39 protein-coding genes and 1 tRNA gene (1 of these 40 cut by a window edge) are annotated in these 52023 nt (G+C 63.6%); 27 read left to right on the top strand and 13 right to left on the bottom strand.

Features of this window, described 5'->3' with window-relative positions; genetic code table 11:
* Nucleotides 1-128 precede the first annotated feature (128 nt).
* Nucleotides 129-4172, bottom strand: coding sequence for a Pls/PosA family non-ribosomal peptide synthetase (locus ACCD07_RS05125; protein ID WP_413446704.1), 4044 nt, complete (start codon nucleotides 4170-4172; stop codon nucleotides 129-131).
* 135 nt (nucleotides 4173-4307) lie between these two features.
* Between ACCD07_RS05125 and ACCD07_RS05120 the strand changes: the two genes are divergently transcribed.
* The 20 genes from ACCD07_RS05120 (at nucleotide 4308) to ACCD07_RS05025 (ending at nucleotide 32515) form a co-directional block, all read left to right on the top strand.
* Nucleotides 4308-5810 carry an AMP nucleosidase gene (locus ACCD07_RS05120; protein ID WP_176651455.1) on the top strand — a complete coding sequence of 501 codons (1503 nt, stop codon included), beginning with the start codon at nucleotides 4308-4310 and terminating at the stop codon, nucleotides 5808-5810.
* A gap of 184 nt (nucleotides 5811-5994) precedes the next feature.
* On the top strand, nucleotides 5995-8637 hold the full coding sequence (locus ACCD07_RS05115) for a TonB-dependent receptor (protein WP_176651454.1): 2643 nt from the start codon (nucleotides 5995-5997) through the stop codon (nucleotides 8635-8637).
* A gap of 62 nt (nucleotides 8638-8699) precedes the next feature.
* On the top strand, nucleotides 8700-10067 hold the full coding sequence (locus tag ACCD07_RS05110; RefSeq protein WP_176651453.1) for an MFS transporter: 1368 nt from the start codon (nucleotides 8700-8702) through the stop codon (nucleotides 10065-10067).
* Nucleotides 10068-10083: 16 nt separating this feature from the next.
* Nucleotides 10084-11037, top strand: coding sequence for a family 43 glycosylhydrolase (locus tag ACCD07_RS05105; protein ID WP_413446703.1), 954 nt, complete (start codon nucleotides 10084-10086; stop codon nucleotides 11035-11037).
* A 95-nt stretch (nucleotides 11038-11132) separates the two neighbouring features.
* Nucleotides 11133-12197 carry an aldose epimerase family protein gene (locus ACCD07_RS05100; protein ID WP_176651451.1) on the top strand — a complete coding sequence of 355 codons (1065 nt, stop codon included), beginning with the start codon at nucleotides 11133-11135 and terminating at the stop codon, nucleotides 12195-12197.
* Between the two features lie 128 nt (nucleotides 12198-12325).
* Nucleotides 12326-14068 carry an IlvD/Edd family dehydratase gene (locus ACCD07_RS05095; protein ID WP_176651450.1) on the top strand — a complete coding sequence of 581 codons (1743 nt, stop codon included), beginning with the start codon at nucleotides 12326-12328 and terminating at the stop codon, nucleotides 14066-14068.
* A gap of 18 nt (nucleotides 14069-14086) precedes the next feature.
* Nucleotides 14087-15079, top strand: coding sequence for an AraD1 family protein (araD1, locus tag ACCD07_RS05090; RefSeq protein WP_413446702.1), 993 nt, complete (start codon nucleotides 14087-14089; stop codon nucleotides 15077-15079).
* On the top strand, nucleotides 15076-16644 hold the full coding sequence (locus ACCD07_RS05085) for an aldehyde dehydrogenase (NADP(+)) (RefSeq protein ID WP_413446701.1): 1569 nt from the start codon (nucleotides 15076-15078) through the stop codon (nucleotides 16642-16644). The genes araD1 and ACCD07_RS05085 overlap by 4 nt, the downstream gene beginning before the upstream one ends.
* A gap of 60 nt (nucleotides 16645-16704) precedes the next feature.
* Entirely contained in the window at nucleotides 16705-17472 is a 768-nt protein-coding gene (locus tag ACCD07_RS05080; RefSeq protein ID WP_176651447.1) for an SDR family oxidoreductase, read from the top strand.
* Nucleotides 17469-19391 carry a glycoside hydrolase family 97 catalytic domain-containing protein gene (locus tag ACCD07_RS05075; RefSeq protein ID WP_413446700.1) on the top strand — a complete coding sequence of 641 codons (1923 nt, stop codon included), beginning with the start codon at nucleotides 17469-17471 and terminating at the stop codon, nucleotides 19389-19391. Before ACCD07_RS05080 ends, ACCD07_RS05075 begins: the two co-directional genes overlap by 4 nt.
* Before the next feature lie 14 nt (nucleotides 19392-19405).
* Nucleotides 19406-20953, top strand: coding sequence for an alpha-L-arabinofuranosidase C-terminal domain-containing protein (locus ACCD07_RS05070; RefSeq protein WP_176651445.1), 1548 nt, complete (start codon nucleotides 19406-19408; stop codon nucleotides 20951-20953).
* Nucleotides 20954-20957: 4 nt separating this feature from the next.
* Nucleotides 20958-22526: a glycoside hydrolase family 43 protein gene (locus tag ACCD07_RS05065; protein WP_413446699.1), complete on the top strand. Its 1569-nt coding sequence runs from the start codon at nucleotides 20958-20960 to the stop codon at nucleotides 22524-22526.
* Between the two features lies 1 nt (nucleotide 22527).
* Nucleotides 22528-23547 carry an arabinan endo-1,5-alpha-L-arabinosidase gene (locus ACCD07_RS05060; protein WP_413446698.1) on the top strand — a complete coding sequence of 340 codons (1020 nt, stop codon included), beginning with the start codon at nucleotides 22528-22530 and terminating at the stop codon, nucleotides 23545-23547.
* Nucleotides 23544-25901, top strand: coding sequence for a beta-L-arabinofuranosidase domain-containing protein (locus ACCD07_RS05055; protein ID WP_413446697.1), 2358 nt, complete (start codon nucleotides 23544-23546; stop codon nucleotides 25899-25901). Before ACCD07_RS05060 ends, ACCD07_RS05055 begins: the two co-directional genes overlap by 4 nt.
* 105 nt (nucleotides 25902-26006) lie before the next feature.
* On the top strand, nucleotides 26007-26969 hold the full coding sequence (locus ACCD07_RS05050) for an ABC transporter substrate-binding protein (protein ID WP_413446696.1): 963 nt from the start codon (nucleotides 26007-26009) through the stop codon (nucleotides 26967-26969).
* A gap of 4 nt (nucleotides 26970-26973) precedes the next feature.
* Nucleotides 26974-28533 (top strand): sugar ABC transporter ATP-binding protein, encoded by a 1560-nt coding sequence (locus tag ACCD07_RS05045; protein WP_413446695.1) that lies wholly within the window; start codon nucleotides 26974-26976, stop codon nucleotides 28531-28533.
* Nucleotides 28526-29548 carry an ABC transporter permease gene (locus ACCD07_RS05040; protein ID WP_413446694.1) on the top strand — a complete coding sequence of 341 codons (1023 nt, stop codon included), beginning with the start codon at nucleotides 28526-28528 and terminating at the stop codon, nucleotides 29546-29548. The genes ACCD07_RS05045 and ACCD07_RS05040 overlap by 8 nt, the downstream gene beginning before the upstream one ends.
* The gene (yjfF, locus tag ACCD07_RS05035; protein ID WP_176651438.1) at nucleotides 29545-30534 is read left to right on the top strand and encodes a galactofuranose ABC transporter, permease protein YjfF; all 990 of its coding nucleotides are present in this window, start codon (nucleotides 29545-29547) and stop codon (nucleotides 30532-30534) included. The genes ACCD07_RS05040 and yjfF overlap by 4 nt, the downstream gene beginning before the upstream one ends.
* A 23-nt stretch (nucleotides 30535-30557) precedes the next feature.
* The gene (locus ACCD07_RS05030; RefSeq protein WP_176652098.1) at nucleotides 30558-31520 is read left to right on the top strand and encodes a glycoside hydrolase family 43 protein; all 963 of its coding nucleotides are present in this window, start codon (nucleotides 30558-30560) and stop codon (nucleotides 31518-31520) included.
* Nucleotides 31521-31576: 56 nt separating this feature from the next.
* A complete protein-coding gene (locus ACCD07_RS05025; RefSeq protein WP_176651437.1) occupies nucleotides 31577-32515 on the top strand; it encodes a LysR family transcriptional regulator in 939 nt (312 codons plus the stop codon).
* Between the two features lie 100 nt (nucleotides 32516-32615).
* Here the strand turns inward: ACCD07_RS05025 and ACCD07_RS05020 are convergent, their stop codons facing one another.
* A complete protein-coding gene (locus ACCD07_RS05020) occupies nucleotides 32616-32945 on the bottom strand; it encodes a four-helix bundle copper-binding protein (protein ID WP_413446693.1) in 330 nt (109 codons plus the stop codon).
* Between the two features lie 142 nt (nucleotides 32946-33087).
* Here ACCD07_RS05020 and ACCD07_RS05015 point away from each other — a divergent pair, with 142 nt between their 5' ends.
* The gene (locus ACCD07_RS05015) at nucleotides 33088-34026 is read left to right on the top strand and encodes a helix-turn-helix domain-containing GNAT family N-acetyltransferase (protein ID WP_176651435.1); all 939 of its coding nucleotides are present in this window, start codon (nucleotides 33088-33090) and stop codon (nucleotides 34024-34026) included.
* A 64-nt stretch (nucleotides 34027-34090) separates the two neighbouring features.
* A complete protein-coding gene (locus tag ACCD07_RS05010) occupies nucleotides 34091-36505 on the top strand; it encodes a penicillin acylase family protein (protein ID WP_413446692.1) in 2415 nt (804 codons plus the stop codon).
* 7 nt (nucleotides 36506-36512) lie between these two features.
* Here ACCD07_RS05010 and ACCD07_RS05005 read toward each other — a convergent pair whose 3' ends face one another.
* The 6 genes from ACCD07_RS05005 to ACCD07_RS04980 form a co-directional block, all read right to left on the bottom strand.
* Complete coding sequence (locus ACCD07_RS05005; protein WP_413446691.1) at nucleotides 36513-38717, bottom strand: OsmC domain/YcaO domain-containing protein; 2205 nt, start codon at nucleotides 38715-38717, stop codon at nucleotides 36513-36515.
* Nucleotides 38718-38757: 40 nt separating this feature from the next.
* Nucleotides 38758-39984 (bottom strand): acyltransferase family protein, encoded by a 1227-nt coding sequence (locus ACCD07_RS05000; protein ID WP_413446690.1) that lies wholly within the window; start codon nucleotides 39982-39984, stop codon nucleotides 38758-38760.
* Nucleotides 39985-40114: 130 nt separating this feature from the next.
* Nucleotides 40115-40615: a VOC family protein gene (locus ACCD07_RS04995; protein WP_413446689.1), complete on the bottom strand. Its 501-nt coding sequence runs from the start codon at nucleotides 40613-40615 to the stop codon at nucleotides 40115-40117.
* A gap of 71 nt (nucleotides 40616-40686) precedes the next feature.
* Nucleotides 40687-41445: a LytR/AlgR family response regulator transcription factor gene (locus tag ACCD07_RS04990; RefSeq protein WP_413446688.1), complete on the bottom strand. Its 759-nt coding sequence runs from the start codon at nucleotides 41443-41445 to the stop codon at nucleotides 40687-40689.
* Nucleotides 41433-42497 carry a sensor histidine kinase gene (locus ACCD07_RS04985; RefSeq protein ID WP_413446687.1) on the bottom strand — a complete coding sequence of 355 codons (1065 nt, stop codon included), beginning with the start codon at nucleotides 42495-42497 and terminating at the stop codon, nucleotides 41433-41435. Before ACCD07_RS04985 ends, ACCD07_RS04990 begins: the two co-directional genes overlap by 13 nt.
* 19 nt (nucleotides 42498-42516) lie before the next feature.
* Nucleotides 42517-44151 (bottom strand): Na+/H+ antiporter, encoded by a 1635-nt coding sequence (locus tag ACCD07_RS04980; RefSeq protein ID WP_176651428.1) that lies wholly within the window; start codon nucleotides 44149-44151, stop codon nucleotides 42517-42519.
* 112 nt (nucleotides 44152-44263) lie between these two features.
* Here ACCD07_RS04980 and ACCD07_RS04975 point away from each other — a divergent pair.
* From ACCD07_RS04975 to ACCD07_RS04965, 3 genes are all read left to right on the top strand, one after another.
* A tRNA-Gly gene (locus ACCD07_RS04975) sits at nucleotides 44264-44339 on the top strand.
* Between the two features lie 157 nt (nucleotides 44340-44496).
* Entirely contained in the window at nucleotides 44497-45459 is a 963-nt protein-coding gene (locus ACCD07_RS04970; RefSeq protein ID WP_176651427.1) for a chemotaxis protein, read from the top strand.
* Nucleotides 45460-45582: 123 nt separating this feature from the next.
* The gene (locus ACCD07_RS04965; protein WP_176651426.1) at nucleotides 45583-46164 is read left to right on the top strand and encodes a DJ-1/PfpI family protein; all 582 of its coding nucleotides are present in this window, start codon (nucleotides 45583-45585) and stop codon (nucleotides 46162-46164) included.
* Here ACCD07_RS04965 and fghA read toward each other — a convergent pair whose 3' ends face one another.
* Nucleotides 46165-47010, bottom strand: coding sequence for an S-formylglutathione hydrolase (fghA, locus tag ACCD07_RS04960; protein ID WP_413446686.1), 846 nt, complete (start codon nucleotides 47008-47010; stop codon nucleotides 46165-46167). It lies immediately after the preceding gene.
* 85 nt (nucleotides 47011-47095) lie between these two features.
* On the opposite strand from fghA, the gene ACCD07_RS04955 reads away from it, so the two are divergent.
* A complete protein-coding gene (locus ACCD07_RS04955) occupies nucleotides 47096-48283 on the top strand; it encodes a cation:proton antiporter (protein ID WP_176651424.1) in 1188 nt (395 codons plus the stop codon).
* A gap of 1 nt (nucleotide 48284) precedes the next feature.
* On the top strand, nucleotides 48285-49403 hold the full coding sequence (locus ACCD07_RS04950) for a YbdK family carboxylate-amine ligase (protein WP_176651423.1): 1119 nt from the start codon (nucleotides 48285-48287) through the stop codon (nucleotides 49401-49403).
* Between the two features lie 164 nt (nucleotides 49404-49567).
* Here the strand turns inward: ACCD07_RS04950 and ACCD07_RS04945 are convergent, their stop codons facing one another.
* From ACCD07_RS04945 to ACCD07_RS04930, 4 genes are all read right to left on the bottom strand, one after another.
* A complete protein-coding gene (locus ACCD07_RS04945; protein WP_176651422.1) occupies nucleotides 49568-50560 on the bottom strand; it encodes a gamma-glutamyl-gamma-aminobutyrate hydrolase family protein in 993 nt (330 codons plus the stop codon).
* 114 nt (nucleotides 50561-50674) lie between these two features.
* On the bottom strand, nucleotides 50675-50866 hold the full coding sequence (locus tag ACCD07_RS04940; RefSeq protein WP_413446685.1) for a hypothetical protein: 192 nt from the start codon (nucleotides 50864-50866) through the stop codon (nucleotides 50675-50677).
* A gap of 249 nt (nucleotides 50867-51115) precedes the next feature.
* Nucleotides 51116-51493, bottom strand: coding sequence for a 4-fold beta flower protein (locus ACCD07_RS04935; RefSeq protein ID WP_413446684.1), 378 nt, complete (start codon nucleotides 51491-51493; stop codon nucleotides 51116-51118).
* 89 nt (nucleotides 51494-51582) lie between these two features.
* Nucleotides 51583-52023, bottom strand: the final stretch of a protein-coding gene (locus ACCD07_RS04930; RefSeq protein ID WP_413446683.1) for a LysR family transcriptional regulator. It continues 471 nt past the right edge of the window; the window shows 441 of its 912 coding nt (coding positions 472-912); its start codon lies beyond the right edge, outside the window — the gene reads right to left on this strand; its stop codon occupies nucleotides 51583-51585.

The raw sequence follows: 52023 nt of genomic DNA, 5'->3' as shown, positions 1-52023 counted from the left end.
CCCCCCCCCCCCCCCCCCCCCCCCCCCCCCCCCCCCCCCCCCCCCCCCCGCCTTTATGCCGATGACGCACACACCGTCCGGCGCAGCCGGCACGGGGCCGGGCCAGAGGTGGACGGCCAGTGCCGGGGTCATTGCGCCGGCGCGGCCGGGCAGCCGGACCAGTAGCCGTTGGCGGGAATCTGCTCGCCCTTCATCACCAGCGTCAGCGCGCCGAGGCGGGCGTTGTCGCCGACGACGGCGCTGTACAGCACCGCACTGCGCGGCCCCATGTACACGCGCTCGCCGATGGTGACATGGTCGATCTTCATCACGCGGTCCTCGAACAGGTGCGTCTGCGGGCAGGTCAGTGCATTCAGCTCGCTGTGATCGCCGATGTGCACGCAGTCGAATTCCGTGATGTCGGTGGTGTCCAGGTACACGCCCTTGCCGATGCGCGAACCGAGCAGATTGAACGCCAGCGGCAGCCACGGCGTGCCGCGCAGGTAGCGCATGAAGTTGGGCACGGCGATGCCCTCGTACAGGTTGGTCACGCCTTCCGACAACCACACGAACGGCGTCCACATCGGCTCCGATTGCTTGCGATAGCGGCCGATCAGCAGCCATTTCAGCAGCACCACGAAGACGTAGTTGCCGATGCCGTAGCCCAGGCCGGCCAAGGTCAAGTCCCATGTCACCTCGGCCCAGCGGCCGGCGCCAGCGGCCGGCATCACCGCCAGCACCAGAGTGTAGCCGACCGCGATCACCAGCGCATGCGGCGCGACGATGCGGAACGCTTCGATCAGGCCGCGGCCCAGGCGGCGCATCGGCGACGGATGGAAGGTCAGCCATTCCGGATAGCCGCTGGTCTGCTCGCGGGCCGGCAGGTTGATCGGCGGGGAACCCAGCCAGGTGTCGCCGCTCTTCATCTGGGCGTTGTCCGGCGCGCGCGAATGCACGCCGATCAGCACGTGCTCGGGCAGCACCGTGCCGTCCGGGATATAGGCGCCATTGCCGACGAAGCTGCGGTGCGATATCACGGTCGGCTGCATGATCATCCAGCCGCCGTCGATCTCCTCGTCGCCCAGCATGACCGCGTCGGCGATGAAGGTTTCGTCGCCAAGGGTCAGCATGTCCGGCACCACGCCAAGCGCGGTGGAGATCTCTGCATCCTTGCCGACCTTGGCGCCCAGCAGGCGATACCAGTACGGCGCGAACACGGTAGCGTAGATGCCGTGCAAAACGTTCAGGCTCGATTCCTGGATCTGGCTGACCAGCCACTTGGCGCAGTAGGTATTGCTGTGGATCGCCGAACGGCCGGGCTGCAAGCGTGGCAGCACGCTCCAGCGGATGCCGGCCGACAGCAGCGCCGTCAGGATGATCAGCACGGTGCTGGCGGGGAAGGCCAGCAGGAAGTAGCGCAGCAGGCGGATGCGCATGTCGTCGCCCTGTATCCACGGCAGCCAGCCGGCTTCGTCGAACCAGTCGATCAGCACGAAGCTGGGGAACACCGGCATGAAGAACAGCGTGACGATCAGCAGGATGCCGAACACGAAGAACACGCCTTCGCCCATGCGGCGCGCGGCGCTGGCTTGTGGGCGCGGCGGCAGGCGCGTGGTGTCGAAAGGCCCCATGTCGCGCGCCGGAGAACCGGCCCAGACGCGGCCCGCCGGTACGCGGCCGCCGTCGCCCAGCGCGGATTGGCCTTCAAGATGGCCCAGCGCTTCGACGTGCGTATTGCCTTCCAAGATGGCGAAGGAGCTGACGCAGGCGTCGTCCTCCAGCGTGATCCGGCCGAGCAGCAGGCGGCCGCGCTGCACGCGGGCGTTCTCGAAATTGACGGCGTTGCCGATGCTGACGTTGTCGCCGATGGTCAGCAGATCCGGCGAACGCAGCGTCATCGAGCCGATGATGACTTCCTTGCCGACCTTGGCCCCCAGCGCGCGCAGCCACCAGGCGTTGAGCGAGGAACCGCTCAACAGATAGGCCGGCGCCGATTCGACCAGCCGGTCCGCCAGCCACCAGCGGTAGTAGGTGATGCCCCACAGCGGATAGCTGCCCGCCTGCAGGCGGCCTGCGATCAGCCATTTGCCGGCGATGGCGATGGCGAATTCCATGACCGTGGCAAGCAGGAACACGCCGACCGACGCGGCGATGGCGAGCGGCACCGAGTCGCCGGGATCGCCGGTGAAGAAGTGGTAGGTGAAGAACGGCGCCAGCCACTGCGCCATGCGCAGTGCCACCAACGCCGGCATGGCGACCGCTTGCGCCAGGCCGCAGGTCCAGCGCTTGATCGCGGAGGGCGGCGTCCAGTCGGCTTCCTGCTCGGCCGCCTTCGGCGCGTCGGCCAGCACCTGCGCGATCTTGCCGACCTCGCGCTGCTGGTAGATGTCGCGCACGGTGATGTGGGCGAAGCGCGGATCGGCGCGCAAGGCGGAAGCCAGGCGCGCGGCGAAGAAGGAGTGGCCGCCAAGGTCGGTGAAGAAATCGGCGTTGCGCAGGATGGGCTGGCCGGGGAACAGCGTGGACAGCGCGGCGAACAGCGCCGCCTCGGCCGGCGTCTCGGGCAGGTCGGAATCTTCGGCGCTGCCGGCCGGCGGCGCGCTCAAAGGCATGGCCTTCAAGGCCTTGCGGTCGATTTTGCCGGAGGTCAGGCGCGGCATGGCTTCCTGCGTTTCGTAGCGGCCGGGGACCATGTAGGGCGGCAGCTTGGCGGCCAGGCCGGCGCGCAGTGCTTTGGTGTCGATTTCGGCGCCGGCGTCGGGCACGATGTAGGCCACCAGCTGGTCGATGCCGTCGTCCTTGCGCAGCAGGACGGCGACGGTGCCCACGCCCGGCTGCTGCGCCAGCAGCGCTTCGATCTCGCCCAGTTCGACGCGGAAGCCGCGTATCTTGACCTGGTCGTCGGCGCGGCCCAGGCACACCACTTCGCCGTCGGCGCCGATGCGCGCGAGGTCGCCGGTGCGGTACAGCCGCGCGTCGTGCACGCCGCTGGACCAGGGATTGGCCAAGAATTTTTCTGCCGTCAGGTCGGGGCGGCCGAGATAGCCGGCCGCCAGGCCCGGGCCGGTGATGCACAACTCGCCGATCTCGCCGCGCGGCAGCAGGCGCAATTCCCCTTTTCCTTCAGATTCCGTGTTCGCATCGATCACCAGCAGGCCGTAGTTCGGCAGCGGTGTGCCGATCGTGACCGGGTGGCCGGGCTGCAGGCGCGCCAGGCTGGCCGACACCGTCGCTTCGGTCGGGCCGTAGGTGTTGAACATCTGGCGGCCCGCGCGCGACCAGCGCTCCACCAGCGATTCCGGGCACATCTCGCCGCCGAGGTTAATCAGGCGCAGGCTCGGTACTTCCTGATTGAACAGCGCCAGCAGCGTGGGCACGGCGTGCAGCACGGTGACCCGGTTTTCATCCAGCATGCGCGGCAGCGTTTCCGGGTCGCCGCTGATTTCCTTGGGACCTATCCACAGCGTGGCGCCGACCAGGTAGGCGATCCAGATTTCCTCGAACGACATGTCGAAGGCGACCGAGAAACCCTGGTACACTTTGTCGGTGGCGCGCACGCCCAGCACTTCGTTCTCGCTGCGCAGGAAGTGGCAGATGCTGCGCTGGGTGATCAGGATGCCTTTCGGCTTGCCGGTCGAGCCGGACGTGTAGATGACGTAGGCCGGCACGTCGGGCGATACGGCGCCGCGGCGGGGCAGGATGGTGTCCGCCGCAGGCGCGGCCAGCAGCGCCTCGGCGGTCCACACGGGCCGGCCGGAATCGGCCAGCGCGGCCAGGCGCGGAACGAAGGCGGCGCAGGTCAGCACGCCGGCGCCTTGCGCGTCGTCGAGGCACACTTGCAGGCGGTCGACCGGCGTGTCTTCGTCGACCGGCAACCAGGCGGCGCCGGCCTTGGCGATGCCGGCCTGCAGCACCAGCAACTCGATGCCGCGCGGCAGCCACAGTCCGACGATCTGTCCCGGTCGCACGCCCGCATCGATCAGCCGCGACGCCACCAGGTCGGCCTGCGCGTTCAGTTCGCGATAAGTCAGCTTGCGCTCGCCAAAAATCAAGGCGAGCTGGTCGGGATTGCGCGCGGCGCTGGCTTCCAGCAAGTCGGCCAGTATCTCCTCGCGCAACAGCTCGCCTTGCGGCTTACCGTAAAGAACATCCGGGTGCGATTGGGAAATGTGTAGCGATACTGGGTCGTTCATGCTGATACTTTATTTTGTGTTGGCGCTGTCATTGTACGGTACGTCAGATGGTTCCCATAGAGGAAGAATGCAAGTTCCGCTTACAGCCTTTACAATAAGAAATATGGGATCTTCCCCTTGCACCGAAGGAGTCGCATGTCACCGAGCCGCCCGTTTATCGCCCCCATGCAATTTGACGATCCGATTGCCGCTTATGAGCAAGTCCGCGCCATCTACGATGCCAACATCGCGCACCTGCGCGACGCCATGAAACGCTTTGTCGCCGGCGAGGATGTCGGCGAACACGTGCGCGCCTGCTATCCCTTTGTCCGCGTCCATACCGACACCGTGGCCCGCGCCGATTCCACGCTGGCCTTCGGTTTCGTCGCCGGCCCCGGCACCTACGAAACCACGCTGACGCGGCCCGACCTGTATGCGCGCTACTACCAGCAGCAATTCAAGCTGCTGTTGAAAAATCACGGCAAGCATCAATTGCGGATCGAGGTCGGCACTAGCGCGCAGCCGATCCCGATTCATTTCTCGTTTGCCGAGCACGAGCACATTGAAGGCAATATGAGCGCCGAACGGCGGCTGTTGATGCGCGATGTATTCGATTTGCCGAATCTTGCCGCGATGGACGACGGCATCGCCAACGGCACCCACGAGCCGCCGCCGGGCGAGGCGCATCCGCTGGCGCTGTTCACGGCGCCGCGCGTCGACTACTCGCTGCAGCGCCTGCGCCACTACACCGGCACGTCCTGCGAGCACTTCCAGAAGTTCGTACTGTTCACCAACTACCAGTTCTACATCGACGAATTCGTCAAGCTGGGCCACGAGCTGATGGCGCTGGCGTCGACCGCGCCGGGCGACGACTACATCGCCTTTGTCGAGCCGGGCAACCTGGTCACGCGCCGCGTCGGCCAGGCGGTGGAGGCGGGCGATGCGCTGGGCGCGCCGCTGCCGCGCCTGCCGCAGATGCCGGGCTACCACCTGATACGCGCCGACGGCACCGGCATCTCGATGGTCAACATCGGCGTCGGTCCGGCCAACGCCAAGACCATCACCGACCACATCGCCGTGCTGCGTCCGCATGCCTGGCTGATGCTGGGCCATTGCGCCGGCCTGCGCAACACGCAGGAACTGGGCGACTACGTGCTGGCGCACGGCTATGTGCGCGAAGACCACGTGCTCGACGAGGACTTGCCGCTGTGGGTGCCGATCCCGCCGCTGGCCGAGGTGCAGGTGGCGATCGAGGCGGCGGTGGCCGAGGTGACGCAGCTGACCGGCCACGACCTGAAGCGCGTCATGCGCACCGGCACCGTCGCCAGCACCGACAACCGCAACTGGGAACTGCTGCCGCAGCGCACGCCGGAACGCCGTTTCAGCCAGAGCAGGGCGATCGCGCTGGACATGGAAAGCGCTACCATCGCCGCCAACGGCTTCCGCTTCCGTGTGCCCTACGGCACTTTGTTGTGCGTGAGCGACAAGCCTATGCACGGAGAAATCAAGTTGCCGGGCATGGCCAACCAGTTTTACCGCGACCGGGTTGACCAGCATTTACGCATCGGCATCCGCGCCTTGGAGCTGCTGCGGGCGCTGGGCGTGGACAAACTTCACAGTCGCAAGCTGCGCAGTTTCACCGAGGTGGCGTTCCAGTAGCAATATGCGAAAAAATCATGAAAGCCCGCTTGTGCGGGCTTTTTTTTCACTTGCGCCGCCGTTCCGATACTTTTTTTGATATCAAAAACCCCAAAAAATTGATTGGTTTGTTTTTTGTCCAGACCCTAAGATGAATTCCGAAGTCGCAGCAACATAACTATAAAACAGATAACACAGGAGACGTATGAAACATCTGACATCCGGGACTTGCGAGTCCCAGGCGAAGCATCGCCTCGTTTTAAAAACCGGCGTCGCAGTACTGGCCACGGCCGGCCTGATGAGCGCTTTCCCGGTACTGGCGCAGGACGCGCCAGCCAGCGACAGCGTGGTGGTGGTCACCGGCGTGCGCAAGGCAGCCCAGAGCGCCCAGAAAATCAAGCAGGACTCGGACAACGTCATCGATTCCATCGTTGCCGACGACATCGGTAAATTCCCTGACACCAACGTCGCCGAGACCCTGGCCCGCGTCAGCGGCATCCAGGTGCGGCGCGATGCCGGCGAGGCCAACACGGTGCTGATCCGCGGCCTGCCGTTCATCTCGACCTTCATCAACGGCCGCGAAATGTTCACCACCACCGGCCGCTACATCCAGCTGGCCGACATCCCGTCGACCATGCTGCAGCGCGCCGACGTCTATAAATCGCAAAGCGCCGAGATGATCGAAGGCGGCATCGCCGGCGCCATCGACGTGCGCACCAACCGTCCATTCGATTTCAAGGGCTTCCAGGTCAGCGTCCAGGGCGGTGCGAAGAATACCGACAAGGCCAACGCCACCGATCCGGAAGCTTCCGGCATGATCTCCAACCGCTGGAAGACCGGCGCCGGTGAATTTGGCGCCTTGTTCGGCGTCTCCTACGTCAAGAATCACTTCCACGAGGAGCGCGGCTTCGAGACCTTCCCGATCGATAAAAGCTTCGCCGCCCCGAATCTGACGGGCCCGGACCTGGTCGGCATCCAGGATATCTACGGCCAGCGCAAGCGCATCGCCGAGAACTTTGCCCTGCAATGGAAGCCGAATGCCGACGTCGAGCTGTACGCCGAAGGTCTGCACTCGTCGTTCAAGGGCCAGGACGAGACCGACTTCTTCGTCGGCTTGCCATGGGCCACCTCGCCGGACCAGATCAAGGTGACCAAGATCCCGGGCACCAACCAGACCGACACCATCGACTCGACCAACGCCTTCACCATCCTGTCGACCCAGGCGCGCGCCGCGGAAAGCATCGCTTCCCAGTATGCGATCGGCGGAAAATGGCGGGTCGCTCCGGGCCTGCGCACCAGCGCCGAAGTATCGCGCACCACCAGCTCGTTCGACTGGGTCAATCCCATCCTGGACACCAATCTGAACGTCGACAAGGTGCATATCAAGACCAACGTCGATGGCGGCGCCTTCGCCCAGTACCAGGGCGCGGCCTTGAACGATCCGAGCAAGATCTACCTGTTCCAGTTCTTCGACCGCTATGGCCATGACCGCGGCAGCTCCACCGACTGGCGTGCGGACGCGACTTACACGCCGGAGTCGGAAGGCTTGTTCAAGGAGTTCAATATCGGTGTGCGTGGCAGCGAACGCCGCGCCGACTCGATCAAGTCGCTGGAAGGCAGCGTGGGCGCCATTCCCGGCGTGACGATGGGCAGCATTCCGGGCCTGTCGTGCACCACCCAGCCGTTCTCGGTCAACTATGGCACGCCGAAGTGGAGCACCCCTTGCGCCGGCTTCATGATCGACCAGACCGGCGTGGTGCGCAAGGCCGTCACCGGCAGTTCGGCCGCCAAGGCCCTGGATCCGGCCTCCTTCTTCCAGGACAAGGAGCAGAATATCGCCGTCTACGGCAAAGCCAAGATCGGCTTCGACATGGGTGGCATCCCGGTCGACGGTGTGTTTGGCGTGCGGGTGACCAAGACCGACGCGGATCTGCTGGCCAACAACAACATCGTGACCTCCACTGGCCTGGTGTATGTCCCGGTCAGCAAGTCCAACTCCAACACCGACGTGCTGCCGAGCGCGAACATCAAGGTCACGCTGCGGCCCGACCTGCTGGCCCGCTTTGCCTATGCCAAGACGCTGACCCGTCCCGACTTCGCTGCGCTCAATCCAGCCACCGCCTACGTCAACTCGAACGGCACCACCACGCTGGCCACGGCGTCGGGCGGCAATCCGGACCTGAAGCCGGTCACCGCGCAGAACTTCGACGGCACGCTGGAATGGTACTTCGCCCCGACCGGCTACGTCAGCGGTACGCTGTTCCGCCATAACTTCGACGGCTACATCATGGGTAAGGGCGTGCAGGAGACCTTCCAGGGCGTGAACTACCTGACCACCCGTCCGTTCAATACCGACAAGGGCCACCTGCAAGGCCTGGAGCTGGCCTACCAGCAGTTCTACGATGGCCTGCCAGGATGGTTGAATGGCTTCGGTCTGCAGGCCAACGTCACCTTCTCCCAGGGCGGCGCGACGTCGTCGGCGGTGCCGGGACTGGAAGACAAGCCGTTCGCCGGCATGTCCAAGCTGTCCTATAACATCGTCGGACTGTATGAAAAGCAGGGGTGGTCCGCGCGCCTGGCGTATAACTGGCGCTCCAAGTTCACCCAGCTGTATGGCGACACCCCGGATCCAGCGCACCTGGCCGGCAAGGACCTGATCGCGGCGGCGATGTCGACGCTGGACGGCTCGCTGAGCTACAAGATCACGCCGCAGCTGTCGGTCAACCTGACCGGCACCAACCTGCTGAACTTCAAGTATCAGGACTACTGGCAGGACCCGGTGGTCTTCCCACGCGATACCCGTCGCTATGACCGCACCGTGGGCTTGTCGCTGAGCTGGAAGAACTAAGGCAGCTGCTTAAAACCGCCACGTCCCCGCCCTTGCGGGGATGTGGCATTGAGAGGTAATCGATGTCGAATCAAAAGTCGAATCAAAAGTTGTCGCTGTTGGAAAAAGTAGGCTTCGGCGCCGGCGACATGGCGCTGAACGTGGTGATCTCGTCGATGATGTTGATCATCACGTTCTTCTACACCGATATCTACGGCCTGAAAACCTCGGACCTGGCCTTGCTGTTCGTCGCCGTCAAATTCATCGGCGCCTTGTCCGACCTGGTGATGGGCCAGATCACCGACCGCTACGACAGTCCGCGCATGGGCCGCTACCGTCCATACCTGCTGTTCCTGGCGATCCCCTACGGCGTCAGCGTGTTCTTCGTCTTCACCACGCCCGACTGGGCCTACAGCGCAAAGCTGATCTGGGCTTATTCCACCTACATCATCATGACGGTGATGACTTCCGGCGTCGGCATCGCCTACATCTCGCTGCCCAGCAGCCTGACCGACGATCCGCAGCAGCGCCTGTCGGCCAACGGCTACCGCCTGTTCTTCGCCAAGATCGGCGCCTTCATGGTGACGGTGGTGGTGCCCATCCTGTCGGAACGCTGGGGCGGCGGCAGCGCGGCTGTCGGCTACCAGGCCGCGATGGCGGTGATGGCGGTGATCGGCATCGCGCTGTTCCTGTTCTGCTTTTTCACCACCACCGAGCGCGTGCGCCACGTGGTGCAGCGGCAATCGCTGCCGGCGCAGCTGAAGGTGCTGCTGAAAAACGACCAGTGGCTGATCCTGTGCGGCGTCTGCGTGACCGGCACCATCGGCTACGTGGTGCGCGCCTCGGCGGCGATCTACTATGCCAAGTACTACCTGGGCGGCGACACCGCCACCGTCGCCACCTTCCTGTCGATCGGCGTGGTGGCGGCCATCCTGTCGATGATCGCCTCGACCTGGATCACCAAGTTCTATTGCAAGGTCAAGCTGTTCCGCTGGACCCAGATCGGCGTCGGCGTCATCAGCGCCGTGATCTACTTCGCCGTCAAGCCGGGCGACGTGATGCTGGCCTTTGTGCTGTACTTCCTGCTGTCCTTCGTGGTGGACCTGCATGCGCCGGTGTTCTGGTCGGCCATCGCCGAGACCATCGACTACGGCCAGGTCAAGACCGGCAAGCGCGTGTCGGGCTTCGCCTTCGGCGGCATTTCGGTGTGCCAGAAGGCCGGCATGGGCATCGCCGGCGCGCTGGTCGGCGTGTTGCTGACCTATTTTGAATATCAGCCGAACCACGAGCAGACCGCCTTCGCGCTGCACGGCATCGTGCTGATGGTGACGCTGATACCGGGCTTCTTCCATACGGTGATGGGCCTGTTGATGTTCAAATACCGCGTCACCGACGAGTACTACACGGAAGTGAAGAAACAGATGGGAGCCCAATCCTATGTGGCAGTCTAATTTTTTGGAAGCAGAGATGGAAAGCAACGACGTATTGCAGCCGCTGATCGAACAGCGCGCCGATCCTTTTATCATCCGTCACAGCGACGGCTATTACTATTTCACCGCCTCGGTGCCGCAGTACGACCGCATCGAACTGCGCCGGGCGAAAACCATCGCCGGCCTGGCGGATGCGGAGAAGGTCGACGTCTGGCACAAGCCGGATACGGGCCCCTACAGCGAACTGGTTTGGGCGCCGGAGCTCCATTTCAACGACGGCGCCTGGTATGTGTACTTCGCCGCCGCGCCCAGCCGCGAGATCAAGCACAAGCTTTTCCAGCACCGCATGTACGCGATCCGCAACGCCAACGCCACCCCCCTGGAAGGCGAGTGGGAGTTCATGGGGCAGGTCGACACCGGCATCGACACCTTCTGCCTGGACGCCACCACCTTCACCCACAAGGGCCAACTGTACTACCTGTGGGCGCAGAAGGATGTCGCCATCGAGGGCAATTCCAACCTCTACATCGCGCCGATGAAGACGCCGTGGCAGCTGGGCGGCCCGCCGGTCATGCTGAGCAAACCGGAGTTCGACTGGGAGATACGCGGCTTCTGGGTCAACGAAGGTCCGTCGGTGCTGAAGAAGAACGGCAAGATCTTCATCAGCTATTCGGCCAGCGCCACCGACGAAAACTACGCCATGGGCCTGCTGTGGGCGAACGAAGACGCGGACCTGCTGGACCCGGCGTCGTGGACCAAAAACCCACAACCGGTGCTGCAAACCTGCTTCGAACACGGGGTCTACGGACCCGGCCATAACAGTTTTACCGTCGGCGATGATGGCGAAACCGTCATGTTGGTTTATCATGCACGCACCTACACCGAGATCATCGGCGACCCGCTGTGGAATCCGGACCGTCACACTTATGTCAAACCGCTGAAATGGGACGGGCAGGGTATGCCTGTATTCGGAAAACCGTCGATGGCTTAATGTCGTCACTCCCGCGTGCGCGGGAACCCATAGAACACATGCGGCGGCCGGCTCGGATAATTTTCCGCCGGCCGTCGTGCATTTGAAAGTCCAGAATGTCGCAAGCAACCATCACAGAATCTTCCTTCGGCCACCTGCCGGACGGCCGTGAGGCCACGCTTTTCACCCTGACCAACGCCAACGGCATGATCGCCAAAATCAGCAATTTGGGCGGCGTGATCGCCGAGCTGCACGCGCCGGACCGCGACGGCGCCATGGCCGATGTGGCGCTCGGCTTCGACAACCTGGCCGACTACCTCGGCGAATCGCATTACTTCGGCGCGCTGATCGGCCGCTACGGCAACCGCATCGCCGACGGCCGCTTCACGCTCGACGGCGAGGCATATCAGCTCGACGTCAACAACGGCGCCAATCACCTGCACGGCGGCAGCGAAGGCTTTCACCGCCGGCTGTGGGATGCCGAAACCTTCGCCACGCCCAAGTCGGCGGGCCTGATCCTGAGCTACCTGAGCGCGGACGGCGAGCAGGGCTACCCGGGCAACCTGGAAGTGACCGTCATCTACGAACTGCGCAACGATAACGAATTGCGTATCGCTTTCCACGCCATCACCGACAAAGCGACGCCGGTCAACCTGACCAACCACGCGTATTTCAACCTGGCCGGCAAGGGCGACATCCTGTCGCACGAGCTGACGATACCGGCCGATGCCTACACGCCGGTCGACGGCGGCTTGATCCCGACCGGCGAGCTGGCGCCGGTGGCCGGCACGCCGTTCGACTTCCGCGCGCCGCAAGCCATCGGCGCCCGCATCGCGCAGGAGGATGGGCAGCTGCGCCACGGTTCGGGCTACGACCACAACTTCGTGTTGAGTAAATCGCAGTCCGGCGCGCTGGAGGTGGTGGCGCGGGTGGTTGATCCGGCGTCCGGCCGGATGCTGGAAGTGCTGTCGCAGGAGCCGGGGGTACAGTTCTACAGTGGCAACTTCCTGCATGACGGCATGCGCGGAAAAGGCCGCATCTACGGCCATCGCAGCGGCTTCTGCCTCGAACCGCAGCACTACCCGGACTCGCCGAACCAGCCCGGCTTCCCGTCGACGATCCTGCGTCCCGGCGAGGAATACACGACGGTGATGGCCTACCGCCTCGGCGTCGCCGACTGATATCGATTTGGGTATCGAAGTCGAATAATAATTTATTGGAAAGATATCTCACTACAACTTAGTATGCCTTATCGATGCGGGGGCATGACATCCACGTCCCCGCACAAGAACATACTGAGGAGATATTCATGTCTGAAAATGACAAAAAGGTGAAGCTGCGCTCAGCCGAGTGGTTCGGCACCCAGGACAAAAACGGTTTCATGTACCGCAGCTGGATGAAGAACCAGGGCATCCCTGATCATGAATTTCAGGGCAAACCCATCATCGGCATCTGCAACACCTGGTCGGAACTGACTCCTTGCAATGCGCATTTCCGCAAGCTGGCGGAACACGTCAAGCGCGGCATCCTCGAAGCCGGCGGCTTCCCGGTCGAGTTCCCGGTTTTCTCCAACGGCGAATCGAACCTGCGTCCCACCGCCATGCTGACCCGCAACCTGGCCAGCATGGACGTCGAAGAATCCATCCGCGGCAATCCGATGGACGGCGTCGTGCTGCTGGTCGGCTGCGACAAGACCACGCCGGCGCTGCTGATGGGAGCGGCCTCCGTCGACATCCCGACCATCGTCGTCAGCGGCGGCCCCATGCTGAACGGTAAGCTGAACGGCAAGAACATCGGTTCCGGCACCGCCGTGTGGCAGCTGCACGAGCAGGTCAAGGCCGGCGAAATCACCATGCACGAATTCATGTCGGCCGAATCGGGCCACTCCCGCTCCGCCGGCACCTGCAACACCATGGGCACCGCCTCGACGATGGCCTGCATGGCCGAAGCGCTGGGCACCACGCTGCCGCACAACGCCGCCATCCCCGCCGTCGATTCGCGCCGCTACATCCTGGCGCACATGTCCGGCATCCGCATCGTCGAGATGGTGAAGGAAGGCCTGAACCTGTCGAAGATCCTCAAGCGCGAGAATTTTGAAAACGCGATCCGCGTCAACGCCGCTATCGGCGGTTCGACCAACGCCGTGATCCACCTGAAGGCCATCGCCGGCCGCATCGGCGTCGACCTGGAGCTGGAAGACTGGACCCGTGTCGGCCGCGGCACGCCGACCATCGTCGACCTGCTGCCGTCGGGCCGCTTCCTGATGGAAGAGTTCTACTACGCCGGCGGCCTGCCCGGCGCGATCCGCCGCATGGGGGAGGGCAATTTCGTGCCGCATCCGGATGCGCTGACGGTCAACGGCAAGAGCCTGTGGGAGAACTGCAAGGACGCGCCGATCTACGATGACGAGGTGATACGTCCGCTGGAGAATCCGCTGCTCAAGGATGGCGGCATCTGCATCCTGCGCGGCAACCTGGCGCCGCGCGGCGCCGTGCTGAAACCGTCGGCCGCTACGCCGGAGCTGATGCAGCATCGCGGCCGCGCCGTGGTGTTCGAGGACTTCGAGCACTACAAGAGCCGCATCGTCGATCCGGACCTGGACGTCGAGGCCAGCTCGATACTGGTAATGAAGAACTGCGGCCCGAAAGGTTATCCGGGCATGGCCGAAGTAGGGAATATGGGATTGCCGCCGAAACTGCTGGCGGCCGGCGTGAAGGACATGGTCCGCATCTCGGATGCGCGCATGAGCGGTACCGCCTACGGCACCGTGGTGCTGCACGTGGCGCCGGAAGCGATGGCCGGCGGCCCGCTGGGCATCGTCAAGGACGGCGACTGGATCACGCTCGACTGCGCCGGCGGCCTGCTGAACCTGGAGATTTCGGAAGCGGAGATGGCCGAGCGCCAGGCTGCCCGCGTCATCGGCAGCGCGCCGGGGCCGAAGACCGGCTACCAGAAGCTGTACATCGAACACGTGCTGCAGGCCGACGAGGGCTGCGACTTCGATTTCCTGGTCGGTAATCGTGGCTCGGCCGTGCCTCGCCATTCGCATTAATAAAAATACGGAGACATTATGCTGCTCGTACAATTCAAGAATGAACAAGGCGCGCGCCAGATCGGCGTGCTGGAACAGAACACCATCCGCGTCATCGAAGGCTACGATACGACCTACGCCCTGGCGCAGGCGGCGATACGCCAGTCCGTCGGCCTGGCCGACCTGGTCGCCAAGTCTGTCGGCGACGGCGTGCAGGCGTTCGACGCCGTCGCCGCCGCCGGCCGCCTGCTGCCGCCGCTGGATCACAGCGACGACGCGCACTGCTTCGTCACCGGCACCGGCCTGACCCACCTGGGCAGCGCCGATACCCGCGACTCCATGCACAAGAAAATCGGCGGCGACGTCGAGTCGCTCAGCGATTCGATGAAAATGTTCCGCCTTGGCGTCGAAGGCGGCAAGCCGGCCGCCGGCCAGGCAGGCGTGCAGCCGGAATGGTTCTACAAGGGCGACGGCTCCATCGTGGCCGCCAGCGGCCAGCCACTGAGCATGCCCGACTTCGCGCTGGACGGCGGCGAAGAGCCGGAAGTGGCCGGCCTGTATGTGATCGGCGACGACGGTCAGCCTTACCGCGTCGGCTACGCCATCGGCAACGAGTTCTCGGACCACGTGACCGAGCGCCAGAACTACCTGTATCTCGCCCACTCGAAACTGCGCGCCTGCGGCGTCGGCCCCGCGCTGCTGGTCGGCGAGGCGCCGGCGCACATCGAGGGCACATCGCGCATCTACGACGTTGAAGGCAAGGTACGCTGGGAGAAGGCTTTCTTCAGCGGCGAGCAGAATATGTCGCACACCATCGCCAACCTGGAGCATCACCACTTCAAGTACCCGCTGTTCAAGCGTCCCGGCGACGTGCATATCCACTTCTTCGGCACCGCCACGTTGAGCGTGGCCGACAACATCGTCGTCAAGCCAGGCGAAACGTTTGAAATCGACGCGCCGCAATTCGGCCCGGCCCTGCGCAACACGCTGACTGTCTATAAAACCGAAATCGCGAAAGTGAAAACATTATGATCATTACCGGCGAAGCACTGATCGGCGGCCACGCCGTCAAAGGTACCGGCGGCGCCATCCGCGCCTGGAATCCCACTACGCAGCAGTCGATGGAGCCGGAATTTCACGCTGTCGATGTCGGGCAGATCGACCAGGCCTGCCGCGCGGCAGACGCCGCATTCGACACCTTCCGCGCGCTGAGCGACGAGCAGCGCGCCGTTTTCCTGGAAACCATCGCCGAACAGATCATGGCGCTGGGCGATGTGCTGGTCGAACGCGTGATGGCCGAAAGCGGCCTGCCGCGTCCTCGCATCGAAGGTGAGCGCGGCCGCACCGTCGGCCAGCTGAAACTGTTTGCCAACCTGCTGCGCGAAGGCTCGTGGAACGATGTCCGTATCGACAAGGCGTTGCCGGAACGGACGCCGCCGCGTCCCGACCTGCGCATGCGCATGATCGGCCTCGGTCCGGTGGCGGTTTTCGCGGCCAGTAACTTCCCGTTGGCGTTTTCTGTGGCCGGCGGCGACACCGCGTCGGCCCTGGCTGCCGGCTGCCCGGTGGTGCTGAAGGCGCACTCCGCGCATCCCGGCACGTCCGAACTGGTGGGCCGCGCCATCGTCAAGGCGGTGGAGCTGTGCGGCCTTCCGGCCGGCGTGTTCTCGCTGTTGACCGGCAGCGGCAACGGCATCGGCCAGGAGCTGGTGCGTCATCCATCGATCAAGGCGGTCGGCTTCACCGGCTCGCGCAGCGGCGGTGTCGCGCTGATGGCGGTGGCTGCGGCGCGTCCGGTACCGATTCCCGTCTATGCGGAAATGAGCTCGATCAATCCGGTGTTCCTGATGCCTGCGGCGCTGGCTGCGCGTGCCGAGGAAATCGGCGCGGGCTTCGCCGGCTCGCTGGTCCTGGGCGTGGGGCAGATGTGCACCAATCCCGGCCTGGTGATCGGCGTCGCCGGTCCCGATCTGGATCGCTTCGCCAACGCCGCCGCGCAAGCGCTGGCCGGCGGCGCGGCGTGCGCGATGCTGTCGCCGGGGATCGCCGGCAGCTTCCAGCGCGGTATTACGCAACTGGCCGAGCATGCGGACGTGAAGACGCTGGCGCTGGCGCCGCAGGCCGAAGGCAAGGGCGCTCCGGCGCTGTTCGTCACCAGCGGCGCGGCGTTCCTGTCGCAGCATGCGCTGTCTGAAGAGGTGTTCGGTCCGGCCTCGCTGGTCGTGGCATGCAAGGATATGGCGGAACTGCGCCATATCGCCGAGAGCCTGGAAGGCCAGCTGACCGCCACGCTGCAGCTGGACGATGCGGATCTCGACGCCGCCCATGCGCTGCTGCCGGTACTGGAACGCAAGGCCGGCCGCATCCTGGCCAACGGCTTCCCGACCGGCGTGGAAGTCTGCAGCGCGATGGTGCACGGCGGCCCGTTCCCGTCGACGTCCGACGGCCGCAGCACGTCCGTGGGTACGGGCGCCATCGTGCGCTTCCTGCGTCCTGTGTGCTACCAGAACCTGTCGCAGGCACTGCTGCCGGAAGTCTTGCGCGACAACGGCGGCACCGCGTGGCGCCGCCGCGAAGGCGAGCTGACTCGCGACTAGCACAGTATCGAGGAATCCCCGCGATGACGGGGACCTCGCCATAATAAAAACGGAGACTGTATGACCCAATTGGCTAAGTTCGCCAGCCTGCGCGGCAAGCGCGTATTCATCACCGGTGGCGGCACCGGCATCGGCGAAGCGATGGTGATTTCCTTCGCGGAGCAGGGCGCGCAAGTCGCCTTTGTCGACATCGCCCGCGACGCCAGCCTGGCGCTGACGCGTCGCGTGAAGGAAGCCGGCTATCCCGAGCCGCTGTTTCGCCAGTGCGACATCACCAACATCCCCGCGCTGCAGGCGACCATGGTCGAGATGGCGACGCTGGTCGGCGACTTCGACATCCTCGTCAACAACGCAGCCAACGACCAGCGCCACGAGACAGCTGAAGTCACCCTGGAATACTGGAACGAGCGCATCGCCATCAACCAGCGTCCGATGTTCTTCACTTGCCAGGCTGTCCTGGAAGGCATGAAGAAAAAAGGCGCCGGCTCGATCATCAATGTCGGCTCGATTTCGTGGCACGTCAAGAATGCGGGCTACCCGGTGTACGCCACGTCGAAGGCGGCGGTGCATGGCCTGACGCGCGGCCTGGCCCGGGAGTTCGGAGAGCACGGCATCCGCGTCAACACGGTCACGCCGGGTTGGGTGATGACGCAGCGCCAGATCGACCTGTGGCTGGACGACGCGGGCGAGCAGGACATCAAACGCAACCAGTGCCTGCCGACCAAGCTGATGCCGCAGCACGTTGCCTCGATGATCCTGTTCCTGGCCGCTGAAGATGGTGCCATGTGCACCGCTCAAGAGTTTATCGTCGATGGGGGATGGGTATGAATACAACCAGCTATGCGGCAATAATCATGGCGGCCGTGTCGGCAGGCGCCGCCGCGTCTCCCTCCGCGCTGACCAGCCCGGACCGCCACATCGCCGTCAAGCTGCAATCCACCGCCGCCGGCACGCTGGCCTACACGATCACGCGTGACGGCAAGCCGGTATTGCTGGCTTCCGATCTCGGCCTGCAGTTGCAGGGCGCGGACCTGGCCAGCGGTTTGAAAATCACCGGGACCAGCAAGGCGCATGCCGTCAGCGATCATTACCAGATGGCTGTCGGCAAGCGGCGCGACATCACCTACCGCGCCAACGAACAGACCTATTCGGTACAGAACGCGCAGAAGCAGAAGATGGACATCGTCTTCCGCGTGTCGAACGATGGCGTCGCCTTCCGCTATGTGGTCGCCGATACATCGCTGCCGCACAAAAAACTGATCCAGGAGCGCACCACGTTCGCGCTGCCGTCCGAAGCCAAGGCCTGGATGCAGCCGATCGCAGTCGCGCAAACCGGTTGGGGCAGGACTAATCCGTCATACGAAGAGCACTATCTGATGGACGTCCCGGTCGGCACGCCATCGCCTTCGCCCGCAGGGTGGGTGTTCCCGGCGCTGTTCAAATCCGGCGTCAACTGGGTGGCGATCTCCGAAGCCGGCATGGATGGCAGCTTCCAGGCTTCCCGCCTGGCGCCGCAATCCGTCGGCGGAAAATACAGCATTGGCAATCCGATGGCCGAGGAGGTCTACACCGACGGCCGCCTGATGGCCGAAGTCGAAGGCACGCTCACCACGCCGTGGCGCCTGTTGGCACTGGGTTCCTTGCAGACGGTGACCGGTTCCACGCTCGGCACCGACCTTGCCGCTCCAGCCATCGCTTTCGATAAATCGCTGGTCAAGCCCGGCCATGCGTCGTGGAGCTGGGCGCTGATGAAGGACGATGCCACCGTCTACGACGTCCAGAAAAAGTTCATCGACTACGCCGCCGACATGCATTGGGATTACACCCTGATCGATGCCGACTGGGACCGTAAGATCGGCTACGAAAAGGTCAAGGAACTGGTCGACTACGCCGCCACCAGGAACGTCGGCATTCTGCTGTGGTACAACTCGTCCGGCCCATGGAACTCCACCGAGTATTCGCCGAAAAGCAAGCTGCTGACCCACGAACAGCGCGTCGCCGAATTCAAGCGCCTGCATGACATGGGCGTCAAGGGTGTCAAGATCGACTTCTTCAACGGCGATGCCCAGTCGATGATCGCCTACTACGTCGCCATCCTGCGCGATGCGGCCGACGCCGGACTGCTGGTCAACTTCCACGGTGCCACGCTGCCGCGCGGCTGGACCCGCACCTGGCCCAACCTGATGACGATGGAAGCCGTGCGCGGCATGGAGTTCACCACCTTCGAGCAGGCCGACGAAGACAAGATGCCGACCCACGCCGCCATGCTGCCGTTCGCTCGCAACCTGTTCGATCCGATGGACTTCACGCCGATGGTCTTCGGCGACATCCCGAAGATCAAGCGTACTTCCAGCAACGGCTTCGAGCTGGCCACGTCGGTGTTGTACATCTCGGGCATCCAGCACTTCGCCGAGATCCCCGAAGGCATGGCTACCGTGCCGGCCTACGTGAAGAGCTTCCTGCAGGAGCTGCCGCGCAGCTGGGACGACAGCCGCCTGGTCGACGGCTATCCGGGCCAATACGCCGTCGTCGCGCGCCGCTCGGGCGACAGCTGGTACATCTCCGGCATCAACGCCACCGAGTCCGACAAGACGCTGACGCTGGACTTGTCCTTTGCCGGAGCCAAACAGGGAACGATCATCGCCGACGGCGATGGCGAACGCAGTTTCAGCCAGCGCGATATCGCCGCAGGCAAGAAAGTAGCAGTAACGATCAAACCGCACGGCGGATTCGTCATAAAACTATAAACAGGAGATAGACTATGAACCAAATTAAACGCGGCGTATTCGCCTTGTGCCTGCTGGCTTCCGGCGGCGCCTTCGCGGCCGACACGATCGGTCTCACCATCGACGCCGGCAAGCCCGGTGCGGTCATCAACAAGGATGTCTACGGCCAGTTCGCCGAGCACCTGGGTACCGGCATCTACGAAGGCATGTGGGTCGGTCCAAAATCGAAGATCCCCAACACCAAGGGCTGGCGCAACGACGTGGTCGGCGCGCTGAAGGCGATGCACGTGCCGCTGGTGCGCTGGCCGGGCGGCTGCTTCGCCGACGAGTATCACTGGAAGGACGGCGTCGGCCCGCGCGAGAAGCGCCCGGTCAAGGTCAACACCAATTGGGGCGGCGTGGCGGAGTCCAATGCCGTCGGTACGCACGAGTTCTTCGACCTGGTCGACCTGCTGGGCGCTGACGCCTACGTCAACGGCAACCTTGGTTCCGGCAGCGTCCAGGAGATGTCGGAGTGGATCGAGTACATGACGTCCGACAGCAAGTCCACGCTGGCCGAGCTGCGCCGCAAGAACGGCCATGAGAAACCATTCAAGGTCGCCTATTTCGCCGTCGGTAACGAGGCGTGGGGCTGCGGCGGCAATATGACGCCGGAGCACTACGCGGACCTGTACAAGAACGTCGAGACGTTCCTGAAGGCGCCGTCGTCCAGCCGTCCGAAGCTGATCGCCAGCGGCGGCAACGACAGCGATACCAGCTGGTCCGATGTGCTGAGCAAGCAGCTCAAGCGCCAGACCGACGGCATCAGCTTCCACTACTACACCATCCCGACCGGGAAGTGGGAAGTGAAGGGCGCGGCAACCGGATTCCCTGAAAAAGAATGGCTGTCCACGCTGAGCGCCACACTGCGCATGGATGACCACATCCGAAAAAATGCCGCGGTGATGGACAAGAACGATCCGGAGAAAAAACTGGGCCTGTTCGTCGATGAATGGGGCACCTGGTACGACGTGGAGAAGGGCACCAACGCCGGCTTCCTGTTTCAGCAGAATACCCTGCGCGATGCGGTTGTTGCAGCGCTTAACTTCAACATCTTCCATGCCCACGCAGACCGGGTGCGCATGACCAATATCGCGCAGATGGTCAATGTGCTGCAGTCGATGATCATCACCGACAAGGACAAGATGGTGCTGACGCCGACCTATCACGCCTTTGAAATGTATGCGCCGTTCCAGGGCGCGACCACGCTGCCGCTGACGCTGTCGAACAATCCGCAGTACACCGTGGATGGTGCCGGCATTCCCGAGATCAGCGCATCGGCCGCACGCGGCGCGGATGGCAAGCTGTATCTGGCGCTGGTGAACACCAATCCAGGACAGGCTGCCGACGTGGCGGTCAATATTCCGGGCCAGACGATCAAGGCATTGAAGGGCCGCGTGCTGACTGCCGCTGCGATGGATGCGCATAATACTTTCCAATCGCCGCAAGCAGTGAAACCTGCGCCATTCACCGCCACCGGCGTCGATGGCAAGGTGACGGTGAAGATTCCTGCCAAGGCTGTGATCGTGGTGGCGGTGGAGTGAGGGCATGACGGTGCACGATATTTCCCTGTCGCGCCGTAAGGCCATCGCCGGTGGCGTGGCCATGCTGCTGGCTGGTTGCGGCGGTGGAGGAGGCGGCGGCAATCCAGTTGCCGCAACTCCGACGCCTACGCCTACGCCAACACCTACGCCAACACCCACACCGACGCCAACGCCGACGCCGACGCCGACGCCGACCACCATCACGTTCGCCGACGCCTCGGTCCACGATCCCGCCCTGATCAAGGTGGACGGTACCTACTACGTCTTCGGCTCGCACCTGGCCGCGGCCAAGTCGACGGACCTGATGAACTGGACCAAGTTCGCCGACGGCGTCAACGCCACCAATCCGTTGTTCAATAACGTGGTGACCTCGCTGGCCGACACCTTCACCTGGGCGCAGGTCACCGACCTGTGGGCGCCGGATGTGGTCAAGCTGGGCGACGGAAAGTTCTACTTCTACTACAACGCCTGCAAAGGCGACTCGCCCCGTTCGGCGCTGGGCGTGGCTGTGGCGGACAAGGTGGAAGGCCCGTACGTCAACAAGCAGATCATGCTCAAATCCGGCATGTGGGGCCTGGTCAGCGAAGACGGCGTGAACGTCTACGACGCGCTGACGATGCCGAACGTGGTCGACCCGAACACCTTCTTCGACAAGGATGGCAAGCTGTGGATGATCTACGGCTCCTATTCCGGCGGCATCTTCATCCTGGCGATGGATCCGGCGACCGGCCTGCAGAAGCCCGGCCAGGGCTACGGCAAGCACCTGATGGGCGGGAACCATAGCCGCATCGAAGGCGCGTACGTGATGTACAGCCCGCAGTCGAAGTACTACTACCTGTTCACGTCCTTCGGCGGATTGGACGCCAATGGCGCCTACAACATGCGCGTGGCCCGCTCGCTGAACCCGGACGGTCCGTATGTGGACGCCAAGGGCAACGACATGGCCAACGTCAAGGCCAATCCCGCGCTGCCGCTGTTCGACGACGCCAGCATCGCGCCGTTCGGCCAGAAGATCATGGGCAACTACCAGTTCGCGCTGGCCGACGGGGAATCGGGCACGCCGCTGGGCTATGTATCGCCGGGCCATAATTCGGCCTATTACGAAGCGTCCACGGGCCAGTACTTCCTGGTGTTCCATACCCGTTTCCCCGGAACCGGCGAGCTGCATCAGATCCGCGTGCACGAGATGTTCATCAACGAGGATGGCTGGATCGTTGTGGCGCCGCTCCGCTACGCGCCGCTGAGCAAGAACTCGACGCCGTTGGCGGCCGAGGTGACGGCGGCCGATGCGGCCGGCTCGTACAAGATGATCAACCACGGCAAGGATATTACGACGGCCATCAAGTCTTCGCAGGCCATCAAGCTGGCGGCCGACGGTACCGTGTCGGGTGCGGCAACCGGCACGTGGAAGCATAACGGCGCCAACAAGATTACGATTGCGCTGGGCGCTACCGGTACTTTCAATGGCGTGCTGTCGCGCCAGTGGAATACCAACGCCAGCGCCTTCGTGGTGACGTGGACCGCGCAGTCGGTTGACGGCGTGTCGATCTGGGGCGCGCGCACAGGGAGTTGAGATGAAGTCTGTTGTATTTGCATTGGGGCTGGCGGCGCTTTCCGCGCTTCCCGCCTGCGCCGCCAAGGAAGTCAGCGTCCATGATCCTGTCATGGCGAAGGAGGGCGATACCTGGTACGTGTTCAGCACCGGACCGGGTATCACGTTCTACAGTTCGAAAAACATGAAGGACTGGACACCCGAAGGCCGCATCTTCAAGGACCAGCCGGTGTGGGCCAAGAGTGTGGCGCCTGGCTTCGACGGCCATGTCTGGGCGCCGGATGTGCATTTCCATAACGGGAAATACTATTTGTACTATTCCGTTTCAGGCTTCGGCAAGAATGCCTCGGGCATCGGAGTCACCGTCAACAAGACGCTGAACCCGCGCTCGCCCGACTATCGCTGGGAAGACAAGGGCCTGCTGCTGCAATCCGTACCGTCGCGAGACGATTGGAATGCCATCGATCCGAATGTCGTCGAAGATGACAAAGGCGAGGCCTGGCTTGCCTTCGGCTCGTTCTGGAGCGGATTGAAGCTGGCGAAGTTGAACCCGGATTGGACCGGCCTGGCCGCACCGCAGGAATGGCAGGCAATCGCCAGCCGCCTGCGCGTGCCATCCGTGGGCGGCAAGGTGTCCGCGCCGGACGAGATCGAGGCGCCGTTCATCTTCAAGAAAGGCGGCTACTACTATCTCTTCGCTTCGTTCGGTCTGTGCTGCCAGAAATCCAACAGCACCTATCACGTGGTTGTCGGTAGGGCCAGGAACGTCACCGGTCCTTACCTGGACAAGGACGGGGTGGACATGTTGAAGGGCGGCGGTTCCACGGTGATCGCCGGCGACAAGGACTGGAAAGCGCTGGGTCACAACGGCGCCTACACCATCGACGGCAGGGACTACATGGTGCTGCACGCCTACGAGACCGCGGACGACTATCTGCAGAAGCTGAAGATCATGGAGATGAAGTGGGACGCCAGCGGTTGGCCGGTGGTCGATCCCGCGGATCTCAACAAGTATCGCAGCAACCAGCTGCCATCGCCATGAAGATATTGCGCAGCCTCGCTGCCGCCGTTGCCATCGCGTTTGCCGCCGGCGCGGCGCCGGCGGCGCCGTTGCAGCTGTTTCCGCTCGCCGACGTGCGGCTGGGAGATAGTCCCTTCCTGGAAGCCCAGCGCACGGACCTGCATTACCTGCTTGAGATGGAGCCGGACCGGCTGCTGGCGCCATTCCTGCGCGAAGCCGGCCTGCCGCTGAAGCAGCCCAGCTACGGCAACTGGGAATCCAGCGGCCTTGACGGCCACCTTGGCGGCCACTATCTCTCGGCCCTCGCGCTGATGTACGCCTCGACCGGCGACGAGGAAGTCCTCAAGCGGCTGAACTACTTCGTCGCGGAACTCAAGCGCTGCCAGCAGAAGAACGGCAACGGCTACATCGGCGGCATCCCGGACGGCGGCGCTGCGTGGCAAGCCATCGCCAAGGGCGAACTCCATGCCGACAACTTCTCCGTCAACGGCAAATGGGTCCCGTGGTACAACCTGCACAAGGTCTACGCCGGCCTGCGCGACGCCTACACCTATACCGGCAACCAGGATGCCCGCGCCATGCTGATCGCGATGTCCGACTGGGCGCTGGAGCTGACCTCGCACCTGAGCGAAGAACAAATGCAGTCCATGCTGCGCAGTGAGCACGGCGGCATGAACGAGGTGCTGGCCGACGTCGCCCAGATGACCGGCCAGAAGAAATACATGGACCTGGCGATACGCTTCTCGCACCAGGCCATCCTGCGTCCGCTGGAAGAGGGCAAGGACCAGCTCACCGGGCTGCACGCCAACACGCAGATCCCCAAGGTGATCGGCTTCAAGCGCATCGGCGACATCACCGGCCGCCGCGACTGGCAGCAGGCGGCGCAATTCTTCTGGCAGACGGTGCACGATCACCGCACCGTCGCCATCGGCGGCAATAGCGTCAAGGAGCACTTCAACGACGACAAGGACTTCTCGCCGATGGTGGAAGAAGTCGAAGGTCCGGAAACCTGCAATACCTACAACATGCTCAAGCTCACCGAGCTGCTGTTCCTTGGCGATGCCAAAGGCAGCTACAGCGACTACTACGAGCGGGCGTTGTACAACCACATCCTCTCGTCGCAGCGGCCCGACAGCGGCGGCTTCGTCTACTTCACGCCGATGCGGCCGAACCACTACCGCGTCTACTCTCAGGTCGACAAGGCCATGTGGTGCTGCGTGGGCTCCGGCATCGAAAGCCATGCAAAGTACGGGGAGTTCATCTACGCGCATCGAGGCGACGATCTTTACGTGAACCTGTTCATTCCATCGACGCTGAACTGGCGCGAACAGGGCGTGACGATCACGCAAGCCAACCGCTTCCCCGACGAAGACACCAGCACGCTGGTGGTCAAGGGGAGCAAGGCGTTCACGATGAAGATCCGCTATCCCGAGTGGGTGGCGCGCGGCGCCTTGCGCATCACCGTCAACGGCAAGCCTGTGGCGGCCGACGCCGGCGCGGACCGCTACGTCAGCCTGCGCCGCCAATGGCGCGACGGCGACAAGGTCGAGATCCGCCTGCCGATGAAAACCCATCTGGAGCAGATGCCGGACAAGTCCAACTACTATGCGGTGCTGCACGGCCCTATCGTGCTGGCGGCGAAGACCGATCCGTTTGCAGGCGAAAAGCTGAACTTCTTCGCCGACGACTCGCGCATGGGCCATGTGGCGCAAGGCCAGGTATGCCCGATGGAGTCGGCGCCGATGCTGGTCAGCGATACCAAGGCTTTCATGGACCGCTTCAAGCCGGTGCCCGGCAGGCCGCTGACGTTCACTGCGCCGGGGCTGGTGCAGGGGAAGAATGTCGGCAGCGTGACCTTCATCCCGTTCTTCCGGCTGCACGATTCGCGCTACGTGGTCTACTGGCCGTATTCCACGCCGGCCAACCTGGCGTCCATGCAGGCCAAGGCCGCGCAGGACGAGGCGGAGCGCCTGGCATTGGATGCGCAGACGATAGATCAGGTGGCGCCGGGCGAGCAGCAGCCGGAGTCCGATCACTTCTTCAAAGGCGAGGGGGCCGACGCCGGCATCAGCAAGGGCCGTCACTGGCGCCATGCAAGCGGCTGGTTCAGCTACGAGCTGACCGACAAAAAGGCCGAAGCCCGCACGCTGCGGCTGACATATTCAACTTTGGATGCCGGACGCCATTTCGATATCTTTATCAACGACCGGTTGCTGGCCGAGGTTGCGCTGGATGGCGCCGCGCCGCAGGAAATCTACACCCGGGACTACGCCATTCCAGCGGCTATGCTGGGCGGCGGCAAGCTGGTGGTCAAATTTGTCGCCCGCCAGGGATCGAGGGCGGGCGGCTTGTACGGCTTGAGACTGCTGCGTTGATATCGAAATCGATATCGATATGATGGAAAATATCATTGGATAGATATTTCCCTTTCTCATAGTATATGAACCATAAAATATACAAATTCATTCGGAGACTTCGCTATGACATGTAATCGCAGAACCGTACTGGCCGCCGCGTTCTTGGCCGCTTTCACCGCCGTCACTCCCGTTTTTGCGGCCAAGCCGCTGGTGATCGGCTTTTCGCAGGTCGGCGCCGAAAGCGAGTGGCGCACCGCGAACACCGTTTCGATCAAGGACGCCGCCAAGAAGGACGGCATCATCCTCAAATTTGCGGACGCCCAGCAGAAGCAGGAAAACCAGGTCAAGGCGATCCGTTCCTTCATCGCCCAGCGCGTGGACGTGATCGCGTTTTCGCCGGTGGTGGAATCTGGTTGGGACACCGTGCTGCGCGAAGCCAAGGCCGCCAAAATTCCCGTCATCCTGACCGACCGCGCGGTCAACGTCAGCGATCCTTCGCTGTACGTGACCTTCATCGGTTCGGACTTCGTCGAGGAAGGCCGGCGCGCAGGCCGCTGGCTGCTCGATCGCGCGAAGAAGACGCCCGATGCCGTCATCAATATCGTCGAACTGCAAGGCACCGTCGGTTCGGCGCCGGCGCTGGACCGCAAGAAGGGCTTTGAAGAAGTCATCGCCACCAATCCGAAGCTGAAGGTGATCCGCTCGCAGACCGGCGACTTCACCCGCGCCAAGGGCAAGGAAGTGATGGAAGCCTTCCTCAAGGCCGAAGGCAAGAAGATCAACGTTCTGTACGCGCATAATGACGACATGGCCATCGGCGCGATCCAGGCGATCGAGGAAGCCGGCATGAAGCCTGGCAAGGACATCGTGGTGATTTCGATCGACGGCGTCAAGGGCGCCTTCGAGGCGATGATCGCCGGGAAGCTGAACGTGACGGTGGAATGCAGCCCGCTGCTCGGCCCTCAGCTGATGCAGATCGCGCGCGATGTGGTGGCCAACAAGCCTGTGCCAAAGCGCATTACGACCCAAGAGAGCGTGTTCCCGGCTGAAGTCGCGGCCAAGGAATTCCCGAACCGTAAATACTGATCCGATGAGTACTTTATCTTCGCCGGTCCTTGAGCTGCGGGGGATCAGCAAGTCTTTCCCCGGCGTGAAGGCTTTGAGCGGCGTGGCGCTGAACCTGTATCCGGGCGAGGTGCATACGCTGATGGGACAGAACGGCGCCGGCAAGTCGACCCTGATCAAGGTGCTGACCGGTGTGTACACGCCCGACGCGGGACAGATCCTGCTGGAAGGGACGCCGATACAGCCTGCTTCCACGCTGGAGGCTCAGAACCTGGGCATCAGCACCGTTTATCAGGAAGTGAATCTTTGCCCGAATCTGTCGGTGGCCGAGAATATTTTCATCGGCCGCTATCCGCGCAAACTGGGCCGCATCGACTGGCGCGGCATGCAACAGCAGGCCACATCGCTGCTGGAGCGGATGCAGATACGGATCGATGTGACGCAGCCGCTGGCGCGCTATCCGCTGGCGATTCAACAGATGGTGGCGATTTCGCGGGCATTGCTGGTGTCGGCCAAGGTGCTGATATTGGACGAGCCGACTTCCAGTCTCGACGAGAAGGAAGTGGAGCTGTTGTTCAGCGTCCTGCGTGGCCTGCGCGAGCAGGGCATGGCGATTCTGTTTGTGACGCACTTCCTGGACCAGACCTATGCGATCTCGGACCGCATCACGGTCATGCGCAACGGTGAGCGGGAAGGCGAGTACGCCTGCAGCGAGCTGTCGCGGCTTGAGCTGGTGAACAAGATGGTGGGCGTGCCAGCCGGCGATACGGCAGCAGAACCCGCAGCCGAACCAGCCGCCGCGGCTCCGTCGTCCGCCGCCGCGGCGCCGGCCGAGGCGACGTTGAAGCTGCCGGCCTTTCTCCGCGCGCTCGGGCTGGGACGCAAGGGTGCGCTGGCGCCGATGGATATCGAACTGCGTCAAGGCGAGCTGCTGGGCCTTGCCGGCCTGCTGGGCTCCGGCCGCACCGAGGCGGCACGCCTTCTGTTCGGCGCCGACCGCGCGGACAGCGGCACCATCTCCATCGACGGCAAAGACCACAACTTCAACTCCCCGCGCGACGCCATCGCCGCAGGCATCGGCTTCTGTTCGGAAGACCGCAAGCATGAAGGCGCCGTCCTGGAACTCTCTGTGCGCGAAAACCTGATCCTCGCCTTGCAGGCCCGCCTCGGCATCATGCGCGCCATCCCGATGAAGCGTCAGCAGCAGCTGGCCGAGGATTACGTCAAGGCGCTCGGCATCAAGACCGCCAGCATCGAGACCCCGATCGGCACGCTCTCCGGCGGCAACCAGCAAAAGGTACTGCTGGCGCGCTGGATGGCCACCGAGCCGAAAATGCTGATCCTGGACGAGCCGACGCGCGGCATCGACGTGCGCGCCAAGCAGGAGATCATGGACTATGTAACGGCCTTGTGCCGCAAAGGTATGGCGATATTATTCATTTCATCCGAGCTGCCGGAAGTATTGCGCTGCAGCGACCGCATCGTCGTCATGCGGGACCGCAAGGCCGGCGGCGAATATCCACGCGGTGCGCTGGACGAAACGTCGGTGCTGCATGTGATCGCGGCGGGAGACGCGCATGAATAACCTGTTCCGTCCCCTGGCCGCGTTGGCGGCCCTGCTGCTGATCGACCTGCTGCTAGTGCCGGGCTTCTTCCATCTCGAGATCAAGGACGGCCACCTGTACGGCAGCCTGATCGACATCGCCAACCGCGCGGCGCCTCTGGTGCTGGCCGCGTTGGGCATGACGCTGGTGATCGCCACGCGCGGCATCGATATCTCGGTCGGCGCGGTGGTCGCGATCAGCGGCACCGTGGCGGCCATGCTGATCGGCGGCACGATGGTGATGCAGAACGGCGTACCCGAATACGTCGCCAACACGCCGATGGTCTGGGCCTTGTGCGCGGCCATGGGGGCTGCGCTGCTGTGCGGCGCCTGGAACGGCCTGCTGGTGGCGGGACTGGGTCTGCAGCCCATCGTCGCGACGCTGATCCTGATGGTGGCGGGGCGCGGCCTGGCGCAGCTGCTGACGGACGGCCAGATCGTCACCGTCTACTACAAGCCGTTCTTCTTCCTGGGCAGCGGCTACCTGTTTGGACTGCCGTTCTCGCTGTTCATCGTGGCCGCCGTGTTCCTGGTCACCGCGCTGTTGATGCGCAAGACCGCGCTCGGCCTGTTCATCCAGGCGGTCGGCATCAATCCGGTGGCCGCCAGGCTGGCGGGCTTGAAGACGGCGGTGCTGATCTTCTTCGTCTACGTATTCTGCAGCGCCTGCGCCGGATTGGCAGGCCTGATGATCAGCGCGAATATCAAGAGCGCGGACGCCAACAACGCCGGCCTGTTGCTGGAGCTGGATGCGATCCTGGCGGTCACGCTGGGCGGCACCTCCCTCGCGGGCGGTAAATTCAGCCTGGCCGGCAGCGTGATCGGTGCGCTGATCATCCAGACGCTGACTTACACCATCTACTCGCTCGGCCTGCCGCCGGAGATCAATATGGTGGTCAAGTCGGTGGTGGTATTCCTGGTCTGTCTGTCGCAGTCGGCCGAATTCAAGAACATGTGGCGTGCTATTCGCACGAATGTAAAAGGCAAGGCAGCATGAGCACGATGATTAAAAGCGGGCGCGCCTGGATGGCGTCGCCATATTTCACTTCGCTGGTCACGGTCGGGCTGTTGATCGTGTTGCTGGGCGCCGGCGGCTTCGCCTATCCCGGCTTCCTGTCGTTGCAGGTGCTGTTCAATCTCTTGATCGATAACGCCTTCCTGCTGGTGATCGCCGTCGGCATGAGCTTCGTCATCCTCTCCGGCGGCATCGATCTGTCGGTCGGTTCGGTGCTGGCGCTGACGACGATGGTTTCCGCCACGCTGTTGCAAAGCTGGCACCTGCCGCCGTTGCTGGTGATCGCCATCGTGCTGGTGCTGGGCGCCGGCTTCGGCGCGGCGATGGGCGCGATGATCCATTACTTCAAGCTGCAGCCTTTCATCGTCACGCTGGCGGGCATGTTCCTGGCGCGCGGCCTGTGCTACCTGATCAGCATTAACTCGATCACCATCGACGATCCGCTGTACGTGGCGATGTCGCAAACCCAGTTGCCGATACTGGGCGGCTTCATCTCGCCCGGCGCGCTGATCGCGCTGCTGACACTGGCCGCAGCCATCTACGTCGCCCACTGCACGCCGTTCGGCCGCGCCATCTACGCGGTCGGCGGCAACGAGCAGTCGGCGCTGATGATGGGCTTGAGGGTAGGGCGCACCAAGGTGCTGATCTACGCCTTCAGCGGCTTCTGCGCCGCGCTGGCGGGCGTGCTGTTCTCGTTCTACATGTTGTCCGGCTATGGTCTGCATGCGCAGGGCACGGAACTCGATGCCATCGCCGCCGTGGTCATCGGCGGCACGCTGCTAAGCGGCGGCTACGGCTACGTGGCCGGTTCGCTGTCCGGCGTGCTGGTACTGGGCACCATCCAGACGCTGATCGCCTTCGACGGCACGCTCAGCTCGTGGTGGACCAAGATCGTCATCGGCGGCCTGCTGTTCGTATTCTGCGTCGTGCAGCGCCTGATGGCGATGGGCGCCGCATCAAAAAAATAATACCGGAGATAGCCATGAGGAATATGATCAAATGCGCCGCCGTTGCTGCTGGTGCCGCCGCCGCCTTGTTGACGGTGGCCGGTGCGCAGGCGGCCAATCCGCTGTTCCCCAAGCTGTTCACCGCCGATCCGTCGGCCTACGTGGACAACGGCACCGTCTACCTGTACGTCGGCCATGACGAGGCCGCGCCAAAAGGCCGCGACTACTTGATGAAGGAATGGCGCGTCTACAGCAGCTGCGACATGAAGAACTGGACCGACCGCGGCTCGCCGCTGCAGGCCTCGACCTTCAAGTGGGCCAAGGGCCAGGCCTGGGCGGCCGACGTCACCAAGCGCGACGGCAAATACTATTTCTATTCGACGGTAGATCACGCGACGATACCGGGCTTTGCCATCGGCGTCGCCGTTTCCGACAGCCCCACCGGTCCCTTCGTCGACGCGCGCGGCTCGGCACTGGTCACCAACGACATGACGCGGCAAACGGCGATCACCTGGGACGACATCGACCCGGCCATCTTCCAGGACGACGACGGCCAGGCTTATCTCTACTGGGGCAACACGGTGCTGAAGTATGCGAAGCTGAAGCCGAACATGACCGAGTTGGACGGCCCGATCCAGACCGTCGGCATGGACATGTTCACCGAGGCGTCCTACCTGCACAAGCATAACGGCACATACTATTTATCCTATTCGCGCAACTTCCCCGAGGAGACGGCGTACATGACGGGGCCAAGCGCCACCGGCCCATGGCAGTACCGCGGCACGATCATGTCGAAGAACGCCAAGGTCAAGACCATCCACCAGGCCATCATCGACTTCAACGGCAAGTCCTACATCTTCTATCACAACGCCAAGCTGCCCGGCGGTGGCGAGTACCGCCGTTCGGTGGCGGTGGAGGAGTTTGCATACAACGCCGATGGCACTATCCCGTTCATCAAGCAGACCGCGGAAGGCCCGGCCGCCAACCCCAGCCCGGCATGCAAGTGATAACTAAACAGTCGGTATCCTGTTCTTCTCAATACTGATTGTGATATCATTTTTCCATGGAAACTAACCCGAACTGGTTCTTGCGCGCGCGCCTCAAAACGCGCCAGCTGCTGCTGCTGATCGCGCTCGACGAACAACGCAATATCCACCGCGCCGCCGAAGAGCTGCACATGACCCAGCCCGCCGCGTCCAAGCAGCTCAAGGACCTGGAGGAGATGCTTGGCGTGCAGCTGTTCGAGCGCCTGCCGCGCGGCATGGAGCCGACCATCTACGGCGAGACGATGATACGCCACGCGCGCATGGCGTTGACCAGCCTCTCGCTGGCGCACGAGGACATCGTCGCCATCAAGGCCGGCTTGAGCGGACAGGTGGACATCGGCACCATCATGACGCCGGGGATCGCGCTGCTGCCGCAGGCGATCACCAAGACCAAGCAGCAGGCGCCCAAGCTGCGCATCGGCGTCGAGATGGAACAGTCCAACATCCTGCTGGAGCAACTGCAGCGCGGGCGGCTGGATTTCATGATCGGCCGCATTCCCGAACGGCAGAGCGCCGAGGGCCTGAGCTACGAAGAACTGGGCGACGAGCCGGCGTGCGCCGTGGTGAGGCCCGGCCATCCGCTGCTGAAGGCGCGCAACCTGACGCTGCGCGACATCGCCAACCAGCCGTGGATACTGCCGCCGCAAGGCAGCATCCTGCGTGCGCGCTGCGAACTGATGTTCCGCCGCGCGGGCCTCGAAGTGCCGGTCAACGTGGTCGACACCACGGCTGTGCTGCTGATTAAACCGCTGCTGCAGCAGACGGACGCGCTCAACGTCATGCCGATCGCGGTCGCCAAATATTATGAGTCGCAGAATGTGCTCAACATCCTGCCGATCGAACTGCCGTGCCGCATGGATGCGTACGGCATCGTCACGGTGGACGGCCACATCATGTCGCCGGGCGCGGAACTGCTGCTGAAGGCCGTGCGCGAAGTGGCCAAGGAACTCTACTAAGAAGACGTTTCAAAACGACCGTGGCGTTGTTGCGACTCCTAGCCGTGCAGGCGCACTGTCTTCGTCGCCGCGCCTAGCCACGCTCATTTTGAAACGCCTTCTAGTCCATCATCTTGTGGCAGGTGTGCTCGCAGGCTTCGCAGGCGCGGGCGCATTCCTCCATGCCGTCCAGTTCCAGGCAGCTCAGTGCGCAGGCGTGGCAGATGTCCGCGCACAGCGCGCACAGGCGCGGCGCGTACGGCGATCCGCTCAATTGAAGGTTGGCGCAGGACTCGCAGATGCTGGCGCAATCCATCATCAGCCGGAAGTGCTCCGGCTCGACGTGGCGTCCGCCTACTTGCAGGCAGTGGGTGAGTGCGGTCTGCAGGCAGGCCTGGTGGCAGTTGGCGCAGGCGTCTATGCAGTCCTGCATGTCGGGAGCTGATTCCATGGCGGTTCCTTTCAGGGAGAAGACCATCCTATGCCCGCGCGCGGCCGGATTCTGTGCGTTGCCTAACCTCGCAGGCATGATGTTGTTGACTCAGTCAACCATATATTGCAAAATGGCTGGACTTTCCTAGTCGGAGTCTGCAATGGCTGTCCCTGCTTTCGACGACCGCGTTGCCGCGGTCCGTTCCTTCAACCGTTTTTTCACGCGCCAGATCGGCGTGCTGCGCGAAGGCCTGCTGCACAGCGAATACACGCTGACCGAGATGCGCGTGCTGTATGAACTGGCGCATCACGGCGACCAGCCCGCCGCCACGCTGGGCCGCGACCTGGGACTCGATCGCGGTTACCTGAGCCGCATCCTGGCCAAGTTCGAGGCCGCCGGCATGGTGGCCAAGGTGCCGTCGGCCACCGACGGCCGCACCAAGCTGCTGCACATGACCGGGCATGGTCATGCCGTGTTCGAGCCGTTCGACCGCCGCTCGCGCGAGGAGGTGGGCGACCTGCTGGGCCGCTTCGACGAGTCCGACCAGCTGCGCATGCTCGACGCGATGCGCACCATCCAGCAGGTGCTCGATTCAGGCGGCGGCATGAAGTACGCCCAGCCCTTTGTGCTGCGTGCCCACCGGCCTGGCGACATGGCGTGGATCACGCGCCGCCATGGCGAGATGTACACGGCGGAGCAGGGCTGGGACGCCAGCTTCGGCACGCTGGTCGGCCAGATTTGCGAGGACTTCGAACGCAACTTCGATCCGGCGCTGGAGCACTGCTGGATCGCCGAGATGGGCGGCCAGCCGGTCGGTTCGATCGCGCTGGCGCGCAGCGGCGAGGAAGGCGTGGCCAAGCTGCGGCTGTTGCTGGTGGACGAGCAGGCGCGCGGCTACGGCCTCGGATCGAGGCTGGTGGACGAGTGCCACCGCTTCGCGCGCGCCGCCGGCTACCGCAGGATGCGGCTGTGGACCACCGACCAGCAAAAAGAGGCGCGCCAGATCTACCGTAACAAAGGCTACGTGCTGGTGGGCGAGGAGCCGGTGCACGCGTTCGGCCAGGACATGGTCAACGAGACCTGGGAGCTTGAGCTCTAGACAGTGGACTGCAAAGCCGGTTCTCTGGCACTATCCCGATACTTCTACGAATAACGGGGATGCTATGCAAAAGAACAGGCTGGCGGTATGGTCCGGGCGTGTCTTGTTGGCTGCGGTGGGATTGCTGGTGCTGGCTGTTGCGGCGGCCTGGCTGTATTTGCGCGGCAGCCTGGCGCAGCTCGACGGGACGCTGCAGGCCGCCGGCCTGGAGACCACGGTCAGCGTGGCGCGCGACGAGCACGGCGTTCCATTGATCAGCGGCGGCAGCCGGCTCGATGTGGTCTATGCCACCGGCTTCGTGCACGCGCAGGAGCGCTACTTCCAGATGGATCTGCTGCGCCGCGTAGCGGCCGGCGAATTGTCCGAGCTGTTCGGCGAGCGCGCGCTGCCGCTCGACAAATCCCACCGACTGCACCGCTTCCGCGCCCGCGCCGAACTGGCGCTGAAGGCCATGCCGGCAACCGACCTTGCGCTGCTGGAGCGTTACACGGCGGGCGTCAATGCCGGCCTGGGCGCCTTGAGCGCCAAGCCGTTCGAGTATGCGCTGATAGGCTTGCCGCCGCGCGCCTGGTCCGCCGCCGATTCGCTGCTGGTCATCTGGGCCATGTACTTCGACCTGCAAGGCGGCCAGGAGCCGCGTGAACTGGCGCGCGGCTGGTTCAAGGACCACGCCACCGAAGAGCAGCGCGCCTTCCTGGCGCCCGAGTCCACGCAGTGGGATGCGCCGCTCGACGCGCAGTCCATCGCCGCCGGCGAAGTCGCGATACCGGCGGCGGCGCCTGCCTGGTGGGGCAAGCCGAAAGCGTCCGGCGCGCAGACGCTGACCGATCCGAAAGTGGCGGCGGCCGAATTCCTCAACACGGTGGGCAGCAACAACTGGGCGGTGGCGGGCAGCCGCAGCGACAGCGGCGCGGCCATCGTCTCGGACGATATGCACCTCGGCATCCAGCTGCCGGCGATCTGGTACCGCGCCGCGCTGCAGTTCCCGGACGGGAAGGGCGGTCAGCGCCGCATCGTCGGCGTCACGCTGCCCGGCACGCCGGCGGTGGTGGTCGGCAGCAATGGCCACGTGGCCTGGGGCTTCACCAACAGCTACGGCGACTACCTGGACCTGATCGCGCTAGATACCGATGCCGCCAAGCCCGGCCAGGTGCGCACGCAGGCCGGCTGGGAAACGCCGGCGGTGCACAATGAAACGATACTCATCAAAGGCGCGCCGGCGCAAACGCTGGCGGTGCGCGAAACCTCGCTCGGTCCGATCCGCGTGGCGATGGGCCGCAGCTACGCGATCCACTGGGTGGCCCACACGACGGCAGCCGTCAACCTCAATGCGCGCAAGCTGGAGTTTGCCGATACACTGGACCAGGCGCTGGCGATCGCGCCGACGATGGGCATCCCGGCGCAGAACTTCGTCGCCGGCGACGACAAGGGCAATATCGGCTGGACCATCGCCGGCCCGCTGCCGCGCCGCGCGCCGGCTGGTGTGGCGGCCACCTATCCGCTGAGCGCGGACGACCAGGCCGGCGTGTGGACCGGCTGGCTGACGCCGGAGGAATATCCGAAAATCGTCAATCCCGCCGGCGGCCAGCTGGCCACGGCCAACAGCCGACAATTGGCGAACGCCGGCGCGGAACTGCTGGGCGACGGCGGCTTCGATCTCGGCGCGCGCACGCACCAGGTCCGTGACGACCTGACCGCGCTGGGCGCCAAAACCGATGTGAAAAAAGCCTACGCGATCACGCTGGACGACCGCGCCGTGTTCCTGACGGCATGGCACGAGCGCGCCATCGCGGCGCTGGACGCCAAGGCCGTGGACGGGCATCCGAAGCGCATCGAAGCGCTGAAGCTGCTGAAGGACAGCTGGAGCGGCAGGGCCAGCGTGGATTCGGTCGGCTACCGCATCACGCGCGCCTACATGTACGCGCTGCACGACATCCTGTTCGAAAGCGCCAACGAGGAAATGGCCAGGATCGATGCGAAGGCCAACATGGCGTCGGTGACGTCGCGCTGGCCGGTGGTGCTGGCGCGCTTGCTGGACCAGCAGCCGGCGGGCTGGCTGCCGCCGCAGTACGCCAACTGGCAAGCCTTGCAGCTCGCCGCGCTGGACCGCGCGATCGGCAGCCTGACCAAGGACGGCCAGCAGCTGTCGGCCGCGACCTGGGGCCAGCGCAACACGGCGGCCAGTGCGCATCCATTCGCGGCGGTGGTGCCGGTGCTGGGCAAGTACCTGAAGGTAGCGCCGGACATGCTGCCGGGCGACCAGCACATGCCGCGCGTCTCGGGGCCGTCGTTCGGCCAGTCGGAACGGCTGACGGTGTCGCCGGGCCACGAGGAACAGGGGATATTCAATATGCCCGGAGGGCAGAGCGGCCATCCATTGTCGCCATACTTCCTCGATGGCCGCGGCGACTGGGTCAGCGGGCGTGAGACGCCACTGCTGCCCGGACCGGCGCAGCATACGCTGACGTTTGTGAAGTGATCCGACCCTAGCTGGAGGTGGCCGCTGCCTTGGCCCGCGCCGCGTGCAGCTTTTTGTAGCTGTCGATCAGGCGCTCATGCCGGTCGAGCCCCTCCAGCTTGATGCTGGTTGGCGTCAAGCCAAAGAAGCGCACGCTGCCGTCCACAGAGCCCATCACCGCGTCCATCCGAGGGTTGCCATACATCCGGCGGAAATTGACCTCGTAGTCGTCCAGTTCCAGCTCGTCGTCCAGCTCGACCTCCAGCACCACATTCAAGGCCTGATAAAACAATCTGCGCTCGGCCGTGTTGTCGTTGTACTGGAGGAAGGCCTCGACCAGTTCCTGCGCCTCTTCAAACTGCTGCAAGGCGAGGTGTATCAGCAACTTCAACTCCAGCACCGTCAGCTGGCCCCAGTCCGTATTCTCGTCAAACTCGACGCCGATCAATGTGGCGATGTCGCCGTAGTCATCCAGCTCGTTGTTCTCCAGGCGATCAAGCAGCGCCTCCAGGCTGGCATCGTCCAGGCGGTGCAAGTTCAGGATATCGGCGCGGAACAGCAGCGCCTTGTTGGTGTTATCCCAGACCAGATCGTCCAGCGGATAGACTTCCGAATAACCCGGCACCAGGATGCGGCAGGCGGTGGCGCCCAGATCGTCATACACCGCCATGTACGCTTCCTTGCCCATGTCCTTCAGAATGCCGAACAAGGTCGCGGCTTCCTCGGCGTTGGAGTTCTCGCCGTGGCCGGAGAAATCCCATTCGACAAAATCGTAATCGGCTTTGGCGCTGAAGAAGCGCCACGACACGATGCCGCTGGAATCGATGAAGTGTTCGACAAAGTTATTCGGCTCGGTCACGGCGTTGCTGGCGAAGGTAGGCCGAGGCAAATCGTTCAGGCCTTCAAAGCTGCGGCCCTGCAGCAATTCCGTCAGGCTGCGTTCCAGCGCCACCTCCAGGCTTGGGTGCGCGCCGAACGAGGCAAACACGCCGCCGGTACGCGGGTTCATCAAGGTCACGCACATCAACGGGTACACGCCGCCCAGCGACGCATCCTTCACCAGCACCGGGAAGCCTTGCTCTTCCAGGCCCTGGATGCCGGCCAGGATGCCGGGGTATTTCGCCAGCACTTCCTGCGGCACATCCGGCAAGGCGATTTCGCCTTCAATAATTTCGCGCTTGACCGCGCGTTCGAAAATCTCCGACAGGCATTGCACCTGCGCTTCGGCCAGCGTGTTACCGGCACTCATGCCATTGCTGACGTAGAGATTCTCGATCAGGTTGGACGGGAAGTACACGACCTCGCCGTCCGACTGCCGCACATACGGCAACGAACAGATGCCGCGCTTCACATTGCCGGAGTTGGTGTCGATCAGGTGCGAACCACGCAGCTCGCCGTCGGGATCGTAAATCTTCCGGCAGTATTCATCGAGGATTTCAGGCGGCAGCGCATCTTTGCGGCCGGGTTTGAACCAGCGCTCGTTCGGATAATGGACGAAATCGGCGTTGCCGATGTCCTCGCCCCAAAACGCACCGGCGTAGAAGTGGTTGTTATTCAGTCGCTCGATATACTCGCCCAGCGCCGACGCCAAAGCGCTTTCCTTGGTCGCGCCCTTGCCGTTGGTGAAGCACATCGGCGAGTGCGCGTCGCGGATGTGCAGCGACCACACATTGGGAACGATATTGCGCCACGATGCGATTTCGATCTTGATGCCCAGGCGCGCCAGAACGCCCGACATATTGGCGATGGTTTGTTCCAGCGGCAGATCCTTGCCCGGAATATAGGTGCTTGCATCGGAATCCGGATTCAGCGTCAGCAGCGCCTGGGCGTCGGCATCCAGATTCGCTACCTCTTCAATCACGAATTCGGGCCCGGCCTGCACCACTTTTTTCACCGTGCAGCGGTCGATGGAGCGCAGGATGCCCTGGCGGTCCTTGGCGGAGATATCCTCCGGCAGCTCGACCTGGATCTTGAAAATCTGCTGGTAACGGTTTTCCGGATCAACAATATTATTCTGCGACAGGCGGATATTTTCGGTTGGAATGTTGCGAGTTACACAATACAACTTCACGAAGTAAGCCGCGCACAAGGCCGATGACGCCAAAAAATAATCGAACGGACCGGGCGCCGAGCCATCGCCCTTATAGCGGATAGGCTGGTCGGCGACCACCGTAAAATCATCGAACTTGGCTTCGAGACGTAGCTTGTCGAGAAAGTTGACCTTAATTTCCATGGGGTAATCCTAAACTGTGCGCAAAATGATCTGGGCGCTATTATCCGTTGTTTAGGCCGTATGGCATAGGTTGTTGAGCGCCCTCCAGGGCCGGCGACATCGATACGGAGGTGCGCGGGGCTTTGCCCAGCCCGAACAGCGGGCGCAGCACGGCGACGCGGCGGACCACTTCGAATATGCCGAAGCTGAGGACAAAGGTCAGCACGATCAGCACCGCGCTTTCCACGCCGGGCGCCATCTTCACCGGCTTGAGCGTGTGTGCCATGCCGACGATCAGCGTCTGGTGCAGGATGTAGACCGGGAACACGGCTTCGGTCAGGTAGCGGCGCTTGGCGCTGTCGAAGGCCAGGTGGCGATGGCCGAAGCCGCAGATAGCCATGATCGGCGCCCATTGGCCGATGCAGAAGACCAAGCGCCATACCGGCTTCAGTTGCGCGATGAGCGGCAGGTCACCCATCGATTCAGGCATCAGGTGCAGGCAGGTCACCACCACCCAGCTGCCCAGCCACGCCGCCAGGCTGGTCCAGCGCAGCTTGTCGACGTTGTCCCAGAAGCCGTTTTGCATCGCCAGCATGGCGCCCATCATGAACAGGAAGAAGTAGTGGGCGTGGTTGTACCAGTCGTTGACCAGGGCGTGGGTGGCCGGGAAGCTTTCGACCAGCGCGTAGCGGACGATGAACAGCACCAGCACCGGCAGCACGATGATTTTCCAGCCGTTCAGCAGGCGGCCAAGTTTATCGGACCATGATTGCAGGCGCGCGGCACCGGCCAGCATTGCGATCGCGCCGATCACCATCGTGTAGGCCCACAGGTAGACGACGAACCACAGGTGGTTCCAGGTCGGCAGGTCGAGGCAGTGGCCATCCTTGCAGAAGCCGTGATAGCCCTGGATATACAGGCGCATGAAATTCAGGTAGCTGCCGGCGTAGTTCAGCTTCTCCACCACTTCAAAGTACGATTGCGGCGGCACGATGACCAGCATGCCGAACACCAGCGGCACCAGCAGGCGCCAGCTGCGCTGCTTGAGCAACGCGCCGACGCGGACCTTCTTCAGCATGAATGAGGTGGCGACGCCGGAAATCATGAACAACAAGCCGAGGCGCCACGGCGAGGACAACAGCATCAGTGGCTCGATGGAGTCGCTGGCGTAGGGGCTTTTGACGTGCCAGTCCCAGGTCACGTAGTACATCCCGGTGTGATAAAAAATCAGCACGAAGAAGGCGAAGATGCGGATCCAGTCGAGGAAGTAGAGGCGTTGATTATTCATTGCAAGCTCCTTTTTAATGTAGCCAGATTAGCCACACCCGCCTCCAGGGTCCAGCATCATGGGGCGAAATGGGAGCCGGATGGGGCGAATCGGGCCGGGCAGGGGCTTGCAGGGGTTTGCAATAAGCAGGTCAGGCAGCGGCGTAAGCTTTCTTCAAGGCCGCGAGGTCGAGCTTTTTCATCGTCATCAAAGCGCTCATCACGCGGCCGGCTTTTTCGGCCTCCGGGTCCATCAGCATGGTCGGCAGCGCCGTCGGCACAACCTGCCAGGACAGGCCGAATTTATCGGCCAGCCAGCCGCATTGCTGGGCTTCGGGCGCGCCGCCTTCCGACAGGCGGTCCCAGAAATGGTCGATCTCCTCCTGGCTTTCGCAATTGACGACGAACGACACCGCCGGCGTGAACTGGAACACCGGACCGCCATTCAGCAGCGTGAACTTCTGGCCGTCCAGTTCCAGCGCGACGGTCATCGCGCTGCCGGGCGGCTGGCCGTGCTGCTCCTTGCCGGCCTCGGTGTAGCGGGCGATGTGACAGATCTTCGAGTTGCGGAAAATGCCGACATAATATTCGGCCGCTTCTTCCGCCTGGCCGGAGAACCACAGGAAGGGGGTGATCTTTTGAAGACTGTGCATGTCATTGCTCCTGATCGATGTAGACGGCGCCTGCTGTCCGGGCGCAGGCCGGCCCTTTGCTGCCGAAAAGCCTAGCAGGATGGCGGTCGCTCCGGCGCACGGATGGGCGATTGCGGAGCCTGCAAACGATCCATGACTTCGGCGCGGTACTGGCGTGAGCAGGGCACGCGCGCGCCGCTGCGCAGCACCAGTTCGCTGTCGCCCTTGTCGAGGTTTTGCACGCCGGCGATCCAGTCCAGTTGCACCGCCGCGCGGCGGTGGCAGCGCTGGAAGCGCGGGCCCAGCTTGTCGACCAGGCCGGCCAGCGTCTGGCGCATCAGCGGCTGGGCGTCGGCGGTATGCAGCACGACGTAGTTGTCGGCCGTTTCTATCCACTGGATCTGCTCGACCTTGACGATGCGCGTGCCGCCGCGCTCGGGGATCAGCAACTGGCTGATGGCGGGCAGCGGATGCACGGCCATTAATGCCTGGGGATGCGCCAGCCGTTCGCGCACGCGCTGCAGCGCGCGTTGCAGGCGCTGCTGGTCGTAGGGCTTGAGCAGGTAGTCGACGGCGTTGGCGTCGAAGGCTTGGATCGCATACTGGTCGTAGGCGGTGACGAACACCACCAGCGGCGCCGGTGACGGCAGCGAGGCGGCGACATCCAGGCCGCTGACTTCGGGCATCTGGATGTCCAGCAGCAGCACGTCGGGCGCGAAGGCAGGCAGGCGCTCGAGCGCTTCGACGCCGTCGCGCGCTTCCTCGATGGCGGTGATGCCGGGCTCCTGTTCCAGCAGGCGCCGCATCTTGTCGCGCGCGGGGCGTTCGTCGTCGACGATCAGGATACGCATGGCAGCCGCATTTCTGCCCGCACGCCGGCGGGCGACAGTTGGATCAGATCGAAGGAAGCGCCGGCGCCGTACAGCGCGGACAAGCGCTCCCGCAGGTTGCGCACGCCGATGCCTCCGGAGGCCGATGCGCCGTCGGCAGGCAGCATGCCGCCGTCGTCTTCCAGCCGCAGCACCATGGCATCCTGTTCGCGGCTGGCGGAAATCGCGATGGACGTCGCCTGGCGATGTTTTTCGACGGTGTGCTTGAAGATATTCTCCAGTAGCGGCTGCATGCTCATCACCGGGACCTGACACCCCAGCAGCGCGTCGTCGATGTGCCAGGCGATGTGCACGCGGTCGGAAAACCGTTCCGCCATCAACGCCGCATAGCCGCGCAGCAGGCGCAGCTCCACTTCCAGCGGCACGCTGGGCTTGCCACTGACGTCGAGCGTGGTGCGCAGCACGTCGGCCAGCTGGATCAGCATGGCGTCGGCGCGCATCACGTCGCTGTGCATCAGCGACGATATCGTATTGAGGGCATTGAACAGGAAGTGCGGCTGCATCTGCTGTGTGAGCGTCAGCAGCTGGGCTTCGCGCATCGCCGCGTTGGCGCGTTCGACGCGCAGCTTTTCGTTCTGCATGGCGTGATAGGACAGCACGCCGAACATGATGGTGGTGAAGATGCTGAAGTACACCGTCATCTTGATGTCTTCGTACAGAAAGGTCTGCGGCCACGGCATGTGCGTGTAGGTTTGCCCGGCCATCGCATATACCGCGTGGCGGATGCCGAAGGCCACCGGCACGAACGCCACCCAGTAGATCGGCAGCCACGCCAGCTGGCGCGCGAACCAGCGCACCGGTGCATGCAGCAGGTAGTCGTACTTGCGGGTGAAGTGGCGCTGCAACAGCAGCAGCATGGTGCCGGTCAGCGCCGACGACGATTCCCACACGATCGGCTTCCACACCTCGTGGTGATGGTCGCGCAGGTATTCCTGCACGGCGGTGGTGTTCATCAGCACCCAGAACAAGATCCAGGCGACGGCGATGGTGATTTGGGTGCGTTTTGGCAGCATGATGATATAGGATATGGGCCTAGCGGTAGCGCGCTTCCATCAAATCGATTTCCCGCACCAGCTTGCGCGAGATTTCGTCGGAGATGCGGTCGTGCCGCGCCAATTCCCACACGGTGTGGCGCTCTGCCTCCAGCGCGGCCAGCCGCAGTTCCTTTTCGGCGTGGTCGGTCTTGCGCCAGGCGGCGTCGTTTTCCGGATCGACTTCCTTCAGCTTGTGCTCATAGAAGGCGATCACCCGCGCCGCCGCTTCGGGATAGGCTTCCGGATCGATGCAGGTCTCTGCCTCCATCAGGGCGACCTGCGTGTGCTCGATGGCGGCGATGGCGGCGTTGGCCGCTTCGCGCCGCGCCAGGTCTTCTTCCTGCTGTTCCTCGGGTTCGGCCGGGAAGGTCATGCCGCCCAGCAGGCGCGGCAAGCCAAGGCTGGCGACCAGCAGCGACACCAGAATCACCGAACAGGCCAGGAATATGGTCAGCGCGCGGGCCGGGAAGGGCGAGCCGTCCGGCATCGTCAGCGGCAGCGTCAGCACGCCGGCCAGCGTGATCGCGCCGCGCGCGCCGGCCAGTGTGGTGGCCAGCAGCAGCCGCAGCTTGATCTTCATGCGCGGCTGGTGGCGCATCTTCTGCTTGTAGATGGTCAGCCGCAGCGAGGCCCATACCCACAGCATGCGCATCACCAGCAGGCCGACGTTGATGGCGACGGCGTACACGGCCAGCCACCACGGATTCAGGTGGCCGCTTTCCTCGATCGACGCGCTGGCGCCCTTGAACACGTCCGGCAACTGCTCGCCCAGCAGCACGAACATGATGCCGTTCAGCGCGAACTGCACCGTGTCCCACACGGCGGAGCGCTGGATGCGGGTGTTGGCCAGTGCATGGCCGCTCAGTTCCACGTAGCTCATGGTGATGCCGGCCGCCACCGCCGCCAGGATGCCGGAAGCGTGCAGACGCTCCGCCACCAGGTAGGCGCCGAACGGCAGCAGCAGGTTGACCAGGATGGGCGAGCCGACCGGTTCACCGAAATGGCGGGTCAACCAGCGCTGCACCCAGGTGACGACCCACGTCACGCCGACGCCGGCGGCGATGCCGGCCACCACCAGCCAGACGAAGGTGAGGGCGGCGGTGCCGACCGAGAACGCGCCGGTCAGCGCGGCGGCCACGGCGAAGCGGAAGCACACCAGGCCGCTGGCGTCGTTCAGCAGCGATTCGCCTTCCAGGATGTGCATCAGGCGCTTGGGGATGGGCGTGGTGGCGGCGATCGAGCTGACGGCGACCGGATCGGTCGGCGAGATGATGGCGGCCAGCGCGAAAGCCACCGGCAGCGGCATGGCCGGGATCAGCCAGTGGATCAGGAAGCCGGCACCGATGACGGTGAAGATCACCAGCCCCAATGCCAGCTCGAGGATGGTGCCCTTGTCGCGCAGCAGGCCGCTCTTGGGGATGCGCCAGCCGTCCAGGAACAGCAGCGGCGGAAGGAAGACCAGGAAGAACAGGTCCGGCTCCAGGTCCACGCCACGGGTCGACTTGGCGGCGATCAGCGCGCCGAGGGCGATCTGCACGATAGGCAGCGGCACCGCGCGCGGCAGCAAACGGGTCAGGTAGGCGCTCGCCACCACCGCCAGCAGCATGATCAGCACGACTTCGATAGAATCCATTCCTGTCCTAAATCAAGTAAACGATGGCAAGCTTACACTATCGGCCATTTTGCAAAAAGTTGGCGATATGCACTAGTAAAACGGAAATCTTTCTGTCATAATTCTTGCCTCTGCGGGAGTAGCTCAGTTGGTAGAGCGCAACCTTGCCAAGGTTGAGGTCGAGAGTTCGAGACTCTTCTCCCGCTCCAGAATTCGGTAGCAAATCAAAAGGAAGCCCGCGGGCTTCCTTTTTTGTTGTATGCGGTGCTTTAAATCAAGATCGCCGCCGTCAAAAAGTGACGTATGTCTAGTGCAAACGTTATACTTGAAACGCTATGGAAGCTACCACCGACGGAGACGAAATCTATGAAATCAGTTCAGCAGGAAGTTGATGAGCGCAGTAATCTGACCAACTCCAATAAATTCGAACTGCTACTGTTCCGCCTGGGCGGCGACGCCAACGGCGAACATTCCGAGTTGTTCGGTATTAACGTCTTCAAAATCCGCGAAATCGTCGCGATGCCGGAAGTCACCGCAGTGGCCGGATCCGCGCCGCACATGCTGGGCGTCGTCAATCTTCGCGGACAAATCATCACGGTGCTCGATTTGCCGGGCATCGTCGGTGTGACCCCAAAAACTGGTCTGAACATCATGCTGGTCACCGAGTTCGCCCGCACCACGCAAGCGTTTGCGGTGGAATCGGTGGAAGAAATCGTCCGCCTGGACTGGAGCCAGGTGCTGACCGCCGAAGGTACCGCGGGCGGCAAGGTCACGAGTATCGCCCGTGTCGATGGCGACGTGCAGAACACCCGCCTGGCGCAAGTGCTGGACGTGGAAACCATCCTGCGCGAGCTGGTGCCGCCGGAAGGCAAGGACGTCGATCCTGAAACCATCGGACCGAAAGTGCTGCTGAAGGCCGGCGCCGTGATCCTGGCTGCCGACGATTCGGTGGTCGCGCGCAACCTGATCGAAAAGGGTCTGGAAGCGATGGGCGTGCACTTCATCATGACCAAGTCCGGCAAGGAAGCGTGGGACCGCCTGCAGCACATCTCCGACGGCGCCAAGGCCGAAGGCGTGCCGATCAGCGACCGCGTGGCCATGGTGCTGACCGACCTGGAAATGCCGGAAATGGACGGCTTCACGCTGACCCGCCTGATCAAGCAGGATGCGCGTTTCTCCAAGATCCCCGTGGTGATCCACTCTTCGCTGACGGGCAAGACCAACGAAGACCACGTCAAGGGCGTGGGCGCGGATGCGTACGTGGCCAAGTTCTCGGCCGAGGACCTGGCCGGCACCATCCGCACCGTGCTGGGCAACGCCGCCGCGTAATCTCAGGGCATAAGCACGACGGGCGCAAAGCGCGTCAGCGCGAACAAGGGTAGTATCGGAGGGCCGTGACGGCGACGTCGCGGCCCTCCGTTTTTTTACGCTTGTTTTTCGAAAGGATATACCGTGGCAGCTAAGAAAATACTGTTTTTGACGGGCGACTTTGCGGAAGATTACGAGACCATGGTGCCGTTCCAGGCGCTGCAGATGGTCGGGCATACGGTGCATGCCGTCTGTCCCGGCAAGGACGCCGGCGACACCATCAAGACCGCCATCCACGACTTTGAAGGCGACCAGACCTACACCGAAAAACCCGGCCACCTGTTCGCGCTGAACGCCGCATTCGCCGACGTCGACGTGGCCCAGTACGATGCGCTGATGATCGCCGGGGGAAGGGCGCCGGAATACCTGCGGCTCAATCCGCGCGTGATTGAAATCGTCCAGCAGTTCGCGGCGGCGTCGAAGCCGATTGCCGCCGTATGCCACGGCGCGCAGGTGCTGGCGGCGGCCGACGTAATCCGCGGCAAGACGATTTCCGCCTATCCCGCGTGCTCGCCGGAGGTCAAGCTGGCCGGCGCGAACTATGCCGACATCGCGGTCGACCAGGCGGTCACAGACGGCATCTTCGTCACCGCGCCGGCCTGGCCTGCGCATCCCGCGTGGCTGGGGCAGTTCCTGCAGCGCCTCGGCACCGAGATCAAACTGTAGCTATAGCGCGGCGAGACAGCGCGCATGGAAGCGGATGTGGTCTTCCATGAACGTCGAGATGAAGTAGTAGCCGTGATCGTAACGCGCATGCCGCCGCAGTTCCAGCGGCTGCGCGGCGTTGCGGCAGGCCGCCTCGAACACTTCCGGATACAGCTGCTCGGCCAGGAATTTATCCCCCAGTCCCTGGTCGATCAGAATGCCGGCCGGGAAGGGCGTCTGCAGGCGCGCCATCAGCAGGCTGGCGTCGTGCTGTTCCCACGCCGCCGTGTCCTCGCCCAGGTAGGCGCTGAAGGCCTTCTTCCCCCACGGGCACATCGACGGCGCCGCGATCGGCGCAAACGCCGAGACGGAGCGGAATACGTCCGGCCGCTTGAGCGCCAGCGTCAGCGCGCCGTGGCCGCCCATCGAATGGCCGAAGATGCCGATGCGTTCTCCATCGACCGGCAGTTCGCTCACCACCAGTTCGCGCAGTTCGTGGAGGTAGCTGTCCATGCGATAGTGCGCGGACCATGGCTCCTGCGTCGCGTCCAGGTAGAAGCCGGCGCCGACGCCGAGATCCCAGTTGTCCGTTTCGCCGTCGACGCCGGCGCCGCGCGGGCTGGTGTCCGGCGCGATCAGTATCAGTCCCGCTTCCGCCGCGGCGCGCTGTGCGCCGCCCTTGATCATGAAAGTCTCTTCGTTGCAGGTCAGGCCGGCCAGGTAGAACAGCGCCGGCACGCGGCGTTCCGCCGCCTCGATCGGAATGAAAACGGCGAAGCGCATCGGCAGGCCGATCTCGCGCGACGCATGGCGATAGAAGCGCTGCACGCCGCCAAAACAAGCGTGTTCACTGATTAATTCGAGCATGTTGGTTCCTTATGTTCCTTAGCGCACAGTGACAGCGCCGGTAATTGTTCAGAATTGTACAAGTATCTTTAAAAAGGAGAAGTACATGCCGGATATTCAGGTCATCATGACCGAACTAGGCTGGCCATTAGCGATCGCGGTGGCCTGGCTGACAGGTGAATTCCTGCACCGTTGGACCCGTCTGCCCCGCATCAGCGTTTACGGGCTGGTTGGCTTTTTGCTGGCGCAGGCGTTTCCCGCCGCGCTGAGCAGCGGCGCATCGAGCACGGTGACCTTGCTGGCCAACCTGGCCTTTGGACTTATCCTGTTTGAATTCGGCTATCGCATCAACCTGCACTGGCTGCGCATCAATCCATGGATCGCTGTCAGTGGCCTGGCCGAATCGGCCGCCACGTTCGGCGCGGTCTACCTGATCTCGCACCTGACCGGCATGCCGCCGCTGACCTCATTGCTGCTGGCGTCGCTGGCGATGTCGACCTCGCCGGCCGGCGTGCTGCGCGTGATTAACGAAGAGGACAGCTCGGGGCAGGTGACCGAGCGCGTGCTGCACCTGGTGGCGATCAACTGCGTGCTGGCGGTGTTCGTGTTCAAGGTGGTGGTCGGCTTCTGGGTGTTCCAGACTTCCGGCAGCCTGACGCAGGCCGTGTCGCACAGCCTGATCGAGCTGCTGGTGTCGGCCGCGCTGGGCGCGGTGTTCGGCTTCCTGGTGCCCGCCGTGCTGCGCCGTCTCGGCGCGCTGGCGCAGGACGGCACCATCGCTTTCGCGCTGGGCGTGATCCTGCTGGTGGCGATGGCGCATGCCTTCGACGTCTCGCCGGTGCTGGCGACGCTGACCTTCGGCCTGGCCGCGCGCCACAGCCGCGTGGCCTTCAGCCGCACCGAGCGCAATTTCGGCGGCATCGGCGAACTGCTGACGGTGCTGCTGTTCGTGTTCGCCGTCTCCACGCTGGAATGGGACCGCGTGGTCGATGGCGCGGGCCTCGGCCTGGTGCTGCTGCTGGCGCGCTTTGTAGTCAAGGCCGGCGCGGTGGCGGCATTCGCCAAGGTGAGCGGCATTTCGTGGCGCAAGGGACTGTTGACCGGCATCGCGCTGTCGCCGATGTCGGTGTTCGTCATCCTGCTGCTGGAGCAGACTAAATACATGGGTATCGTGCTGGTCGACGAACTGGCCGCGCTGGCGGCGATGACACTACTGCTGGAAGTGATCGGCCCCGTCATCACGCAGCGCGCGCTAATCTGGGCCAACGAAACCCCGGCTAAAGAGGAGCATTAACATGCCATTGGAACCATTCAAATCATCGCAGCCGCTGACCATGGGCGTCGAGCTGGAACTGCAACTGGTCAGCCTGTCGGACTTCGACCTGACCGCGTCCAGCCCGGACCTGCTGCACCTGTTGGCGCGCAAGCCATTCCCCGGCAACGTCACGCCGGAAATCACCGAAAGCATGATCGAGATTAACAGCGACGTGCACACCAACCACTCGGAACTGGTGGCGCAGCTGCAGGTGATCCGCGACACGCTGGTGCAGGCAGGCGAACAGCTCAACATCGGCATATGTGGCGGCGGCACGCATCCGTTCCAGAAATGGTCGGAGCGGCGGATTTTCTCCAAGCCGCGCTTCAAGGAAGTGTCCGAGCTGTATGGCTACCTGGCCAAGCAGTTTACGATCTTCGGCCAGCACGTGCACATCGGCTGCGCCTCTGGCGACGACGCCTTGTTCCTGCTGCATTCCCTGAGCCGCTACGTGCCGCACTTTATCGCGCTGTCGTCATCGTCGCCTTACGTGCAGGGCAACGACACGCTGTTCAATTCGGCGCGGCTGAATTCCGTGTTCGCCTTCCCGATGAGCGGCCGTGCGCCATTCATGCAGCACTGGTCCAGCTTCGAGCACGAGTACTTCGCGAAGATGGAACACACCGGCGTGATCAAGAGCATGAAGGACTTTTACTGGGACATCCGGCCGAAGCCGGAATTCGGCACCATCGAACTGCGCGTGTGCGACACGCCGCTGACGGTGGAACGGGCGGCGGCGTTGGCGGTTTATCTGCAGGCGCTGTGCCGCTACCTGCTGGAGCGCCGCGAGGAAGCGCCGGCCGAGGATGACTACCTGGTCTACAACTACAACCGCTTCCAGGCCTGCCGCTTCGGGCTCGATGGCACGCTGGTGCATCCGAAGACCTACGAGAGCCTGTCGCTGCGCGAAGACATCCTGACCACGCTGCGCAAGATGGAGCCGCACGGCGCCGCGCTGGGCGGCACGGCGGGCCTGCAGCACCTGGTGCAGGTCACGCACGAGGGCAGCGACGCGCACTACCTGCGCCAGCAGTTCGACCGCAGCGGCAGCGCCGAAGGCATGGTGGACGCGGCGATCCAGCGCTTCCGCGGGCATTGACTAGTCTAGTGGACTGTAACGCTTAAATCGGTAGCGCCTGCCGCGCAGGCAACGCGCATGGCTGCGTTGCAAATGCTCGCGATAGCTCGCTATCGCTGCGCTTTGCGCCTTGCCCTGCACGCCGCCTGCGCGTCCTCCGCTCCCAATTTAAACGTTACAGTCCACTAGAACCGCGTCTCGCGCGCGACGCGCAGGAAGTTGTCGAGGATGGCGGTGCAGTCGAGCAGTTCGACGCCGCCGGCGCGGTGGAACTCAGGATGCCATTGCAGGCCCATGACGAAGGGCGCCTTGCGGTAGCGGATCGCCTCGACCATATTGTCCGGCACCGACAGCGCCTCGACCGACATGTCGCGCCCCAGCGTCTTGACGGCCTGGTGGTGGATGGAGTTGACGGTTCCGCTGCTCTTGCCCCGGAATAGCTTGGCCAGCGAGGAGCCGGCCGGGAAGCTGATGTCGTGCCGGTTGCGGTCGTAGGCATCGTTGACGTGGGCTAGCGAATCGGGCACGTCGGAGGCGATGTCCTGGTACAGCGTGCCGCCGAAGGCGACATTGATCAGTTGGCAGCCGCGGCAGATGCCCAGCACCGGCTTGCCGGCCTCGATGAACTCATGCAGCAGTTCCAGCTCGTACATGTCGCGCGCGCGGTCGCCGCCCCATTCCGGCCGGGTCGGCGTTTCCGAATAGCTCTGTGGCGAGACGTCGGCGCCGCCCTGCAGCACCAGGCCGTCGAGGTGACGGGCGTAGTCGCGCAGGCGGATGTTGGAGGGGTGGAGAAGACCGTCGGTATTGACGGTCGGGATCATGAACACCAGCACGTCGCGCGACATCACCCACTGGGCGATGGATTCCTCGAGATACTGCAGGTTCTTGCTGCGCAAGCCGGTCGCTCCCGGCTCCGGGTGAAAGATCCGCGCCGACACGCCGATGTGCAGCGGCCTCTGGATGATGTGTCGCGTGGCCGCCGCCGCGATGCGGCGATAGCGCGCCATGATGACGCGGCCCCACAGGCTGAAGACGGTATCGCCCGGATCCAGGTAGCGCGGCGTGCCGGTGTCCTGGTAATCCTTGCGGGCTTGTTTGCGGCGATCGCCCTGGTCGCCGCTGCGTCGGTGCGGGGTATTCTGCTGCGGTTCTTGATCGTCTGGCCCTGCGCTCATGCGCACCCCTAGTGTTGATTGGTATGGCGAAGTGTGCCATAGGTGGCGTTCTGTTGTCGCCCGCTTAGCGGGCTGCGGCGCCGGCGGACCAGGCGCCGGGCGCCGCTTCCGGCCCTACCTGGCTTTCACGCCGCCGCCCTGTTTGCTGCCTGAGCTGCCGGACGAGGCCTTGCCGCCGGAGGCAGCCGACTGGCTGTTGCCTTTGGCGCCGCCGCCGCTGTTGCCGGCCGACGAAGATTTCGCGCCCTTGGCTTCCTGCACGCTGCTGTTGCCGCCGTTTTTGCCGGCCTGGGTGGGTTTGCTCATGATGTGCTCCGATGGGTAGAGGCGCTTTTAAACGATGGCAAGCGCATGGCCATGAATGAAGCATAGATGGCTTATCAAAAACCGGCTGTAGGAGGCACGCCCGCGCTCGTGTAGGTAAGGCGAACTCGGGCACCAGTACCGGCGCAAGGCCGCCGACGGCTACAAGATGTTCGATAAGAAGGATGACGCCTGCCGCAAAATCGTGCTGCGTCCGTAACGAGGAGGGTGGCGGCCCGGAGCCGCCGTTTTTTAACAGCTTGCGTGCAGCATCGAGGGGCCGGCATATGAGCGGGAGTGCGGCTTAGAGGCGGGCTGCACGGTACCCGGCGGGCGGCTATGCCGTACCTTGAGCCGCGGCACGTGAGGGCGGCGCGAAAATTCCGGCATCGGCGGCGGCAACCGGTCCGCAGGCAGCGGCGCGCAGGTGTGCTGCAGCATGCCGACAATGCGGTTATGGACATCGTACAAGGTGCTGATCTCGAACCAGCCGATATGATCGCCGTTGACGGCATACACCCCATTGCCGAACAACCAGGACACGACTTCCCCGCGCGGGCTGCGGAAACAGTGCTCGTCCTGTATCAGTACAGGCGCACCGCTGCGATCGATAATCCACTCTGCCATCATATGCTCCTCGGTTTGTTGCCTCCAGAATAGGCTGGAAGTACCCAGGGGATTTGTGCGCTAGCGAACTTATCTGTACGAATCGCGGCTTTTTATGATGGTTTGTCGGAAATCTGCACAAGCTTCCGTACCAGCGCGTCGGCGAAGGCGGCCACCAGTGGATCGGCCTCTCGCCGGCAGGCCAGGCCGACGGTGGTGTGCAGCTGGCCATGGTCGAGCGGGATGAAGCGCACGCCGGCCGGCGCCGTCAACCGCATGCATTCGGGGACGATGGCGATGCCGAGATTGGCTTCGATCAGGTTCAGCTGCGAAGACTTGCGCGACAGCGCGCGCGCCGGCTTGGGAAAGAAACCCTGTTCCAGGCACAGGTCGGCCACCAGATAGCTCAGGCCGCCCCGGTCCTTGTGCGGGATCGAGATGAAGGCCTCGTTGCTCAGGCTGGCCAGGTCGACGTTGTCGAGCGCCGCCAGCGGCGAGTGCTGCGACACCGCCACCATCAGCCGCTCGGTGGAAATTTCGCGGACGTGGATGTG

It is taken from the genome of Duganella sp. Dugasp56, assembly GCF_047304105.1.
Classification (GTDB): Bacteria; Pseudomonadota; Gammaproteobacteria; order Burkholderiales; family Burkholderiaceae_D; genus Rugamonas; species Rugamonas hordei.
This window is presented reverse-complemented; position numbering and strand designations above follow the sequence as displayed.

Excerpts from the sequence above, each read along its gene's own strand:
- ACCD07_RS05070 (WP_176651445.1), top strand. The coding sequence starts at position 19,406 with ATGAACCAAATTAAACGCGGCGTATTCGCCTTGTGCCTGCTGGCTTCC.
- fghA (WP_413446686.1), bottom strand. The coding sequence starts at position 47,010 with ATGCTCGAATTAATCAGTGAACACGCTTGTTTTGGCGGCGTGCAGCGC.
- ACCD07_RS04970 (WP_176651427.1), top strand. The coding sequence starts at position 44,497 with ATGAAATCAGTTCAGCAGGAAGTTGATGAGCGCAGTAATCTGACCAAC.
- ACCD07_RS05080 (WP_176651447.1), top strand. The coding sequence starts at position 16,705 with ATGACCCAATTGGCTAAGTTCGCCAGCCTGCGCGGCAAGCGCGTATTC.
- ACCD07_RS05075 (WP_413446700.1), top strand. The coding sequence starts at position 17,469 with ATGAATACAACCAGCTATGCGGCAATAATCATGGCGGCCGTGTCGGCA.
- ACCD07_RS05005 (WP_413446691.1), bottom strand. The coding sequence starts at position 38,717 with ATGGAAATTAAGGTCAACTTTCTCGACAAGCTACGTCTCGAAGCCAAG.
- ACCD07_RS04990 (WP_413446688.1), bottom strand. The coding sequence starts at position 41,445 with ATGCGTATCCTGATCGTCGACGACGAACGCCCCGCGCGCGACAAGATG.
- ACCD07_RS05085 (WP_413446701.1), top strand. The coding sequence starts at position 15,076 with ATGATCATTACCGGCGAAGCACTGATCGGCGGCCACGCCGTCAAAGGT.
- ACCD07_RS05120 (WP_176651455.1), top strand. The coding sequence starts at position 4,308 with ATGTCACCGAGCCGCCCGTTTATCGCCCCCATGCAATTTGACGATCCG.
- ACCD07_RS04935 (WP_413446684.1), bottom strand. The coding sequence starts at position 51,493 with ATGATGGCAGAGTGGATTATCGATCGCAGCGGTGCGCCTGTACTGATA.
- ACCD07_RS04980 (WP_176651428.1), bottom strand. The coding sequence starts at position 44,151 with ATGGATTCTATCGAAGTCGTGCTGATCATGCTGCTGGCGGTGGTGGCG.
- ACCD07_RS05095 (WP_176651450.1), top strand. The coding sequence starts at position 12,326 with ATGTCTGAAAATGACAAAAAGGTGAAGCTGCGCTCAGCCGAGTGGTTC.
- ACCD07_RS05100 (WP_176651451.1), top strand. The coding sequence starts at position 11,133 with ATGTCGCAAGCAACCATCACAGAATCTTCCTTCGGCCACCTGCCGGAC.
- araD1 (WP_413446702.1), top strand. The coding sequence starts at position 14,087 with ATGCTGCTCGTACAATTCAAGAATGAACAAGGCGCGCGCCAGATCGGC.
- ACCD07_RS05065 (WP_413446699.1), top strand. The coding sequence starts at position 20,958 with ATGACGGTGCACGATATTTCCCTGTCGCGCCGTAAGGCCATCGCCGGT.
- ACCD07_RS05105 (WP_413446703.1), top strand. The coding sequence starts at position 10,084 with ATGGAAAGCAACGACGTATTGCAGCCGCTGATCGAACAGCGCGCCGAT.
- ACCD07_RS05040 (WP_413446694.1), top strand. The coding sequence starts at position 28,526 with ATGAATAACCTGTTCCGTCCCCTGGCCGCGTTGGCGGCCCTGCTGCTG.
- ACCD07_RS04985 (WP_413446687.1), bottom strand. The coding sequence starts at position 42,497 with ATGCTGCCAAAACGCACCCAAATCACCATCGCCGTCGCCTGGATCTTG.
- ACCD07_RS05045 (WP_413446695.1), top strand. The coding sequence starts at position 26,974 with ATGAGTACTTTATCTTCGCCGGTCCTTGAGCTGCGGGGGATCAGCAAG.
- ACCD07_RS05125 (WP_413446704.1), bottom strand. The coding sequence starts at position 4,172 with ATGAACGACCCAGTATCGCTACACATTTCCCAATCGCACCCGGATGTT.
- ACCD07_RS05015 (WP_176651435.1), top strand. The coding sequence starts at position 33,088 with ATGGCTGTCCCTGCTTTCGACGACCGCGTTGCCGCGGTCCGTTCCTTC.
- ACCD07_RS05055 (WP_413446697.1), top strand. The coding sequence starts at position 23,544 with ATGAAGATATTGCGCAGCCTCGCTGCCGCCGTTGCCATCGCGTTTGCC.
- ACCD07_RS05000 (WP_413446690.1), bottom strand. The coding sequence starts at position 39,984 with ATGAATAATCAACGCCTCTACTTCCTCGACTGGATCCGCATCTTCGCC.
- ACCD07_RS05030 (WP_176652098.1), top strand. The coding sequence starts at position 30,558 with ATGATCAAATGCGCCGCCGTTGCTGCTGGTGCCGCCGCCGCCTTGTTG.
- ACCD07_RS05025 (WP_176651437.1), top strand. The coding sequence starts at position 31,577 with ATGGAAACTAACCCGAACTGGTTCTTGCGCGCGCGCCTCAAAACGCGC.
- ACCD07_RS04995 (WP_413446689.1), bottom strand. The coding sequence starts at position 40,615 with ATGCACAGTCTTCAAAAGATCACCCCCTTCCTGTGGTTCTCCGGCCAG.
- ACCD07_RS04945 (WP_176651422.1), bottom strand. The coding sequence starts at position 50,560 with ATGAGCGCAGGGCCAGACGATCAAGAACCGCAGCAGAATACCCCGCAC.
- ACCD07_RS05020 (WP_413446693.1), bottom strand. The coding sequence starts at position 32,945 with ATGGAATCAGCTCCCGACATGCAGGACTGCATAGACGCCTGCGCCAAC.
- ACCD07_RS05060 (WP_413446698.1), top strand. The coding sequence starts at position 22,528 with ATGAAGTCTGTTGTATTTGCATTGGGGCTGGCGGCGCTTTCCGCGCTT.
- ACCD07_RS04950 (WP_176651423.1), top strand. The coding sequence starts at position 48,285 with ATGCCATTGGAACCATTCAAATCATCGCAGCCGCTGACCATGGGCGTC.
- ACCD07_RS04940 (WP_413446685.1), bottom strand. The coding sequence starts at position 50,866 with ATGAGCAAACCCACCCAGGCCGGCAAAAACGGCGGCAACAGCAGCGTG.
- ACCD07_RS05110 (WP_176651453.1), top strand. The coding sequence starts at position 8,700 with ATGTCGAATCAAAAGTCGAATCAAAAGTTGTCGCTGTTGGAAAAAGTA.
- yjfF (WP_176651438.1), top strand. The coding sequence starts at position 29,545 with ATGAGCACGATGATTAAAAGCGGGCGCGCCTGGATGGCGTCGCCATAT.
- ACCD07_RS05010 (WP_413446692.1), top strand. The coding sequence starts at position 34,091 with ATGCAAAAGAACAGGCTGGCGGTATGGTCCGGGCGTGTCTTGTTGGCT.
- ACCD07_RS05050 (WP_413446696.1), top strand. The coding sequence starts at position 26,007 with ATGACATGTAATCGCAGAACCGTACTGGCCGCCGCGTTCTTGGCCGCT.
- ACCD07_RS04955 (WP_176651424.1), top strand. The coding sequence starts at position 47,096 with ATGCCGGATATTCAGGTCATCATGACCGAACTAGGCTGGCCATTAGCG.
- ACCD07_RS05115 (WP_176651454.1), top strand. The coding sequence starts at position 5,995 with ATGAAACATCTGACATCCGGGACTTGCGAGTCCCAGGCGAAGCATCGC.